The following is a 54,854-nucleotide window of genomic DNA, read 5'->3' as shown; positions in this document are numbered from 1 at the left end:
GATGCGCCGCCGCAGGCATCGGCGTGCGTGACCCGCGAGCCCGCTTGCGTCCACGCCGTCGCTTCACCGATAGCCCTTCCTCGCGATAGAGCCGATACAGCTTCTTGTGGTTCATGGTCATGCCCTTGCGCTCAAGCAGGATGCCGATCCGGCGATAGCCAAACCGGCGCCGCTTCCCGGCGATCTCCTTCATCTCCTCGCGGATCTCGGGGCAGTCCGGCGGGCGTGTGCGCCGGACCGTCTTGGGGTCGACACCGACAAGCTGGCAGGCCCGACGCTGCGAGATGTCATGATCCCGCATCGCCCTGAGCGCCGCCTCTCGCCGCCTGGTCAATGTCGTCAGTTCTTTCCCAGCAGATCCTTCAGAACCACGTTGTCGAGCATGGTGTCGGCCAACAGACGTTTGAGCTTGGCGTTTTCGTCTTCGAGCGCCTTCAGCCTGGCTGCCTCGGAGAGCTCCATGCCACCATACTTGGCCTTGAACTTGTAAAAGGTCGCCGGGCTGAGGCCATGCCTGCGGCACACATCAGCTGTCGGCATGCCTGCCTCCTGCTCCTTGATCATCCCAATAATCTGCGCCTCGGTGAAACGGCTTTTTCGCATTCGTCTGCTCCTTCAGAGTTGGCGCAGACTCTACACTACGTTGAGGGATCCCGCGGGGGGCAGGTCAGTTCCACTACAAGTCTCGCCGCGCCGATCAGGCTACTGTCGCCAAGCGGATCCGGGAGATCTGTGAAACGCGCGTGCGGTATGGCTACCGGCGCGTTCACGTCCTGCTCGAACGTGAGGGCTGGAACATCAACATCAAGAAAGTCTATCGGATTTACAGGGAGTTGGGATTGCAACTCAGGAACAAGACGCCGAAGCGCCGTGTGAAGGCCAAGCTGCGTGACGACCGCGCCGAGGCGGTCGGCCCGAACGACGTCTGGGCAATGGACTTTGTTCACGATCAGCTTGCGACAGGCAAGAAGCTGAGGGTTCCGACAGTCATCGACACCTTCTCACGCTACGTGCCAGTGCTCGATGTCCGGTTCAGCTACCGCGGCGAGGATGTGGTCGCAACGCTGGACCGGGTGTGCCGACAGACAGGCTATCCGAAGACTATCCGAGTCGATCAGGGCACCGAGTTCGTGTCTCGCGACATGGACCTCTGGGCCTATCAGCGTGGCGTGACCCTCGACTTCTCGCGCCCCGGCAAGCCGACCGACAATGCATTCATCGAAGCGTTCAACGGCCGGTTCCGGACCGAGTGCTTGAACCAGCATTGGTTCCTCACCCTTGCGGATGCGACCGAAAAGTTGGAGGCTTGGCGTAGATACTACAACGAGGAACGGCCACACGGCGCGATCGGGAACAAGGCTCCGATCACGCTGACGAAATCAGGGGGCGTCACCAGCCCGTCACCCTGAGCAAAGCCGGGAAACTCTGCCTAAGGGCGGATCACTCTGGGGTGCGGATCAACACCAACCGGGCTCCGGTCGCGGCTGGATGAAAGTTCAGTGGCAGGTCAGGCGCACCAGATCTGTATAGGCGCTCATGGCGATGCTGCTGAGAGGAGTCATGCCTATCATCTCCATATTTTGCTTGGCACATGTATGTCTATCAAAATAGTAAATTGATAGGCAATATTGAAATTGGCTTCGCCGAAATATGGATTGCCTCTCGATACCAAGCAGAAACCGGGACTCGCTTGAACTGGCGGTATTCACCAATACCGCCAGCGCTTGGCTGCCTCTGTGTCGTCATCGACCGAGGGGAAGGCGCGGGCCCGTCTTTCGAGCCCGCGCCAGCTTTAGCCTGCGATCAACGCCTTGGAGCGTGCGGCGACCGCGTCTGCGGTGATGCCGAACTCCGCGTAAAGTTGCTCCGCCGGAGCCGACGCGCCGAAGCCCGGCATGCCGATCACATCCGCCTCGCGCGCGACGTAGCGGGTCCAGCCGAAGGCCGACGCGGCCTCGACGGCGACCCGAGGGGCGGCGCCAAGAACTTCGGCGCGGTACTCCTCGGGCTGCGCGTCGAACAGCTCCCAGCAGGGCATCGAGACGACCGCGACGCTGTGGCCTTCGGCGTGCAGCGCCTCGGCGGCCTCCACGGCCAGCGCAACCTCGGTCCCGGTCGCGAGAAGCGTCACATCGCGGCCTTCCCCGAAGGAGCGGATCACATATGCACCGCGCGCGGTCAGGTTTTCATCCCCCGCGCCGCGCAGCTGCGGCACCCCTTGTCGCGACAGCGCCAGCAGCGACGGCGCGTCCGTCGACCGGATCGCGAGGTCCCAGAGCTCCAGCGTCTCCACCGCATCTGGGGCGCGGAACACGTTGAGGTTGGGGATCGCGCGCAGGGATGCCAGATGTTCGACCGGTTGGTGCGTGGGGCTGTCCTCGCCGAGGCCTATCGAGGCGTGGGTCATCACACAGGTGACGCCAAGCCCTATCAGGACCGACAGGCGGATCGCGTTGCGCGAGTAAACCGATAACACGAGGAAGGTGCCGCCATAGGGTTTGAAGCCGCCATGCAGCGCAAGACCGTTCATCGCCCCCGCCATGCCGGACTCACGCACGCCGTAGCCGATGTAATGGTCCGGAGCCGCGGCGGCGAAGGTACTGTCGACGGAGGCGACCCGCGTCAGGTTGGAGTCGGCAAGATCGGCACGCGCAGCCTCGATGGCGGCGGCGTAGCCTTCGGGCAGCTTGCCCGCGACGCGGGCGGTGAACTTGGCGGCCTTGCCAGAGGCGGCGAGCGCGTCTTCCCATTCCGCGCGGGCCTGCGTGCCACGGACCCCGATAGCGACCCAAGACGCGGCGAGGTCTTCGGGGATTTCAAAAGGCGCGGCGTTCCAGCCGAGTGCCTGCTTGGCCAATGCTCCTTTTTCGTCACCCAGCGTGGCGCCATGCGCCTTCGCCGTGCCCGCCCGGTTCGGCGAGCCGAAGCCGATTACCGTCTTCATCGCAGTCAAGCTGGAACTCGCGATCTCGGTTATTTTCGCTGCTGTAGCCTCATCGAGCGCCTTGGCGTCATGCCCGTCGCAACGGAACACATGCCAGCCGCAGGCCGCAAGCCGCGCCGGAACGTCTTCCGAGAAGGACACGGAGGTCAGTCAGCCCGTCGATGGTGATGCCATTGTCGTCGTAAAGAAAGTTCAGCTTGCCCAGCCCAAGATGGCCCGAAGCACGCTCGGGGAGTTTCCCGATCGCGCTGCCCGTCTCGATATCGTCAGACTGGCACATCAAAAATGGAAAGAGATCACTATGCTCTGTAGCCTCAAATCGTTCGCCCTCGACGGTCTGCTCGCCTCCGCTGCTCTCGTCGCGGCCCTTGCCCACAATAGCACAGATGCGGCTGGCGCCTCGACTGAAATGAACAGCGGCGCTTCGGGGGCAGCTGGGGTGCGGACACCGATGCCGGCGCGAGCGCGGATATGAGCGCTTCGGCAGATGCTGGTGCGACCGCAGGCGTGGACCAAGGCGCGTCGATCATGACCTGCGGTCAACTCATCGCCGGCTCGAAGGCGAACGGTGCCGCTTCCACCGATCAGTTTTCCGATTATCAGGCCGGAACCGATGGTGAGGTGGAGATCGCCGCGCTCTCCTACCAGCAGGGCGAAAGTGCTGAGAATGGCTCAGCTGGTCTAAAGAATGCGGTCGGGTCCGACGGCACCGACTACACCGCCGACGACGTCGAAACCGCCTTTATCGATACCGATGACAACCTGATAGTTGTGGTCAACGGCAACGCCTGATCAGCTCCAATAGCTAATTGGTCCTCGGAACTCCTCGTGCTACGCGGCGGGGGCTTTCTCGTGTGACGGTGGTCCGAGGGGAGGGCCAGCGCTGGGTGGGCATTGTCAAGTTGCCTGCAAGGGCTTGGACGGAGCGCTTTCGCTTGAGATCAGGCCGTGATCTCCGCCGCGAAATCGGACCAAAAGCTGAAGGCATCAGCCCAGGCGTGGCGGTAGGATGCAGCGGTGAGACATTGGCGTTTCGGACGGAAGAGGGCGGCGGTCTGATCCTGGACGGACAGGAAGCGCTGCGCTTGGCCGGAAGATTTGAACCGACCCATGATCTTCTCTCGCCGTCGGGTGTGTCGGTGCGATGCCTCGGCCCGATTGTTTAACCCCTTGTGGGCACGGTGATCGGCGCTCGGGCAAAGCGCGCGTCGGGCTACGCCGTAGCTTGGCAGCTTGTCGGTGACCAACATGCGGGGCGATCCCCAGCGACTCATCAGCTTGCGCAGGAACCGTTTGGCCGCTTTGGCATTCCGGCGGCTCTGCACGAGGATCTCCACTGTATCGCCCCTAGCGTCGACAGCGCGCCAGAACCAATGCTTCCGGCTGCGGATTGAGATCACGACCTCATCGAGATGTCATTTGTCCGCCGCGGCAGGCCGATCCCGTCGGATTGAGGGAGCAAACTGCAGTCCGAAACGGGCAACCCAAGCTCGGATTGTCTCGTAGCTGACCTGCACGCCCCGCTCAGCCAACAGATCCTCGACATCGCGCAAGCTGAGGGCAAACCTGTGATACGCCCAGACTGCATAAGCGATGATTGACCGCGGGAAGCGGTACCTTTGAGCGGCGCGGCTTCGATGTTGATCATCCAGACCCGCTAGGCGTCAGACCAAGCCTCGTCAACTTGACAAAGCCCTCCGCGCCCCATTGAAGAAGTTGCAATGCGCCTGAACTATCCTCGGCCAAGGCGGTCAGGCTGTCCACCCAGTCGCCGCAATTCGCGTAGGTCATTCCGCCGACCTCGCGCAGCGCGGGCTTGTGCGAGTGGCCGCAGATGATCCCGTCGACCCCGGCCTCGGAGGCCAGCGCGATCAGCCGATGCTCGTCCGAGCCACGTGCAATCAGGTGGTTAATCCCCTCGATCGCGAGCTGGATCAACGTGCGCTCTGTCTCGGAGACGTCACGGCGGCGGCGCAACCAGGCATCGATGCCGCGGAACAGCGCGTCCATCCGGCTTCCGAAACGGGTCATCGCGTGCCAGCGCAGAATGCGCGCATCGCATTGATCGCCATGCACGATAAGGTAGCGCTGCCCGTCCGCGCCGACATGGAGTGCCGTCTCGGCCAGCTCAAAGCTGAGGAAGTTCATACCCGGCGAGCGTAGTGCCGCATCGTGATTGCCGGGCAGGTAGACGATACGCGTTCCGGCCTCGGCATGGGCCTCGAGGGTCTCGATGATCTCGGCATGGATATCCCCCCACTGCACGGGGCCACCATGCCAGAGGTCGAGGATATCGCCGACGAGGTAGATCGCGTCGGCCCGGACGCTTTGCAGAAAGTCGAGTATCGGGCCGGGGCTGCACCCGCGCGAGCCAAGGTGAAAATCCGAGAGGAAGAGGCTGCGGTAGTGGTGCTTGTTGTGATGGCGCGATCGGCTCATGTCACATCTCCGGTGGATCGGCGGGGAGAGGGGGGGCATGTTAACGGCCTGCGGGCCGATCGAGGCTGCAGGCGATAGAAGGGTCGAATGAAACGGCTTTGCCATGGGTACTCTTCAATGAGCATTGTCAGGGTATGTTCGGCGGAGCGCAAGACCGGCGTATCGGATTGATTTCAAACCGCCAGCTCGCATTGATGCTCGATCCAAATCTGGAAGGCATCGGCTCTGGCGTGGCTGTAGGAACGGGCTGAAAGACGGTGGGTTTGGGACGGAACAGGGTGGCGATTTGATCGTGCGCTGACCGGAAACGTTGCGCATGACCGGGCGACTTGCACGTGCCCATGTTCCTGGAGGCGAATTTTGTTCTTGTGTGGGGCTGTCTCTAACGGGCGCCCTTGACCCGGTTGGCTACCAGACCCGAAGCCCGGACAACAGCACGTTCATCACGCGCTCGGCCCATAGCACCGGCCCGTAAAACGCCGCGACCAGCGCGATGGAAACGATCGTCCAAAGCAGAAGATTGTCGAACAGCCTGACCATCGAACCCGACCCGTGCGAACGAAACGCGCGCGAGAAGGGCGCCGCGGGGATTGGTGTATTGACCGCCCGCTGCCGCAGCAGCGTCGCGTAGAGCACACCGAAGATCAGCACGGCGGCGACGGCCAGAATGACCCCGGCGATGCCGACCGCGAACAGCGACCAGCGCGCATTGGCATAGAAACTGTCCTACCCGCCATCATCCCCGACACCCAGGCGCGGCGCGGCACGCCTTGCAGGCCGGCGATCATCATCGCGTTGGAAAAGATCAACATCCCCATGGACCACAGCCCTGTCCCCCAAAGCGCGACCCTGCGCGAAGCCAGCGGCTTGCCAGTCAGGTTGGGCAGCAGCCAGAAGCTGATACCGGAGAAGGTCAGCGCCGAGGCCGAGGCCAGCGTGGCGTGGAAATGGCCCGAACCCATGTCGTGTTGTGGATCACCGCGTTGAGCGCCCTGCTGCCGTTCACCAGCCCGCTCGACCCGCGGATGATGAACAGCAACATCGCCAGCAACTGCGCCGCGATGCTCGGATCACCCCAGCAGCCCGCGCCCGCCCAGCATATTCCAACGAGGCCCCGACCGTGAAGGCGGTCAGCAGCGAGGGCAGGATCACCGTGAAGGTCAGAAAGATCACGATGGCGCGCATCACATCAGGGATCCCCGCATCCATCAGTTGGTGACGGGTCCCCACCGGCAGCGAGAACAGCATCAGCAGGATGAAGGACACACGCGCCAGCGGATCCGAAATCAGCACCCCGCCGATCTGACGCGGGATCAGCGCATACCACGAGATATAGGCCGGCATCAGCCAGAAATAGACGATAGGGTGACCGCTCCACCAGAACAGTTTGCGGGTGATCATGGGCGGCATCCCGTCGATCCAGCCCAGAAAGGCGGGAATATGCCAGATCACCACCGCCGCGACCGCGCCGAGCGAGGCCAGGAACCACATGCTCATCGTGACCGCGCTCATCCGCGAAACTAGCGGCGTGATCCGGCCCGGAGGGGCCGCGTGCCCGCGCCAACGCATCGCGAGGATCTGATAGCCCACGCCCCAGTTCGCGATGAATATCAGCGCGATCCCGAGACAGAAGGCCCCATCCGCGGGCATCGGCGCGTAGAAGGTGTAAAGCACCGTCGCCTCGTTCGCGGCGATCGCGTCCAGCGTCAGAACCAGGCTCAGCAGCATCACCCCATACGAGAACTAGGAGGCGAAGCCCGAAGGCGTCTCGTCAAGCTCGCGCGCGGTCAGGTAATACATCAGCCCCGACCGGATCGAGGGCTCGCACCGACCGACGCGGAAGAGAGAGAAGCTCATGGGCGGGTTCAAGTCGCCAACGCATGCGCAACGTTTCCTGTCCGCCCATGGCTCTGTTGCACAAATCGGGTGATGGCCGAGGTTCCCCTTTCCCCGGACAGAATTATCCCACGAGTTCCGTGACGGGTATGCCGAGCGCCGTATAGCCGTTGAGCACGTCGATACGTACCTGGAGTTCCGCGATCTGGCGGTCGAAGTCCCGTGCCATGAGGCGCTGTCCCAGCAGCTTCACACAATGCATCTTTGTCTCGGCGCGGCTCCGCCGGTGGTTTCCGGCCCATCGTCGCCAGAGGGCTCGGCCGAGGTATTTCGCAGCGCGCAAGGCCTCGTTTCGAGCCACGGCACCGGCGGTGACGGTCTTCCACGGCTTCGCGTTCTTGCGGGGCGGGATGACAGCATGGGCGCCGCGATCCGCGATGGCATCGTGGCACTTGCGGGTGTCGTAGGCGCCGTCGGCGGTCACTGAGCCGATCTCTTCGCCAATCGGGATCTGGGTGAGCAGATCGGGCAAGACCGGTGCATCACCGATGTGGCTCCCGGTGATCTCGACAGCCCGGACCTCCAACGTTTCCTCGTCGATCCCAAGGTGGAGCTTGCGCCAGACCCGCCTTTTGGGGCCACCATGCTTGCGAGCGTGCCACTCGCCTTCGCCCTCGACCTTTATGCCGGTGCTGTCGATCGGCAGGTGCAGCGGCCCCTTGGACCCGCGATACGGGATGTTCACGGCGAGGGTCTTCTGGCGGCGCGACAGCGTGCTGAAGTCGGGCACCGACCAGTCGAGGCCGACCAAGCGCAACAGGCTCTCGACGAAACCGGTCGTCTGCCGGAGCGCCATGCCGAAAAGAACCTTCATCGTCAGGCAGGTCTGAATAGCAGTGTCACTGTAGGTCTGCTGACGGCCACGCCTGCCTGTCGGCACGGCATCCCAGTTCATCTCGGGGTCGAACCAGATCGTCAGCGAGCCGCGGCGCTTGAGCGCTTCGTTATAGGCTGGCCAGTTCCTAGTCTTGTAGGTCGGTGGTGTCGGTCTGCTCATGCATGCCAGCTACCACGCTGAAATCACGAGATGAATCCCACACGGGATTTGTGCAACAGAGCCATTGCCAGGGCAAATCCGTACAACTTATTGTCCCTTCATGGGAAATGGAAAAAACAATCTGTCATGGCACGCTCCACTGTTTTGCGCCTTGATCGCAGGGGGGGTGCACTCGCGATCAAGGCGCCCTGCTCGATCCGAAGGGGCCAAATGCGGCGGCCCAGCTAGAACACCTTTATGAGGTGACGACCGTGACTATGTTCGCGGTCCTTCCGGTTCTCGTTATCGTCCCGATCATTATTTAGCGCTACCGATACGACAATTGCTCGGCCAACTATGCCCCGAGTTGGGACGAGTCCCGGCTACTTGATTTCGTGATGTGGGGTGTTCCGTTTGCGATCGTGGCCTTCGCCGGAACGTTGTTGTGGCGAAGTACACTCGCATTCGATCCCTATCGTCCGATCGAACCTGCATCCGAAGCCACACGGGTTCAGGTTGTGGGACTCGATTGGAAGTGGCTGTTTATCTACCCGGGCCAAGGGATTGCGACCATTGGTGAAATGGCCTTTCCGGCCAGCCGTCCGCTTGCGTTGGAACTGACTTCGGACACCGTCATGCAGTCCTTCATGATAGGGGCTCTGGGCGGCCAGATTTACGCGATGCCGGGCATGCGAACACGGCTGCACCTGAGTGCCGATGGTCCAGGAAGTTTTGCAGGCGAGAACATGCAATATAACGGCGAAGGATTTCACACGCAGAAATTTCGCGCCAGCGCGATGGCCGATGCAGATTTCGAAAGCTGGTTGCAGGCCGCACGTCAGGTTGCCATCCCACTGGACCAGCGCGCCTACTCAACGCTCACCGAACGCGGTACGAAGGATGAGCTGCGTGCCGCATTTCCGACAGCGGTTATGGCAGGCGATGTGGTGGTGTTCAGCTTGGACGATTTCACACTGTTCGACAATGTGCTAGCGCGGTATCGCGGGGATCAGGCGGTTTCTCCCGAACTGCAACCTGGATCGGCGCTGTATCAACCCGGCACTTCGTCCGGAGGTCGGCCATGACCGATCAATGGAACTGGACCACTGGTCGCCTGAGGCTGGATAGCTTTCCATTTGTCCATGGCTGGCAAAACCCGACAGTAAGCGAGTTGATCGGCGCGGCGTCGGTCGTCCTCATCGGTGGCGCGGTGACCATGATCCTGCTGACATGGTTTCGGCTCTGGGTGCCCTTGTGGCGCAACTGGCTGACAAGCGTCGATCATAAGCGCATCGGGATCATGTACGTCGTGCTCGCATTTGTCATGCTGCTGCGCGGCGTTCTCAAGGGCGTCGTCATGCGCACGCAACAGGCGGCTGGACTGGGCGGCGGTTTCTTGACGCCGGAGCATTTCGGCGAGCTGTTCTCAACCCACGGCACGATCATGATCTTCTTTGTTGCGATGCCATTCGTGGCGGGACTCATCAATTTTGTCATGCCCTTGCAGATCGGTGCTCGGGACGTGTCCTTTCCGGTCATGAACCAGATCAGTCTGGGCATGACCGCCGCTGCTGCCGCTCTCGTCATGATTTCGCTGGTGGTCGGGCAGTTTTCCACGGGCGGCTGGACCTCGTACCCGCCCTACACTGGAATGGACTTTCAGCCCGGCCCTGGCCCGGATTACTGGATTTGGACTATCGTCATCGCCGGGGTCGGATCAACACTATCGGGTATCAACTTCGCCGTGACGATCTACAAGGAGCGTGCACCCGGAATGCATTTCTTTCGGATGCCGCTTTTTACCTGGAGCGCGCTGTGCGCCGCGATCATCCTGATCTTCGCCATGCCGCCCCTGACTGTTGCCGCGCTTATGCTGGCCGCAGACCGCTACCTGGATTTCCATTTCTTCACCAACGATCTTGGCGGGAACATGATGAATTACATCAACATGTTCTGGCTCTTCGGCCATCCCGAGGTCTATTTGCTCGTCCTGCTCGCCTACGGTGTCTTCTCGGAGGTCATCGCGACATTCTCGGGCAAACGGCTCTTTGGTTATCCCTCGCTCGTTTGGGCCACGATGGTGATCTCAGTGCTGTCCTTCACGGTTTGGTTGCACCACTTCTTCACCATGGGTCAGGGCGCCAACGTAAACATTGCATTCGGCATTGCGACAATGTTGATCGCGGTGCCGACGGGTGTGAAAGTCTATGACTGGATGGCGACGATGTTCCGCGGTCGCATCCGCATGACGACGCCGATGGTATATTCGGTAGGCTTCCTGATCCTCTTCGTGATTGGCGGACTGACCGGTGTAATCCTTGCCAACCCCAGTATCGACTATCAGGTCCACAACTCGCTGTTTCTCGTTGCGCATTTTCACAATGTGCTGATCCCCGGCGTGCTGTTCGGCATGCTGGCGGGCTATCACTACTGGTTTCCCAAGGCCTTCGGATTTCGGCTTGATGAGACCTGGGGCAAGATTGCGGCCTGCCTCTGGATCGTGGGCTTTTCGCTGACCTTCATACCGCTTTATGTCGTTGGCCTGATGGGGATGCCGCGCCGCACGGTGGCCTACACCGCCCCGGCATTTGAGCCCTACATGCTGGTCGCCGTCGTCGGTGCGGCGGTCATCCTCGCGGCCGTTGGCGCGCTCGCGGCTCAGCTCCTTGTCAGCATTCGCGACCGCAGGGCCAACGCCGTTTTCGCTGGCGATCCATGGAACGGAAGGACGCTGGATTGGTTTAACCCTTGCCCGCCGCCGGAGTACAACTTCGCAGTCGTGCCAGAGGTCACGCAGCGCGACGCCTTCGCCGTCGCCAAGGCTTACGGGGACGCCTATCAGGATCCGCCGGAGTTCGAAGACATCGAGTTGCCCGCGAACACGGGTTACGGCTTTGTGCTTTGCGTTGCAGCGGGCGCGCTTGGCTTCGGCCTGATTTTTTATCTCTGGTGGCTGGCGATCCTGTCGCTGCTGGTGATCGTTGGCGCTATGATCGCCCGAAGCTTCGTCGTTGAGACCGAGCGCACCATCCTAGCTGCTGAGGTAGCTGCCGACTATCAACGCTGGTTGGACGCCGTCCGCGCCGCACAGCCAATTGACCGAACGCAAGAACAAGGTTCTAACAATCGAGGGCATGCGTTGCGCGAACTGCCCGAGGGGGTCGTGTGATGACAGCAGAAGCGGTCAAGCATCCAGGCATCAACCTCGGAGCTCATCACGCGCACGCCCACGACAGAGCCGAAACGCTGGTCTTTGGCTTCTGGGTCTTCCTGATGAGCGATCTCATCATCTTCGGACTGATGTTCGCCAACTACGTCACCCAGCTGCCGGGCACTGCGGGCGGACCAGGCCCGAAGGATTTGTTCACGCTTGGCAACGCGTTCACGCAAACCATGATTCTGCTGGCCAGTTCGGCGACCTTCGGCATGGCCTCTCTTGCCTTGAAATACGAGCGCGGCAAGGGCGCACTGCTGGGCTGGCTCGCGGTGACGCTGGCTTTGGGGGCGGTTTTTGTCGGGCTGGAGAAGCTCGATTTCGCGGACATGTTTTCCGAAGGTGCCTATCCGTCGCGCAGCGGCTTTCTGAGCGGGTTCTTCGGGCTGGTGCCGCTACATGGTCTGCACGTCGCCTCGGGCATCCTCTGGGGGCTGGTGCTGATGGTGCAGATCGCTACGCTCGGTCTGACGACGCCTGTCAAGACGCGGCTTCTGCGTCTTGGCCTGTTCTGGCATTTCCTCGACATCATCTGGATCGGGATCTTCTCGGTCGTCTATCTGGGAGGAGTGGCATGAGCGACCGCGAGACCGAATTCCGCCGCGAACGTCGGTCCTATCTGACCGGTCTCGCGTTTGCGCTGATCCTGACGTTGATCCCTTTCGGTGTGGTCGCCTGGGGCGGCTTGTCCACAAGTGTCGCTCTTTGGCTGATCGCAGGCTTCGCGCTTGTCCAGATCGTTGTGCATTTCCGGTTCTTCCTGCACATCGATTTGAGCCGGCAAAAACGCGAAGACTTACAGCTGATCCTGTTCACGGTGCTGCTACTCGCGATCATGGCCAGCGGCACCATCTGGATCATGGCCAGCCTGCAAACACGAATGATGTGAATTTGGAGGTTGTCTGAGTGCACTGGCTGTCGCAACACGCACTGATCGTTGCCGGGGTCCTTTTGACCGCGCTCGCTGTCGTATTTGTGCTTCAACAGCGTAGAACGCCGCAATCGACGGCTGCCTGGGTTCTGTTCATCGTTCTGGTGCCCTATCTGGCTATTCCGCTGTTTCTTATGCTGGGTGTTCGAAAACAGGGATCGAGGTTCCCGCACTTAAAACTCGCAGAACCGGGTCAGGATACAATTGCCGATCAACCAACCGCAAAAGCGCTGACAGCCCTTGGCGCACTACCCGCCACAACGGGGAATTCGTTTACACTTCATGACGATGCACGGGCCGCGCATGAGGCTTTGGTCGAGACGATCAACTCCGCGACGGAGACGTTGGATATTCTGTTCTATATTGTCGCATCGGACGAAACCGGAGGGGACTTTGTAAATCGTCTTACTGAGAAAGCGCGCACCGGGATCAAGGTTCGATTGAATCTCGATCGATTGGGGTCAATGAAACGGCCAAGGAAGGCGCTTGACGACTTGCAAGCGGCTGGCGGTGAAGTGCGGTATTTCTCGCCATTCATCCACCCTCCTGACAACGGGCATATGAATCTTCGCAACCACCGGAAACTTGTGATCGCGGATCGCATGCGAGTCTGGGCTGGCGGCCGCAACATCGGTGATCACTACCTCGCAAAGATGGACGAGACTTGGACTGACTTAAGTTTTTCCCTGTCCGGCCCGGCCGTGCAGTCGTTTATCGATATATTCGCCTCGGATTGGGACGTGACTGGAAAAGCCGTCGCTGGAGATTTGCATCGAAAGGATGGAACGGTCGGCGATGCGGCGTTGCAGGTGGTGCCCTCCGGGCCCGATGAACCGCGCGATGTCCTTTATCTTGCATTGACCTCGATGATCCATCGGGCACGGGAGCGGGTATGGATATCGACACCCTATTTTGTGCCGACCGAACCGCTTCAGCTCGCGCTCGCCGCGGCGGTACGGGGTGGCGTCGATGTCCGCATCATGATCCCGGAAAAGTCGAACCAACGCACGACGGACTTTGCGCGCGGCCCCTACTTGAGAGATCTGCAGGAGGTCGGAGCGACCGTTCTTCGCCACCAGGGTGGAATGCTACACGCCAAGGCCGGGCTGATCGACAACACCGGATGGGTTGGCTCGGCCAATTTCGATGTGCGCTCGCTTCTCCTCAATTTCGAGATCGCCATGTTCTTGCATGACAAAAACAGCATCAATCAAGTCGAGCCATGGTTTGAGCAGCAATTCAGGCACTGCGAAGAGGGCCTGACCAAAGCGCGCTTGCCACGCCGGATCGTCGAGGGTGTCTTCAGGCTGGGAGCCCCGGTTCTGTGAAGCAGGATGGTCTTCGCATCGCGTCTTACAATATCCGAAAAGCAGTCGGCACAGACCGCAAACGCGACCCTGACAGGATTCTCAGGATCATCAACGAATTATCCGCGGACGTCGTTGCCCTTCAGGAAGCTGACCGACGCATTCCGCCGCGACGCTCGGCGCTCGACCGTCGGGCGCTTCGAGAGCGCGCCGGTTTGGTCCCGGTCGAGTTCGAGCATGGACGGGACAGCCTTGGCTGGCATGGCAACGCGATCCTTGTTCGCCCCAATATCGAGGTCCTGGACCGCGCGCATTTCGACTTACCCGGGCTCGAACCACGAGGGGCCGTCTCTGCAGTGTTGGAGACGGGCGGATCATTGATCCGGGTCGTTGGCGTTCATCTTGGCCTGTTGCGTCAAACGAGACGCGCACAACTCAGCCAATTGTCGGAATTTCTCAAAGCCGGTGATGACATCGCGACGGTCATTGTTGGGGACTTCAACGAACATTCGCTTTCGGTCGGGCTAGGTCGATTAAGACCTGATTTTACAATCTTCGACGCGGGGCGGACATTTCACAGTCGACGTCCGATCTTCGCGCTGGATCGCATCGCGTGCTCCCAACACCTGAAGCCCGGCATCGTCGGGGTTATGACGGCAGGCGAAGCGTCCGTGGGTTCCGACCACCTGCCAGTTTTCGCCGAAATTTTAATGGCGACGGATGAGGCGAGATCGCGTAGCCTGCCAAGTAAGCCCCAGGGCACGTAGTTTACTTCGGAGTGGCGAAACCTGGATTTTCTGTAGTTTGCCCACCCTTAGCGCGGAACGTATCATTGAAAAAAACAACTCGGGAATCGGAATGAATTCTGAAAAATCGGTCATTGTTTTGCAGGGCGGGGGTGCCCTTGGTGCCTATCAGGGTGGCGCGGTGGAAGCCTTGTCGGACGCCGGTCAGCCGATTGACTGGGTTGCTGGGATTTCTATCGGTGCCATTAACTCGGCTCTGATCGCGGGAAATGAACCAGAACGAAGAGTGTCGGCGCTGAGAAATTTCTGGGAGATGGTCTCTTCGTCCTCGTTGCCGGTGGGCATGCTGGACGGAGTCCTTTCCAGAGGCTTCCTGAATGATCTGAGTGCGACCGGTACGACTATGACCGGCGTTCCCGGGTTTTTCCGGCTGCGTCTTCCGCCTGCCGGTCTCATGCCGCAGGGCACGGAGGGCGCACGCAGTTTTTACGACACCGCACCTCTTCGTGACACGTTGCTGGACCTGGTCGATTTCGACTTGCTGAACGGGGGCCCGATCCGCCTGAGTGTCGGTGCGGTCAATGTCGAAACGGGCAACATGACTTGGTTCGACAGTGCCGAAACCGAAATCAGACCGGAGCATATCATGGCGTCAGGTGCCCTGCCCCCGGGCTTTCCAGCCATCGAGATCGACGGCGCGCGGTATTGGGATGGTGGTTTGGTTTCCAATACACCGCTGCAATACGTCCTCGATGAACAACTGCCTGCAGAGGATCTCTGCGTGTTTCAGGTTGATCTGTTCAGTGCCCGCGGGGCTGTTCCGACATCTGTCTGGACGTCCGAAGCGCGAGAAAAGGATATCCGATTTTCCAGTAGAACCCGTTTCAACACGGACATGATGCGAAGGATGCATGAGACGCGCGATGCGGCGAGGCGCCTCTATGACAAACTGCCACCCGGCCTGAAGAACGATCCGGATGCCAAGGCGTTGGTACGTGGTAACGCAGACCCATGTGTCACGATTGCCCATTTGATATATCGACAGGCCAAGTACGAACGTCAATCCAAAGATTACGAGTTTTCGCGTCGCTCAACTCTCGACCACTGGGACGCTGGAAAAGCCGATGTCGTGCGGACTCTGTCGCACCCTGAATGGAAGGCAAGGCATGACGCCGCAACGCGCGTCAAGGTCTTCGATCTTGCCGAATGACCCGGCGTCGGATGGTCATACCGGTCTATGTCAGACCCCTGCCCTCCCGCCGTGATTTCCTGCTGCATCTCGCGCACACAATATGGGTTGCCATCGTGCTCTTGGCCGTTGGTCTGGGTATAGGCATTCTGGGTTATCGCTTTATTGTGGGCCTCAACTGGATTGACGCGCTCTTGAACGCCTCGATGATCCTCGGCGGCGAAGGGCCCGTCAATCCGACACCAACAACCCGCGGCAAGCTGTTCGCAAGCGCCTATGCCCTCTTCAGCGGCCTGATCTTTGTGGCGGTTGCTGCAATCCTCGTTGCCCCGATCCTGCGGCGTGTGCTGCATCGCTTCCACCTCGATGACGTGATCGACGAAGCACTTGATCCTCACGGCGATACTGAAAGGGGCCCATGATGTTGAGTAACTTCGCAACAACCCACCCGGTTCTGTTGAAACTGGCGATATTTGTCGCAGCGGTTGCCGTGTTCTGGTTCCTTGTCTTTCTGGTTCGCGGCATATTTCTGAGAAAGGTCTCCGATCCGCACGCACGCCGCACGATCCGGCGTGGCGTCAACCTAGCCTTGCTGGTCACGATCGCCCTTCCCGCATCGGTCACGTTTTCTCAAAGCCTGAGCGGCTTCGTCGTCTCCGTCGGCGTGTTCGGTGCTGCCGCAGCTTTTGCGCTGCAACACGTCCTGGCCAGCGGCGTCGCCTTCATCCAGATCATCGCCAGGCGGGTGTATCGCACCGGTGATCGTGTCAAAATCGGTGGCGTGATCGGTGACGTGATCCAAATCAATGCGTTCCTGACGACCATGATGGAAGTCCGCGGCGATTGGGTAAACGGCGATCAATACACCGGCCGGGTTGTGCGCGTTCCAAATGCAGCAATCTATCAGGAGCCGGTGTTCAACTATAGTGCTGATTACGAATTCCTCTGGGACGAATTGAAAGTCCCGGTCAAATACGGCAGCGACTTGAAACTGGCCGTCAAGATCTTGATGGATGCGGTGGCTTCGCTGGTTGCAGATGCAACCGAGGCGATGAAGTCCGAGTGGCAAACCCTCAAGGAGGACTATGCCATCGAAGACGCCAGTCTGGAACCACAGGTCTTCCTCGTTGCCAATGACAACTGGCTTGAATACTCCATCCGCTATCTGGTTCCTTACAAACAACGACGGTCCACAAAGTCGAATTTGTGCGAGGCCATCATTGCCGCGTTTGATGAGCATCCAGACAAAGTTGGAATCGCGTCGGGGACGTACGATATCGTCGGCTTGCCTCCGCTGAAGGTCGATCTGGTTTCAAATGCAGAAGGAGCAAAATCATGAACCCCGCGGACGTCGTCAAGAACGCCTTCGCTATGCCACTGACCAGCCCGTCCTATCCCAAGGGCCCCTATCGGTTTGTCGATCGCGAATTCTTTATCGTGACCTATCGCACGGATTTGGACGCCCTGCGCGCGGTTGTGCCTGAACCTTTGCAAGTGACGGAACCAATCGTGAAATACGAGTTCATTCGCATGCCGAACAGCACCGGGTTCGGCGATTACACGGAAACCGGCCAGGTCATCCCTGTCGAATTCAAAGGCCGCAAGGGCGGATACGTCCATGCGATGTTCCTGAACGACGAAAGCCCAATTGCAGGGGGCCGCGAGATCTGGGGTTTTCCCAAGAAAATGGCGGAGCCGCGGATGCGGGTGGAAAAGGATACGCTGGTCGGCACACTGGCTGTCGGATCGGTTCAGGTCGCGAGCGCAACCATGGGCTATAAACATCGCGCGCTTGACCACGACAATGTGGCCAAAGCATTGGCTGCGCCCAGTTGGCTACTCAAGATCATCCCACGTGCCGATTGCAGCGGGCCGCAAATTTGTGAGTTGGTCGAATATTATCTTGAAGACGTGACCATCAAGGGTGCGTGGGAAGGACCGGCGGCGCTTGACCTGCACAGTCACGCACTTGCGCCCCTTACGGACCTTCCGATGCGCGAGGTCATCTCGGCAACCCACATTCTGACCGACTTAACGCTGGGTCTCGGGAAAGTCGTGCACGACTATTTGACCGAGCTAGAAACATGACAGATTCAGTTCGCTATGACGGAGCAAACGAGTCTTAGAAACGTAAAAGGAGCAATTGATGAACCTGCAAAACAAAGTCTGCATCGTGACCGGTGCTGCCCGTGGGATCGGTGCGACCATCGCGAAACGCTACGTTGAAAGCGGCGCGAAAGTTGCGATCGCGGATTTACACCAGAGCGATGCCGAAGCGACGGCGAAAGAGTTGACCGAGATGGGCCCCGGATTGGCCATGGGCGTTGAGATGGACGTCACAAGCGAGGAGGCCGTCAATGCGGGTGTTGCAAAGGTTGTCGATGCTTGGGGCGGTGTAGACGTGCTTGTGTCGAACGCCGGTATCCAGATCGTACACGAGCTGCAGGACTTTCCGTTTGATGACTGGAAGAAGCTGCTTTCGATCCATCTTGACGGGGCTTTTTTGACCTCCAAGGCCTGCCTGCCGCATATGTACAAGGCTGGCGCTGGCGCGATCATCTTCATGGGCTCGGTCCATTCGAAGGAAGCCTCACCCTTGAAATCGGCCTATGTCACGGCCAAACACGGGCTTCTGGGCCTTTCACGTGTGATCTCCAAGGAAGGTGCCAAGCACGGGGTGCGGGCCAATGTAATTTGCCCCGGCTTTGTGCGTACGCCTCTGGTAGACAAGCAGATTCCCGAACAGGCTGCCGAGCTAGGCATCTCAGAGGAAGAGGTGGTCAACACCATCATGTTAGGAGGTACCGTCGACAAGGAATTCACAACCGTCGAGGATGTCGCCGAGATTGCGCATCTTTTTGCGGCCTTCCCGACAAATGCGCTGACCGGCCAGTCGCTCGTCGTAAGCCATGGCTGGTTCATGGAGTGATGGCGGACGTCATCGCCTCACGGTCTCTGACATCGCTTGCCCATGTGATTTGTGTCGTTGGCGACCTGCATCGCAGTACGCCGCATTTGATTGTGATGAAGTAGATTCTTATCCCTGTGACGCTTAAACTGAAGTCAGCTGGCTTTCTGATGTATTTGCTAGCCTGCGCTCGAGTAAAAACCCATTGATAGCATTGATTTGACGTAGCAAATCAGATTCAAAGCGCCGAATCAGAGATTTAGAGGCTTCGATGGGGACATCTGTTTTGACTGTCGGAGAAACAATGGGCGGTGATTGAGCTGCTTGTTCCAGCGAACTAGGGTGGAGCCTGTCAACGGCGGAGAAAAACCTGACCAAAGGAGGGCGCAAGAGTATGCCACTTTTGGATTGGGCGTGACGGGGATACAGAGCATTTGTGGGCAGTCAGTCGCGCTGGCTACACTGGGCGCCTTTTGGCGATGAATAATGGTCTGGGTCATAAGAGTTTTTGGTAAGCTAGCCAAATGCAGAGTCGAGTCCGGCAGTGGGCACAAACCGTCAAGAGAGATACGGTCTGTCTCTATCTTGCCGCGCGTGATCCTCGAACACCATGGTACGCAAAGGCCCTCGCAGCATCAGTCGTGGCCTATGCGCTTTCGCCGATCGATCTCATTCCGGATTTCATACCCATTATTGGTTTCTTTGACGATATTTTGCTCGTCCCATTGGGCTTATGGATAGCAATGCGCATGGTTCCTGACGACGTGATTGAGGATTGCCGTGTACAAGCTACACAGCTCACCGAACGGCCAACCAGCAAGACTGCAGCCTTAGTAATACTAGCTATCTGGATGGGAGCCGCAGCCGCGATCGGCTGGGTCATTTACGAAGCTATCGCTTCGTGATTGAGTCTGGATCCTAGCGTGTTGATCTCAGCGCAAATTCTGGACGTTATTCGCGTTTTGCGTCCATGACCGGTCAGTAATGATTGACGTGCGCCCACGCTCGAAGAGTTGGCGCATATACTCCGGGTCGAATTGTTGATTTGGTTGCAAGGTAAAATTGTCCGGAATAGTGGTCCCGCGCCACTGAATTCCGGTCCGGCTTGCGGCTTCCGCAAAAAGTGCAATTTCGTCCCGGATGGCCGTTGTTACGGCCGTTTCGACCGCCGCGGAAGCAACGTTGCGTAGGTTCGGTTCAACAGGTTCGAAACCCGGATCGATGTACTCATTAGCGACAATGAAGACCGAGCTAGAGCGCGTCGAGTCTGGCGCCGTCAGCGGCCTGAATACGAACGGTCGTGTAATCCCGCCATCGACATGAAGCTGGTCACCGGAACGCCCGGATGCGTCAACGAACGGGATGATCACCGGCGGAAAAATGGCAGGAATGGCCGATGAGGCCTGAATGATGTCGCGGATAAGCTGTCCCCTATTCGGATGACCAGAGGCCGCAATCTTGGTAACGTCCCAGAGATAGGGCCTTTTGCCGTCCAAATCCGTTGAACCGATCAAAAGCGTCCGACCCCTTCGAGCCTCTGCCGCGATCTCGCCGACAATGGCATCGTTGACATGTTGATCGATCAGGGAACGGTATGGCGCGGCATTGTCGAGGGCATTCCCGCCCAGCAAACCCCCAACATAATTTCTCCGAAGCAAGTCTCGCGTCTGATAGCGCGTGTAGAGCATCTCAACGGTATTGTCATATTCAGGACCGAGAAACGTGAAAAGGGCAAGGATCGCACCGGTACTGACCCCGGTGACAACAGAAAACTCTGGTCGATCACCGCGTTCGGTCCAGCCGACCATCAATCCGGCACCGTAGGCCCCCTTCTGCCCGCCCCCAGAGAACGCGATTGCTGGTCCGGGCTTGGCTGATACAGGGAGGCCTGATCGGTTCTCCGATCCGGGAACGCCGTAGGCGAGCGCCTGTTCGCCCGGAGAAAGTGGCATCCGATCGCTGCGCGGCGCGCAAGCACTTAGAATTGCGACTGCAATGAATAGTGTGGTTATGGCGCGCCGCGTGATGTCGGTCATCTCAGCACCTCGATATTCACCAACGCCGCCGCTCTTGACGAATCTGTATACATTCCGAAAGCTTATTCGATGAATGCTGAAGCAAAAACACCGGTAATTGAGGTCACGTCCGTCAAGGTGGTGTAATTTCCCGGATGGCCTGAGGGCATGATCAGGCGGCTTTCGTGGTTATGCTGAGAATGGGGTCGATCTCCTCCTTGTCGATCTGGGCGAAGGCCTCGACCATCATGTAGCGGCTCGAGGTCTGCCACTCGTCATTCTGCTCGAACAGCACCGCGCCGATCAGGCGCATGATGGACGCCTCGTTCGGGAAGATCCCGACGACGTCGGCGCGGCGCTTCACTTCCTTGTTCAGACGCTCGATCGGGTTGGTGCTGTGCAGCTTGGTGCGGTGCTGGCGGGGGAAGGACATGTAGGCCAGCACGTCGTGCTCGCTGGCGTCCATGAGATCGGCCAGCTTTGGCCAGCGCGGGCGCAACTGCTCGGCCACCTTGCGCCAGGTTTCGCCGGCATGGGCGCGGTCGGGCTGGTCGAAAGCTTGGCGGATCGCTGCGGCAACGACGGTGTGTTGCCCGCGCGAGACGTGCGCCAGAGCGTTGCGCATCCAGTGAACGCGACACCTCTGCCAGGTCGCTTCGAAGACCCTGGCGATGGCCGCCTTGAGGCCGGTATGGGCGTCGCTGATCACCAGCCTGATGCCGCCAAGGCCCCGAGCGCGCAGGGAGCGAAGGAACTCGGTCCAGAAGGTCTCGGCCTCCGAGGGACCGATCCCCAGGCCGATGATTTCCCGGCGCCCCTCGGTGTTGGCGGCCACCGCGATTATCGCCGCGACCGGCACGATCCGGCCACCCTGACGCACTTTCAGGTAGGTCGCGTCGAGCCAGACATAGGGCCATTCGCCGGTCAGCGGCCGGTTCAGGAACTCGCCGACCCTCTCATCTATGTCCTTGCAGAGCTTCGAGACCGTGCTCTTGGAAATGCCGTTCAGCCCCATCGCCTGCACCAGCTCGTCCACCCGCCGGGTGGAGACGCCGCTGATCCACGCCTCCTGGATGACGGCCACCAGCGCTTGTTCCGAGGTTTTGCGGGCCTCCAGGAAGCCCGGGAAGTAACTGCCCTGCCGAAGCTTGGGCACCCGCAGGTTCAGTGTGCCCAAACGGGTATCGAGAGCGCGCTCTCGATACCCGTTTCGCCAGGTCGTGCGTTCGCCGCAGCGTTCATGCCGACCGGCGCCGATCAGGCCGTCAACATCGGCCTCCATGATCAGTTGCAGGACAGCCTCGGCGATGCTGCGCAGGAAGTCTCCTTGATCGTGCTTGGCCAGAAGCGCGGACAGGTCCATGTTGGTCTTGGTCATCGGGGTCTCCGTAGGGTTCGCGGTTGAAGTCGCCAAACTCCACCTCGACCATACACCTCGATGGCCACCCGGGATTACACCTTTGACGGCGCAGAAATTACACCACGTCCTCGGACACTAACTGTTCATGATCTCGGGCGGGCCGTATTTGGCGATGACTTCATTCAGCGCATCCACGCAGAAGTCCGCATGCATCGTGTTCGACAGCCGCCAACTCAGGACCTTGCGCGAGGCCCAATCCATGATCGCCACGAGATAGAGGAACCCGTTGCGCACAGGCACAAAGGTGATGTCGGCGCACCAGACCTGGTTGGGCCGGTCGATCTGTATCTTTCTCAGCAAATACGGGAAGACCGGATGCTGGGGGTGCGGCTGACTGGTTCTGGGACGTTTGTAGATCGCCTCCAGCCCCATCTTCGCCATCAATCGCCTGACGCGATGACGACCTATGACGACCCCCTCCCGGCGCAGATAGGCCGCGATCTGGCGGCTGCCGAAGAACGGATACTTGGTGAAGACCCGGTCGATCTCTTTCATCATCGCCAGCGTTTCGGCGTCGATCCCGACCGGCGCGTAGTAGAACGCGGATCGGCTGAGCCGCACCAGATTGCACTGCTGGCTGATACTGAGCTGCGGGTGGTCCCGTTTGATCATCGCGCGTTTCTTCTCGGGGCTCACCGCTTCAGCCCTTCGGACAAAAAATCGTTCTCGACCGCCAGCCTCCCGATCTTGGCGTGCAGTTCCGTGACTTCGGCCTCGGTCGGCCCTTCCGGCTTGCCGCCACGGGCAAACACATCGGCCATGCCTTCGACCGCCTGCCGTTTCCACGTGCTGACCTGGTTCGGATGCACCTGGTGCTTCGCCGCGATCTCCTGGATAGTCTTGTCGCCACGCAGCGCTTCCAGCGCGACCCTGGCCTTAAACTGGTCTGTAAACTTCCGGCGCTTCGCCATTCTCGTATCCCTTCAAAGGTTCGGGATACACCTTAGCCGACTGTCCAGTTTGCTGGGACCACTTCACGAAAGCGTCCTTGTTCAAGCTAGATTTCCTCGCCGTTGTCGCGCATGTTTTTCTGTGGTCGTCACGCGACCGCAGGCTCAGCGTCAGCAATTTTCCAGGCTCACCTCTGCAGCGCATCTCTCGGCTTCTGCCATCGAGCTCGAATCTGCAAGCGGCAGGGCCAGATCGAACGCTCCGCCCAGAACGATGACAACACCCATGGCCATGATGCCGGCGCCAGCAAATACGTTCTGAGCGATCAGGGCGCTAGCGGCAAATGATCTGATCCGTTCCTCGCGAAGTCTCCTTATTTCTTTAGACATGAAAAATGGGCCAGCATGAACACGGCTGCCTGACGCGTGAATCAATTCTCGGTAATGTCGTGCTTTTTCCAACAAACGCGCCAGTATAGCACCGCTATCAAGAGTAGAAGCAGCGGAAACACCACCATCGCAATCAAGGACAAATGATTCCAAATCCAGGGAACGATCGAGACATCATGACCAAACTTGTATGCAAGCGTAGACCACAAACCGACCCAGAGTGCTGCGCCGATCAGATTGGCGATCAGAAACTTTGCCCAGTGCATGCCTGACGACCCGGCCACAAGGCCGTTCAACTGTCGCAGGAGCACAATGAATCGCGCGGCGATGACCATGAAAGGCCCGTACTTTGCCGTGATCTCCTCCACACGCATGTATTTGTCATGTGTAATGCCGATGCGCGCGCCATAGCGCAGAATAACGGCTTTACCGTATCTGTGCCCGATGAGATAGCCGATATTGTCGCCAAGAACTGCCGCGGCATATGCCGCAATCACAACGTGCCATATGCTGAGCTTGCCGGCCCCGGCGGCGGCCGAGGATGCGACGAGGGCGCTTTCGCCCGGCAAGGGAAGTCCGAGCGTCTCCAGCGTGATCGAGAAGAAAAGTGCAATCACTCCATACTGCTCAACTAAAGCGAGAAGATGATCCTTGATCCAAAGCATCAGACTTTCAGGCCCTTCAACTTGTTCTCGATTGCGCGTGGCAGGCCGCCCTGCCCTTCCTCGGGCATAAGCGCTCCCATCGAGAAATATATCTTCATCAAGTCGTCTGCTTCCACGCCCGGCACCGAACTGACCGCGTCCTCGGCGACGAAGACAAGCCCGCCGGACATGGGTATTGGCGACGTCGGTAGATACACTAGCCGCCGCCTGTTGCCGTCAACGACATAGACTTCTTGGGAAGTCAGAAGCGCCAGAACTTCGGCGCCCTGCTCACCACCGAAACGGCACATGACCACCGACATGCCTTTGAACTCATCACCTTCGTCCGTATTCAGCATGCGAACGACCTGGCTCACCGGTTTGTAGATCGTTTTCACCAACGGCACCCGTGAGAACAAGGTGTCGATCCACGTCGTGAGCTGGCGCTTTGCCTGCGCCTTGACCAGAACGCCGAGCGCCCAGACCCCCAAGAGCGCAATGGCGAGTCCGAGCCAAAAAGCAATGGTCTGGTGCCCCGGGCCAACCAGGCTAGTTCCCCCGGAAGTCAAGAGATCGCCAACGAAACTGCCAGGCCCAAGGGCTCCCCGCAGTTTCGTTATGATCCATTCGATGACCAAAAACGTCAGGATAACCGGAAGCAAAACGAACAGGCCGGTCAGAAACGCGCTGGCTATGCCCTTTTCCCAAACATACCGTAATGGATTCATCTCACTAGTTCCCTCCTCGAGGTTGATGCCCGCGTTTCGCCAGTGACAAGAATGATGCTTACAAGATCAAGCTTAAATTCTGGGGAGCTGCGGCGCCGCCTGCCTCGCCATGTCAGCGCGAGCAATCTCTTACCGCCGATCGTGACCGGCACAGCACTTCGCGATGGTCGAAAAGGTGTAAGGTGGTGCTAAGCAGAAGCGAGAAAGTGCGGACTTGAAAAATGATATAGAAGTTTCAAGACCATGCCACGAACGAGCGAACTAATCTAGCGTGGATACGCACCGCTATCGCCATTGCTGGCTTTCGGATTCTGGTAGAAAAGCTGCCATCCACTCCAAACAATACCTGGGCCGGCCTTGCACTTGTTCTGCTGAGCGCCACGCTAGTACTTCTGGCATCGCTAAGGTTCTTGGTGATCCGCCAACAGATCGATGCGCAACGCCTGGATCGCCTGTCTTTCGGTCGGATCGAAGTCCTCTTTTCTGCGACGCTGGCACTCCTACTCTTGACTGTTTTCGTTTTCCTGCTCCGACTGGTCAGAAGCGGCTAATCCAGGAAGCGACTTCACGATAACATTCTGGTAGGCATAGGGGATTTCGATCCCCTCGGCGTCGAACCGTTTTTTGATCTGCTCCGTCAGATCGGATTTGACCCCTGCGGCTATTGCCGGATCCGCGCACCAAACCCTCAAATTCATGTCCACGCTTGACGCGCCCAGCGACATAACCGGGCAGGCCACGATCTCTTCCACCTGCTCATGGGCCTCGGCCAACTCCAAGGCGATTGCCCTCGCCTTGTCGATGTCCGCATCATAGCTGATCGAGAACGGCACGATGGCCATGACACGCGGGTGCACGGCCGTCAGGTTGACCATCACTGTGTTCGATATGACCGAGTTCGAGATAATCACGCGGCGATTGTCAAATGTCTGCAGAACGGTGTAGCCCAGTGACACGTCTTCGACGATTCCGGTCTCCAGCCCTGTGGGTGCATTGAGCTGAATACGATCGCCCAGCCGAAACGGCCGGTAGAAGATCAGGCTGAGACCGGCAACGAAATTGGCAAGCGTCGATTGTGCGGCAAGACCGATGACGATCGAAGCGACAGAGACACTTGCCAGAAGCGCGGTACTGAGACGGTCCAGCGCCGGGATCATGTGCGCGTAGAGCATCAGGATCACGATCCAGACGAAGACGCTCGCGACCTTTGACAGAAACGACGCGGCCATGCGGTCGATCCGTTGGTCTCGGTCGCGCTCCATGATCAATCGGATCGCCCGACGCATAACCCGGGACAAAATGAGCCCGCCAATAAAGAACAGGACAGCAAGCGCCATCGCGCCCGACCACGTGTCCGGATGAAGCTTTGACAACCAAGGTTGCAATGTCTGCCAATTCATGAGGTGCCTCCAGTGCATACTATTGACGATGAGCACTCTTTTGAAAACAGTGATGAAATGAGAAATCCAATCGACAAAAACTCGCTCTTGACTGCCTTACGCACGGTTCAGGATCGAAGAACGAGGCGGCAATCCCGCAGTGTTGGGACTTCACCGGTTGCGATCGAGCCACCCAAGGATGCGCATGAAACACAGGTAACCTGGTATCGCTATGGTCCGAAAGGCTATGCAGTGGAAACCGCTCGGCCCGGCACACATGACGGCGAATTGCTTTGGATCGACATCTGCGGGTTGAAGGACCATTTGGCGATCGCAGAACTGGCCGGAGGCGTCGGCCTGAGCGAGCTTGCCATTGCCGATCTGTTCCATCTCGATCAAAGAGCCCACACCGATTTCGATGGAGATCTTGTTCTGACAGTCCTGCGCATGCCGGTGTCCGGGCCTCCATTCGTTGCCGACCAGATCACACTGCTCCTTGGACCTGATTTCGTCCTGACCCTGCGTGAGGGCCCACGCGATTGTTTCGAGGGTGTCCGCAAGCGCCTTGCAGGCGGGGCCGGGCGCATACGAGGATCGAGCGCCTATCTCTTCTATGCGCTGATTGATGCCATCATAGATACCTATTTCCCGATCCTGGAACGGTATGGCGACTTGGTCGAAGGGCTTGAGGAACGCATTTTGCAGGAGCCCGGAGACGGTGTTGTACGCGATATCCATCTCCTGAAGCGTGAACTTCTTGATCTGCGACACGCGCTTTGGCCGGTGCGCGAGGCGCTTGCCGCACTGCAACGCGATGACACGCCACAGGTCGACGAGTCGCTTCTACCTTATCTCCGAGATTGTTCCGATCACGCCTTTCAACTGCTCGACATGGTCGAAGTTTACCGGGAAACGGCCCAAGGCCTGGTGGACCTGCAGCTGTCGTCAATCTCAAACCGGATGAACGAGGTGATGAAGGTCCTGACGATGATCGCGACGGTCTTTATTCCGATGACCTTCATCGCCGGACTTTACGGCATGAATTTCGATCGCGCCTCGCCCTATAACCTTCCCGAGCTGGGATGGCGGTTCGGTTATGCCTATGCCCTTGGACTGATGGTCGCTTCTGCGGGAGCAATGACATTTCTCTTCTGGCGACTAGGCTGGATATTTCGGAGGGTCCGGCGGTCGAGCGAGGATGACCGATAAGTGACGTTACAAATTCCTTTAATCGCCGTCATTGCAAACTGATCGCGGTGTCCCGGCTCCATAATCACTCCCGAGATGGAGGTGCACACGTAGTGTGGATTATCAATGGTGGGGGCCGGTACAACGGCAGCCATCGCAGAAGCGCTCTGCACAATCGGTCTCGTGGCCTTTGCACCTACACGGCTTTCGCAGTGCCCACCGGCGGCTATGCCGCCCTTATCGAGCAGTTCAGCCCGGCGGTCGTTCTCGTGGAAGTCAGCACGAAAGTCACGCCCGCCGATGCGGAAGGGTAAGCGCCCGATTGATGCCGCCTGCCAGATGGAGGCGGACCGAGATAAGACACGTGCATAACGACGTCTTTAGCGACGTGTCTTATTGGGAGGCGCTATGTTGGGTGAAGTTCTGGGTGTCGAACGGCGCCGTCGTTGGAGCGACGAGGAGAAGCTCGAGATCTTGCTGGAAGTGGGTGCTGGCGGGGCTTCGGTTACGCAAGTTGCCCAGCGGCATGAGCTCACGCGCTCGCAAATCTACGGCTGCCGCCGGGACCTGAAGAAGAAGGGCCTTTGGTCGCCGGATCGGGGAGCAGTCTTCCTGCCTCTTGATTTCGGCACCCAGTCCGAACCGGCCCACTCCCCGCCCGCTCGCCCGGTTTTTGTCGAGCTGCGTTTGGGGAACGGTCGTAACGGCCCGGTTGGCACCGCCTGCCAGATTTCGGCGTGAGGCCCTAAGACACGTGCATAACGACGTCGCAAACGACGTCTCTTATGCGCGGAGGGGCTATGCGGGGCGAGGTTTTGGGTGTTGAGCGCCGCCGGCGTTGGGACGACGAGATGAAGCTGGCGATCGTGAGCGCGGTGGGGATCGCCGGCGCGACGGTGACCCAGGTTGCGCAACGGCACGAGGTGACGCGTCAGCAGATTTACGCGTGGCGTCACGAGCTGAAGCGGAAGGGGTTGTGGTCACCCGAGACGGGCGTGCTGTTCCTGCCCGCCGGCATGGTGCCCGCGATGGACCTGACGGTGGTTGAGGATCGAACCACAGCTACCACTCCCGTAGTCTGGGTTGAGTTGCGGCTTGCGAAGGGCCGCGTGCTCCGGTTCGAGAGCAACATCGACGATGCAGCGCTGTCCCGCTTGGTTCGCGCGGTGGATGCCGCATGATCGGGCCGGGGACCGGGGTGCGGGTGTATCTGGCCTGCGGGACGACGGATATGCGTAAGGGGATCGGTGGGTTGGCGGCGCTGGCGCAAGACGTGCTGCGCCAGAAGCCGACCGGCGGTGCAGTCTTTGCCTTCCGGGGCCGCAAGGGGGATCGGCTGAAGCTGCTTTACTGGGACGGCCAGGGGTTCTGTCTTTACTACAAGGTCCTCGAGCGTGGGCGCTTTCCCTGGCCGAACACCAGCTCGGGGGCGGTGCGACTGACCTCGGCGCAGCTGGCGATGTTGTGGGAAGGGATTGATTGGCGGCGGCCAGATTGGGGCGCTCCACCGGCCCGTGTCGGGTGATTTATCTACCCGAAACACCTTGTTTTTATGGCGCTTCCTGATGGGGTGTGTTAGATGGTGGCATGTCAAGCGATGCGCCCATCCTCCCCGAAGATCCCGCTGTTCTGAAAGCGATGATCGCCGCCTTGCAGGCGGAAAACGCCAGGATGTCGGCGACGATCCGGGCGCATGACCAGCTGATCCAGACGCTGCGGCTGCGCATCGCGAAGCTCAAGAAGCAGGCCTTCGGAAAGTCCTCGGAGAAGATTGAGCGCGAGATCGAACAGCTGGAACTGGCGCTTGAGGATCTGTTGATTGCCAGCGCCGAAAGCGCCACCACCCCGACGGACGAAGACGAGGCGGATCCTGCCCCTGAGGCGAAGACCGGCGATGTGGACAAACACAAATCCCGCCGTCGTCCCCGCGTCTCGGAGGCTACCCCGCGGGAGCGGCGCGAGCTCGACCTCGGCAGCTGCTGCCCGGATTGCGGTGGCGACCTGCGGCTCGTTGGCGAAGACATGAGCGAGATGCTCGACCTGGTTGCGGCACAGCTGAAGGTCCTGCAGATCGCGCGGCTGAAGAAGTCCTGCCGCCGCTGTGAGAAGATGGTGCAGACACCGGCACCCAGCCGTCCGATCCCCGGTAGCATGGCGAGCGCGGCGCTCTTGGCCTGGATCCTCGTCTCCAAGTTCGATGACCATCTTCCCTTGTATCGCCTGAACGAGATCTTCGGCCGCATGGGGGCCGACATCCCGGACAGCACGCTGGTCGACTGGTGTGGGCGCGCCATGAAGGTGCTGGCGCCGCTGGTCGAACGGATCGAAGCCGATGTGATGGCCAGCGACCTGCTGCATGCGGACGACACCCCGATCCGGGTGCTGGACCGGTCCCTCAAGGACCGCGGCCTCGGCAAGGGGGTGAAGCAGGGCCGGATCTGGGCCTATGTCCGCGATCCACGACCTTGGGCCGGAACCGCGCCACCCGGGGCGGTCTACCGCTTCGCCCCGGACTGGAAGCAGGAACACGTGCATGGGCATCTCGCCCAGACCTGCGGCATCCTGCAGGCCGATGGCTACAAGGGCTACAACAAGCTTTACGAACCCGATCCCGATGGCACGCCCCGCCTGCAGGAGGCGTCCTGCTGGGCGCATCTGCGGCGTGACTTCCATGACGAATGGGACAAGACGAAATCCGCCATCGCGCGCGAGGCACTCGACCGCATCGGCGCGCTCTACGACATCGAGCGCGAGATCAACGGGCAGCCCGCCGAGATCCGCCTTGCCGCGCGGCAGACGCACAGCGCCCCGAAGGTCGAGGCCTTCTTCGCCTGGTCCGAAAGCCAGCTCACGCGGATCCCCGGCAAGGGGGACCTTGCGCGCGCGTTCCGTTATGGGCTGGCCCGCCGGGCCTCGTTCAGCCTCTTCCTCAGCGATGGCCGCGTTGCCATCGATAACAATCCAGCCGAGCGCGCCCTGCGTCCGATCGGCATCGGTCGGAAGAACTGGCTCTTTGCAGGCGCCGACACCGGCGGCGAAACGCTGGCCCGCGCCATGACGATCATCGAGACCGCAAAGCTGAACGGCCTCGATCCGCAGGCCTACCTCGCCGACGTGCTCGACCGCATCAACGATCACAAGATCAACCGGCTCGACGAGCTACTCCCATGGAACTGGACACCGGTCGCCGCCGCTCAGGCCGAGGCCGCCTGATGGCGACCGTCACCCATGTCTGCACGATCGACTATGTCGCGAAGATACTCGGCGAAGACCGCGAGTTGCTTGAAGCCATCGTCTCCAATGACGACAATCTGACCTACGGTGACATCATCAGCGTCTATACCAGTTCGGAAGAGGCCATTACGGCCCTCACAGACCGCGGCATCGAAGAACTCCGAGACATGCTCACTGCCGCGCGCATCACTCCCGAAACTTGGCATGAGTTGCTCGACGACTTCGTCCATGACGCCGATCTCGTCGCCCGCATCAAGGCCCAATCGCCGCGGTAGCAACCGGCCGGTTACGAACGGTCGCTGCCTCCGTTTCGACAGCAGCATGGATGGGGAGGCGCTGACCGGGCTGATCCGCGCGGTGGAAGCGGCATGATCGGCCCAGGCACCGGGGTCCGGGTCTACCTGGCGTGCGGCGCGACCGACATGCGGAAAGGAATTGCCGGGCTCTCAGCCCTGGCCCAGGAAGTGCTGCGCCAGAAACCCACCAGCGGCGCGGTCTTCGCGTTCCGCGGTCGAAAGGGGGATCGGCTGAAGCTGCTCTACTGGGATGGCCAAGGCTTCTGCCTCTATTACAAGGTCCTCGAGCGCGGACGGTTTCCTTGGCCGAACACCAAGGCCGGGGTCGCGCGGCTGACCTCTGCCCAGCTGGCGATGCTCTGGGAAGGGATCGATTGGAGGCGCCCGGACTGGGGCGCACCACCCGCGCGGGTCGGATAGATTATCTATCTGAATCCACTTGTTTTATTGGCCATTTCGACCTGTGCATGGTATCAGTCGGCATGTCCGATGATGCCCACATTCTCTCTGATGATCCTGCGGTCCTGAAGGCGATGATCGCCGCACTTCAGGCGGAGAATGCACGCATGTCGGCCACGCTTCAGGCCCACGAGCAGTTGGTTCAGGCTCTGCGCTTGCGGATCGCCAAGCTCCAGAAACAGGCCTTCGGAAAGTCCTCGGAAAAGATTGAGCGTGAGATCGCGCAGCTCGAACTGGCGCTCGAAGACCTGCTGGTCGCAGTTGCCGAGAAGCGTGATGGGGCAGTCGAGGAGGAGGTGCCTGCGGCGATCGATGCCGCTGTCGCTGAGATCAAGCCTCGTCGACGCCCGAGCGTCTCGGACACGACACCTCGCGAACGGCGCGAACTCGATCCCGGCTCCTGTTGTCCCGACTGTGGTGGCGACCTTCGCGTGGTGGGTGAGGATGTCAGCGAGTTGCTCGACATGGTCGCGGCACAGATGAAGGTGATCCAGATCGCGCGGGTGAAGAAGTCCTGTCGCCGGTGCGAGAAGATGGTGCAGCCTGCCGCCCCAAGTCGCCCTATCCCCGGCAGCATGGCTGGTCCTGGGCTTCTGGCCCAGATCCTCGTGTCCAAGTTCGATGATCACCTTCCGCTCTATCGCCAGAACGAGATCTACGCCCGGATGGGGGTCGACATCCCGGACAGCACGCTGCTGGACTGGTGCGGACGCGCCATGAAGGTGCTCGCCCCTATCATTGAACGGATCGAGACCGAGGTGATGGCCGCGCCGGTGCTGCACGCGGACGACACTCCGATCCGCGTCCTGGACCGGTCACGCCGGGACCGCGGCCTCGGCAAAGGGGTCAAGCAGGGGCGGGTCTGGGCCTATGTCTCGGATCAACGTCCTTGGGACGGCGCCGCGCCGCCCGGTGTTGTCTACCGCTTCTCCCCGGATCGCAAGGGGGAACATCCTCAGCGGCATCTGCAAGACAGCGGCGGTATCCTTCAGGCGGACGCCTATGCTGGCTTCAATCTGCTTTACGAACCACGCGCGGACGGCAGCAGCCAGTTCTGCGAGGCCGCCTGCTGGGCGCATCTTCGGCGCGACTTCCATGATGTCTGGGACAGCACAAAATCCGAGATTGCGCGGGAAGCCCTCGACCGGATCGGCAAGCTTTATGATGTCGAGCGCGAGGTCGCCGGTCAATCCGCCGAACTACGACAGGCCGCGCGCCAGACGCACTCCCGCCCCATGTTCGATGCCTTCAAGGTCTGGGCCGAGGCCCAGCTGCTGCGCATTCCGGGCAAGAGCGATCTCGCCAAGGCCTTCCGATACGGTCTCAGCCGCTGGTCCTCCTTCGAGCTCTTCCTCGCAGACGGCCGCGTTGGCATCGACAACAACCCCGCCGAGCGCGCCATGCGCCCGATCGGCATCGGACGGAAAAACTGGCTCTTCGTCGGCTCCGATAGCGGTGGCGAGACGCTGGCCCGGGCGATGACGCTCATCGAAACCGCCAAGATGAACGGGCTCGATCCACAGGCTTGGCTCGCCGACATCCTCGACCGTATCCATGATCACAAGATCAACCGGCTTGACGAACTGCTGCCGTGGCAGTGGAGCGCAGCCCGCCCATGATGAGCGCCTTCGCCTCCATCGGCATGTATGTGCTGGCTGCTCTCGCCGAGATCGCGGGCTGCTTCGCGTTCTGGGCCTGGCTGCGTCTTGACCGCTCCGCCCTCTGGCTTATCCCGGGCGCGATCTCCCTCGCCCTGTTCGCATACTTGCTGACGCGTGTTGAGGTCGAGTTTGCCGGTCGTGCATATGCGGCCTACGGCGGCATATACATCACAGCATCTATCGCATGGCTTTGGGCCGTAGAGAGGCAGATTCCGACCCGATGGGATATCATCGGCGCAATCTTTTGCCTGACCGGCATGGCGATCATCTTGGTCGCCCCTATGCTTCAGAAGTAACCTGCGGTCTCAATCGGGCGGTTACGGTGGGGAAAACGCGTGTTCGGATCAATCGAGTGCTGAGTAGCGTAATATTCGTGTGGCGCAGGTCGCAAATGATTTTCGCGTAAACGCTTTTCGTTTCGACTGGAGGGCCTTCTAAGGTTTGAAGGAGAAAGTTCCCGTCGAACAGCAGCAAACCGGTGATCCCAAGTCTCTGGTTTCGACTGAGGCTTTCAGAAAGGATCGAACTTATCTCGTCTGCGGGTTTGCGCAGGCAAGAAACACTCCGATATGAAATGGTTAGGAGGTCTTTCATAGACGATCTCTTGCACTTGACTGGCGAGTGTTGGCCCTGAGCAGAACGAGAGAGGTTGCCAGACCCGCGGCGATATGAACGACTAGCTAAGGCCTGAGCAAACTGCACGGCATGCGCCGTTCAGACGTGAGTGGCCGAGCTGCCGACGAAGATAAAACCCATCGGGATCAGAGTTCGTTCCAGGTTTTTTCCGTCCTGCCACAGGTCGGGTCTTTCATCCAGCTACGAAAGGAACCCGGCTGGGCTCTGTAATGTGGGCGCTTTCCAGACCGCCGGAAGTCGGAGCTTACGGTCTTTGTCACGAGCGAGAGGATTAGCTGTGATTTTCGTCTTATCGGCACGTCTCGGGATCGGAGAGGGACGACGCTAGGTATGATCGTTGCTTTGCCTCTAGCCTCCCGGAGAGCCAATCGCGCTGGATCACCCGCGTTTGGATGGCAGTGTGCACCTCTCGCCATCCGCTGGTGATCGTCGAGCTCCGCCTAAATTGAAGCCGTGCCCCCCACGCTCAGGCAATTTCGAGCGAGATCCGATATTTACGCCACCTTTTCTGCGGCCAACCAACTTTCTCTCGAGCAATGAATGCTGCTCCACCAATAGTCATAACGCTTTGTTAAAGTATGCTTTTCGCGAAACGATCGAATTTGCTGTTTTCTCGATAAAGCGCCCGGACGGCGATTGTCGCCACGATCCCGGTGGCGGCGCCTCCCAGAACGTCGGTGACGTAGTGGGTGCCGACGTAAATGCGCGACAGACAGATGAGGAAAGCCATCGCGAAGAATGCCAGCGCCCGCCACGGAAGCCTCTGAAGCGCAAATGCCATGGCGACTGACATCGAGGCAGTGGCGTGGTCGGACGGAAAAGACCAGTCGGCGCTCTTGGCGATAAGAAGGTTGGAGACTCCGGCGTCATATGGGCGCACGCGGTGGATGAAGAGCAGGATGCCCTGATTGATCGCAAGCCCCAGAAGGAACGCAAGTCCGGCGCAGATTGCGACATGACGCAGATGCTGCCGGTTTTCCCGGCTCCACCATTGCAGGACGACGACGAGCACGATGAAGGGCACACCCGCTTGAGTGATTGCGATCATCGCTTGATCGACAAAGGGGATGTGGCCCGCGAAGGAATTGATCCAGTGAGTAATCGCAGCGTCCATTGCGAGCCTTTCATCAAACAGGTAAAGCCCGGCAGGCAACTCGATGAGCACCTGGTGCATCATCTACGCAGGCTTAATGTCATCGTTCATGGATTGCACGGGCTGAACGAAATAGCTGGCGAACTTGTGTTCCCCCGCGTCTCGGTCTCATCGTCCTTAGCCAAGCCCAAATCCTAACCCCAGGAAAGATACTGGGAAGTCCCTCTGGATTGCGTCGGGAAGCACCAATGAATGCGCCGCATATCATACAGCGCGGCCGAATTGTAGCTCTCCAAGCGATGCCTGTCCCTGCCGCTCACAAATATCCCCCGGTTTGCGGAGCGCCTCGCGATAGGCATGACACCGACTTCATAACAACGTATTACTCTGGCATGGGTTTTTCACTCGACCAGATCTTGCCGTCTCTCCAGAGCTTTGGGCTCTGGTCATACTGGATCATAGGATTCGCCGCGCTCTTCGAAGCGGTTTTCGTAACCGGCATCTTCATTCCCGGAACCCTCGTTGTGGATGCGGGCGGCCTGCTCGTTCAGCAGGGCGCACTCGATTTTCTCGATCTGGTCTGGTTCGTCGCGATCGGTTCGGTCGTGGGCGGCGAAATCAGCTTCTGGCTCGGCCGCTGGTTGCGCCGTGGGATCGAGAAACGCAGGAAACTGGAGGACTCAAAGAGTTATCGTCGAGCGGTCCGGCTCTTTGAACGCTATGGCGGATTCGCACTGGTGCTGGGCCGTTTCCTTGGACCTGTATCCGGGCTCGTCCCGCTTGCTGCCTCGGCCGCTGGCATGCCGCGACGCCGCTTCCTTTTATGGAATGCCATCAGCGGCTTCCCCTACGCGCTCGCGCATGTCGGCTTCGGTTTTGTGATCGGGCATGTCGCATCGAGCCTGGGCCCATACGCCTCGCGGCTCGGTCTCTTCGCCGTGGTGGTCCTCGTCGCATTGCTGCTGCTCTGGTGGGTGATTTTGCGGATCTTGCGCCTGATGCCCTTCATGATCTCGCTCTTCACCTCAATCGGCCACGCCATCCGCGAGAATCCCGACGTGCAGAAGTGGTCGAAGCGGCACCCGAAGACTGCTGCTTTCCTCGCGCATCGGTTCGACCGAACGCAGTTTTCCGGCCTGACGGCTACGCTTCTGGGTTGCGCGACCTTTTATATTCTTTGGATTTGGCTCGGGTCGGTCTTCGACTTCCTAATGGCCGAGCCTATCGTTCTTGTGGACACACGGTTGGCAAACCTTATCCACGCCTTCTGGTCACCGGAGCTGCTGCGTCTCGCGGCGCATGTGACCGCGCTCGGCGATTGGCGCGTCATCGGGCTCGTTGGCGCGGCGGCTGGAGTTCTCCTCCTGGAGCGGCGGCGCCCGGACCTGCTGGTGGGTCTATGCATTGCTCTGGGCGGTGATCTCGCATCGGTGAATCTACTCAAGCGTATTTTCCACCGCCCGCGCTCCGACCTCGGCTATTTCACTGAGGTCTCGGGAAGTTTCCCCTCCGGGCATGCCGGGCTGTCGGTCGCCTTCTACGGATTTTTGTTCTTCATCCTTTGGCGTGTAAAGTTGCTCCGGGCGCCAGCGGCCCTGGTAGCCGCTGTTACCTTGGCGTTCTTCGTTGGGCTTAGCCGGATATATCTCATTGAACACTATCTATCCGACGTTCTGAACGGCTGGCTCGTCGGCGCGATCTGGCTGCTGGCGGGCGTCGCGATATCAGAATGGTGGCGCGACAGCAGGCCGTTGCAGCCCTCCCCGGATAGAAGTGGGCCTAAGCAAATTGCGGCCTTCGGGTTCGCTGCGTTCTGCGTGACCACAGCTGCGTGGCCAATCGTGAACTACGACAAGGCGCACAACGTTTCGATCCCGGTCCAGGCAGACATAAAATTCGACACGGTGGACGCGCTCGTCGGCTCAGGCCGTCTGCCCGGCAGCACGGAATCCGTCGCCGGAACGGCCCTTGAACCGATCAACATAATGCTTCTGGCGCGCGATGAGGCGGAGGTAGAGAAGGCGCTCGACAAGGCCGGCTGGGTGCGGGCAGCAGATCCCGGATTTGCGACGCTGACGCGTGCAGCGATTGCTGCCTGGAGCAACGGTGCCGACGCTACCGCTCCGGTGACTCCATATTTCTGGGATAATCAGCCGAATGATTTGGCCTTCCAGAAGCAGACCCAGGACGCCACTTTGCGAAAGCGCCATCACATTCGGTTTTGGCGAACGAACTTCGTGAACGCCAAAGGCCAACGCCTATTTGTCGGCGCCGCAAGTTTTGACGACGGACTCAACTGGGGCGTCGACTGGGGTTTGCTGCACCACATCGACCCGAATGTCGACGCGGAGCGCGATGGGCTGGTCAAGGATCTTCGTAGCGCCAATCAGGTCGCTGCCAGCAGCACCCTCCGGCTGTCACAACCACGGCTCGGGCAATCAGTGGCTGGCGACCCATGGTTCTCGGACGGCATCGCGGCGATACTAAAGCTGCGCTGAGGGCAGTAAACCGAGCCTTCGAAGCTCCAAGCAACGTGCGTTGACACAGTAACAACTCGACCGCCGGTGGCAATGCAAAGTCACAGCGCGGCGCGTCGATACCCTTTCCGTCCATCGCGGGTGGCGGCACCTCGAGTTCAACAGATTTTCGTTGCAACACTCCTCAACGTCCGGTCAGGACCGACAAGGCGATCAGCAACGGCAATGCCCCATGCAACTCCACCGCAAGGCGGCTTCCAGCCCGGTATGACGAATGCTGTTCGAGGCGGGGATGGCCGCGATGCACAGCGCTTAGAACATTGACCCGATGTCCGACGCCCCCGTGGGATAAGCCGCTGGCATGGATTTCACCTGCTTTACGGTCAGCCCCAGTTTGATCGCCAGAGAGAAGATATTGATGAACTCGGCAGCGTCAGGACCGAACATGTGCGCGCCGAGGATCTGCCCGCCGTCGCCGGCGATGATTTTTGCGCCCGCGTGACTTTCACCCAGCCGTTTCTGCGAGAACCAACTCGAGGTGTCTGTGAAGCTCACGTCGACTTCGCCGCGCTCGCGCGCTTCTTCCTCGAGCAATCCGACGCGCGCCAGTTCGGGAATCGTGAAGACCACACTCGGCACGCCGATGTAGTCGGGCGCCGTGCGCTTGTCCTTGAGCATATTCGAAGCTGCAATCTTGCCCTCGAAGACGGCCACTGGGGTTAGCGGCTTGCCGGGCGAGGCGGCGGCGTCACCTGCCGCAAAGACGCGCGAGTTCGACGGCGATTGCAGCCAGGGCGTGACCTTCACGCCGCCATTTTCGATCTCAATTCCGGCGGCGGTGAAGTCGAGTTGGTCGATGGCGGGCACGCGGCCAGCGCCATGCACGACGAGATCGGCTTCGGCGATATGGTTCTCACCCGCCTTCTGGTAGGCCACGCGGTGCTTCCCATTCGCGCCCTCGATGCGATCAAGCGCAGCCTCAGTCACGATTTCGATCCCGGCGAGGCGACTGCGGTCGAGCAGCATGTCGACAAGATCGGGGTCGAACATCTTCAGCTGCTGCGAGCCGCGATCAAGGATCGTCACCTGAGCACCGGCGCGCGCCGCGATATGCGCGAACTCGAAAGAAACGTAACCGCCCCCGACGAAGACGATCCGGCGCGGCAATTCGGCGAGATTCAGGAAATCGGTGCTGTCGATCAACTGCTCGGCACCGGGGAAGTCCAGTGGCCGCGGTTTCGCTCCCGTGGCGATCAGCGCGTGCCGGAAGGCAAACTCGCCATTACCGTCGATCGCTATCCGGTTTTCGGCGATGAAGCGGGCGCGCCCGCGCAGGCACAGCACCCCTGCATCGCTGAGCCCACCCTCAATACTCTCGGGCACCGGGTCGGTGAAGCTCTCCTTGTGCTTCGTCAACGCTGGCCAGTCGATCCGGACCTCTCCTACAACACCCTTCCCATCGAGCCGCTGCGCGGCCTCGACAGCTTCGGCTCCTGCACGCAGCATCTTCTTCGGGTCGCAGCCCCTCAGCGCGCAGGTGCCGCCGTAGGGGAGCTCGTCGACGATGGCGACGGACCAGCCGGCTTTGCTGCATTTCTTCGCCGCGTTAATGCCCGCCATGCCCGCGCCGATGACGATCAGGTCGAGGGTATCGATCATCTCTACTCCTCACTCTCTCATGTTGGCTTCATTGGTTCAGATCGGCGCCCGTGGGCCTGCGATGATGATCCCAGCGCCGAGAAGACAGAAGCTGACGCCGATCAGGTCCCACCGATCCGGTCGCACCCCTTCAACGGTCCACAGCCAGACCAGGGAGACGGCGATATAGATGCCGCCATAGGCCGCGTAGGCCCGTCCGGCGGCGGCACTGTCAGCCAGCGTCAGGAGGTAGGCGAACAGTGCCAGCGAGGCGATGCCTGGCGCTAGCCACCAGATCGACTTGTCCAGCCGGAGCCAAGCCCAGAAAGCGAAACAACCGGCGATCTCGGCAAGTGCGGCCGCGATATAGGCGGCAAGTGTCGGCATGGGATCTTCCTTCTCCTGTGGTCATCGAGGCTCCTACCCCGCACAGCAACTGAGCGCGGCCACGTCCTTCTCGAAGGTCTGCGCAGCGAGCTTCAGTCCCTCGACAGTGGTGAGATAAGGCATAATCGTGTCGCCCAGTTCCTCGTAGGTGAGCCCCGCCCTGAGCGCCATCGCAGCGGTCTGTATGCTGTCGGCACCCTCCGGGGCGAGGATCTGCGCGCCGATCAGCCGCTTGCTCCCCGCCTCTGCCACCAGCTTTATCACCCCGCGTGTGTCGCGAGCAGCGAGCGCGCGCGGCACGGCGTCGAGCGGCAGGACCGATGTGACTACCTCGCGCCCTGCCGCGCGCGCCTGTGCCTCGCTCAGACCCACACCCGCCACCTGCGGGTCGGAGAATACCACCCAAGGCATCGTGTCGTCGTCATAGCTGCGTGCCTCGCCTGCCACTGCATTTCGGGCCGCGAGCTTGGCGCCGTAGGCTGCCATATAGACGAACTGGTCGCGCCCGGTGACATCACCCGCGGCCCACACCAAAGGGTTCGCCGTGCGCATGTGCTCGTCGACGACGATCCCGCCCTGCCCATTGGTCTCGATCCGGGCGGCGGCGAGGTTCAGACCATCGCTGTTCGGCACCCGCCCAGTGGCGAGCAGCAGCCGCTCGGCTTCGAAACTTTCACCGCTCGTGGCGATCAGGCGCATGGTATCGCCGTAACTTGCCACGCTATCGTAGCCTGAAACACGCGCCAATCGGATGCCCTCTTCTGCAAGGTAGCCTTCCAGCGCCTTAGAGATCTCTGGCTCGGCCTTCGGCAGCACGCCGCTTCGGCTTATCAGCGTCACGGCGACACCGGCACGAGCGAAAAGCTGCGCCAACTCCACGCCGATGTAACCCGCGCCGAGGACCAGCATTGATGCGGGCAACTCTATGAGCTCCAACGCCGAGCTGCTGTCGAGGGCACCGACCTCCTCGATACCGGGGATCGCTTGCACATGTGGTCGGGAACCGGTCGCGATGACGATCTTAGTCGCTGGAAAGGCTGCGTCGTTTACAGTCAGCTGACCGTCGTCGTCGAACCGGGCGCGACCTTCGACATAATCGATGTTCTCGTGCCGTGGCAGGACGTCAGTGTATTTCGCCGCACGCAGGTCCTCCACGAGCGCTTGCTTTTGTGACACTGTCGTTGCCCAGTCGATAACTCGGGCTTCCCCCTCGATACCGTCGAAGCGATTTATCGCGCGTGCGTGCTGCAGGCCTTCTACCGCGCGGATCAAGGCTTTGGAGGGCACGCAGCCCACGTTAACGCAAGTGCCGCCGATCATGCCGTCGCCGATCAGGGCAACGCGCGCGCCGGCCTCTGCAGCCGTGATGGCAGCCGAAAATCCGGCCGAGCCGGCACCGATCACGGCAAGGTCGTAGGTTCTGTCCTTGGAAAAGCAGAAATCTTTCATATCAGTCCCTCTTCAGTTCGGGTCCCGTCGCCGCCAAAGCGCATAGAGGGTGACTCCGACGAATACCACGAGCGTCGGTAGCAGCACGATGTCGAGCCAGCCCAGAAGGGCGGAGAACCCGACCGCGCCCAGCAGTACTACCAGAATCGGGGTGAAGCAGCATAGGGCTGCAACCATGGCGCCGATCAGCCCATATTTCAGAAGTCGGTCATTCTTTCGGGAGCACGTATGGCTATCGGTCATGACCCGCCCCCGTCAGCTAGGGCTGCACCGTAGCCGACGCCGGTGACGGCTGCGATGAGTGCTTTGGGATCGGTGACGGCATCGTCGTAATGCAGGACATAGATGCCATCCTCGGCCTCGCCTTCGACGAACTCTGCGATCTTGACCGACTCCACGCGCTTGAGCGCGGTCGCCACGATGTAGCTACAGGAGGGGCAGGTCAGCCCAGTGACGTGTAGCCTGGTCTGCGCCTCGCCTGCCAGCGCCACGACAGGAGCGAGAAGTAGAATTGCAGTAATAAGGATGCGTTTCATCGGTAACTCCATTTCAGAACGTCAAAACGAAGGGGGCGACATAGGGAAATGCTAGCGCCAGCAGCACCACGACCAGCGCTCCCCAGAGAAGCGCTCGCATCAGGGCGCGATCCACTGGGCGAGCACAGGTACCAGCGCCGCACTCCTCGATTGGGACCGGGCGGTAGGCCTTCCAAAACCCGTAGCCAAGCGCGATGGTCGCGAGAGAAAGTGTGAGCCACTTGTAGGCGTAGAGGGCGGTGAGTTGACCGATGAATACGCCGGTAGCGCCGAGGCTTACCAAGACAAGCGGCAGGATGCAGCAGGAGGTCATCGCCAGCGCGCCTAGCAACCCGGCGCCGGTTGCAGCCCATCCGGCCCTATCCGGTCTTTCTGCAGCATGTCGTTCGGTATTGGTGGTTTGCGACGTCATCGCTTCGCTCCTGTTGTCCTTCGGCGAGTAGCAACGTAGGGTCTGTAGCAACTACAGGATCAAGGAGAAATCCAGTGTCCGACGATCACGCCAACGCGAGCGAAATGAAGCGTTCCGACCTCGCTCGCCTGACAGGCTGCAACCTCGAGACGATACGCTACTACGAAAAGGTCGGTTTGTTGCCCGACCCGCCACGCAGCTCCGCTGGGCATCGACGCTACAGTGATGCCCACGTCGAACGGCTGAACTTCGTGATGCGAGCACGCGAACTGGGCTTCACAATGGAGGAAATCCGCGAGCTGCTCTCCCTTGTCGATCGCGGCAGTCATACCTGCGCAGAAATCGAACGGATGGGGTCCCATCATCTGGACGTGGTCCGCGCAAAGATCCGCGATCTTCAGGCGATTGAGATCGTTCTCGACCGGACCATCGCACGCTGCACAGGCGAAGAAACCCCGGATTGCCCGCTGCTTGAGGTTCTCATAAAGGGGCCGATTAAGCGGAAAAAGGAGGACGGTCTGTCTGACTATTGACCGTCGGCACGAAGTGTCGAACAAGTCCGTTCGCCGCCAATCTTTCTCGAGCGACCTTCCGCTTGCGCAGCGCTACTCAAGCCGTTTCGCCGAGATGAGAGATACCGCGCGACGCCGCCAATGGCCGCTTTCGGAATGCGGCACTGCGGCGCAGTGAGCTTGAACGAAGTTGCGGTTCTGGCCGGTCACGTCCGTCAAGGTGGTGTAATTTCCCGGATGGCCTGAGGGCATGATCAGGCGGCTTTCGTGGTTATGCTGAGAATGGGGTCGATCTCCTCCTTGTCGATCTGGGCGAAGGCCTCGACCATCATGTAGCGGCTCGAGGTCTGCCACTCGTCATTCTGCTCGAACAGCACCGCGCCGATCAGGCGCATGATGGACGCCTCGTTCGGGAAGATCCCGACGACGTCGGCGCGGCGCTTCACTTCCTTGTTCAGACGCTCGATCGGGTTGGTGCTGTGCAGCTTGGTGCGGTGCTGGCGGGGGAAGGACATGTAGGCCAGCACGTCGTGCTCGCTGGCGTCCATGAGATCGGCCAGCTTTGGCCAGCGCGGGCGCAACTGCTCGGCCACCTTGCGCCAGGTTTCGCCGGCATGGGCGCGGTCGGGCTGGTCGAAAGCTTGGCGGATCGCTGCGGCAACGACGGTGTGTTGCCCGCGCGAGACGTGCGCCAGAGCGTTGCGCATCCAGTGAACGCGACACCTCTGCCAGGTCGCTTCGAAGACCCTGGCGATGGCCGCCTTGAGGCCGGTATGGGCGTCGCTGATCACCAGCCTGATGCCGCCAAGGCCCCGAGCGCGCAGGGAGCGAAGGAACTCGGTCCAGAAGGTCTCGGCCTCCGAGGGACCGATCCCCAGGCCGATGATTTCCCGGCGCCCCTCGGTGTTGGCGGCCACCGCGATTATCGCCGCGACCGGCACGATCCGGCCACCCTGACGCACTTTCAGGTAGGTCGCGTCGAGCCAGACATAGGGCCATTCGCCGGTCAGCGGCCGGTTCAGGAACTCGCCGACCCTCTCATCTATGTCCTTGCAGAGCTTCGAGACCGTGCTCTTGGAAATGCCGTTCAGCCCCATCGCCTGCACCAGCTCGTCCACCCGCCGGGTGGAGACGCCGCTGATCCACGCCTCCTGGATGACGGCCACCAGCGCTTGTTCCGAGGTTTTGCGGGCCTCCAGGAAGCCCGGGAAGTAACTGCCCTGCCGAAGCTTGGGCACCCGCAGGTTCAGTGTGCCCAAACGGGTATCGAGAGCGCGCTCTCGATACCCGTTTCGCCAGGTCGTGCGTTCGCCGCAGCGTTCATGCCGACCGGCGCCGATCAGGCCGTCAACATCGGCCTCCATGATCAGTTGCAGGACAGCCTCGGCGATGCTGCGCAGGAAGTCTCCTTGATCGTGCTTGGCCAGAAGCGCGGACAGGTCCATGTTGGTCTTGGTCATCGGGGTCTCCGTAGGGTTCGCGGTTGAAGTCGCCAAACTCCACCTCGACCATACACCTCGATGGCCACCCGGGATTACACCTTTGACGGCGCAGAAATTACACCACGTCCTCGGACACTAACTTCTGGCCGATTGTTTCCAGGCCTGACAACTCGAAGCTCCCACCGATACTCAATCCATGCTACAAGCAACGGATGAAGAACTTTCGCGACAAAATGCTAGAGGTGCGCCCGGAGATCGCAGAGCGCGAGGCCGAGTTTCCGGACAAGATCGATCTCGCGATGGAACTCCGTGCTCTGCGCGACGCAGCCGACCTAAGCCCGGAACAGGTCGCGACTCTTTCGGAGTTGTCGCTCGAAGACGTTCAGACCTGCGAGTCGCTCACCGGAGAGATGCCGGAGCCCGACCTTGTCGCAGCTTATCGCTCTGCGATTAACAAGCATTCGTCTCTGCAAACTTAGCCCGGGGCCAAGAAATCACAGGAGGCCCAACGGGCGATCAACGGTGCGTTTATCTGGAAACGAATACAAGCCTGAAGAATTCGGACATGAACGCCGAGAGAGGTGCGCGCTCAACACCCCCTTCGACCAGTACCGTGCAGCTGGTCGAAGTTCTGTCGCTCGGCGGAGCTCAGCGCAACTCATACGAATATCGGTTCAGCGCCGAGCATCCCCCTGAAACTCCCCTGCATCAGTGCGCTAGCTCTCAACACCCTGAGCCGCAGGCGACGCTTTCTCTTCTCAGCGGCCAGCGACTTGAGCAGAGTTCACAAGCGGCCAATCTTCGAAGGTGACCTCGAGAAGGAGGCGTTCGCGTGAATAGACTGTGCCGAAATCGATCGCCCGTTCGACCGGGTCGCCTGTGAAGGCGTCGAGCCGATGAAACCCCGGCCGAACCGGCTCAGCCATCTCTCGGCATTTCCTTTCGAGACGTTTCGCCTCTTCCCATTCTTCGTCGATGCGAAGATGCGCGATGGCCCGGTCCAGCTTTTTCTGCTCCTCGCGGAATTCGCGCGTCTGCCGCTCGTATTCTTCCAAGGTTTTCGCGCCGCACTGAGGATTTGCACCGAAATATGCATCGACAGCGCCCATTGTCTCGTCCCAGGTTTCGCCGCTCATGATGCACTTCGGTGCGATGGGGATCTCCCACGGGCCTTCCCGATACGGCGTGACGAATGAGGTATCGAGCCATTCCGAGGCGAAGCCGAGCACACAGCAGTAACCTGCCTTGTCCAACTCGTGTTCGCATTTAGTGTCGAGGAGACTATTGAGCTGGAACTCGATCTCGTAGCGGAAGCCTTCGAGTTGGACTGTGTCGTAACAGCGATCATCACGCTGATCGACGGGATCGATGTCAAATTGATCTTCATCGATGATGTATTCGGGGAACAGGAGGCAGTTGGTGATGAGATACTGAAGCATTGGGTGCCTTTAGTTTGGTATCAGGAAGCCGAAGAAGCAGAGCGTTGTCTCGCGCCTCCGGTGAGGAGCCTTGCGAACCCGATGGACTCGCAAGGCCTTCGTCATCAAGCACGCGTCATGACCGCAGCCCGCACGAGATCGGCGATCTCCTCCCGGCGATTGGCGATAACGACCGCCAGCAAGTGCTCTCCCACGATAGGCAGGCCCTTTTCGTCCTGGATGCGTTCGGCGTGCACAGAGACATTTTCGCCAGTGATGGTGATCTCCGCGACGACCTGCACGCGCGTAGCGGCAAGCTCAAACACGAGCTCCGCTTCGAGGAAGAGCAGATCCTCGGTATGAGCGTAGAGTTCGAAATTCCGCACCGAGAGATTTGCAGTCTTCAGTTCAGAGACCCGGGTTTTGCTTTGCATGATATTTTGTCCTGTTTTGATAAAGTGAGAGGTGCGCACAGCCGGGGTCCTAGCGGGCCGCGCGAGGCGGGGCGAGGTTTCCGGAGTGGTTTGACTCGAATTTTGCGGGGGAACATCGCGCGACGCTTTCTCGCTGAGGGACCGCAGCTTGGGCTCCAAGCGCAGTGCTTCGCGCGGCGATTGGCAACGCTCCTCTTTATCGACATCCCCCGGACGATCTTCGCGAGACGCCTCCTTGGAGCCGCCGTCACCGCAGTCGAACAAGTTACTCGCAGCCTGCCCTTTCGCGGCGAGCAGCGCTTCGTAGAGCGCGACAACGTCACTTTGCGCGACCGAGTAATGCGCAACAGAATCTTCGCGCACCTCGCTGAAATCCAGCTGCGCGAAGCGCTCGCGCAGCCATTCCGCACTGACACCCTCGGCCGCTTTCACAAAGAGATGCGAGTTCGGCGAGCGATGCGCAGGATCGTCGAAAATCCGGCCCGCGACGCCGCCCACGCGACGGATGGCGAACTCCGCCTCAGCGGCATCGCAGAAGACGAAGTCCGGATGGCTGGTGCGAACCGGCGCCTCGACACGCGGGTGGTCGCGACGCTCCCAGATCTGAAAGACGGTGCGGACAGACGCGGGTTTGCCGTCGTAGCAGAAAGCCCCGCTCGGCAGAAGGATTTCATCCACGAGATGGAACATCGCGTCGAGCCTGCGCCGCACCGAAGATTTCCGCACCGAGCGGGGCAAGATCATCGCGATCACCTGTGCATGCTCTGCCGCCCGGTTGAAGAAGGCGACCGCTGTGCTCGTGTTCCGACCGAAGGGCGGGTTACCGACGACCACATGACGCTGGAACCCGCCCGACGGCGTCCAGTCGAGATAGTCTGCGTAAGTGAAGCCGTCCGCGGCGGGAACGAGGTCGAACCCGATACTGGTCTTCGGCATCAGCTCGAGAAAAGCGCCGGAGCCCGCGGACGGTTCGATCCACAGGTCACCGGCTTGGACGGGATAGAGTTCCGTAAGCCGGCCGTAACACGTTTTGGCAAATTCGGGCCGCGTGAAGAACTGATCGAGAGCGGAAGAGACGCAGGTCGGTTGAGCGGGGACGTGAATAGTCATGAGGACTTCTCCTGATTGATGTGAAGGGGAAGTCGAGCGGTCCCGGAAAAACAGAAATCAAAAGATGAAAAAAATTCGAAAAAATTTTCATCGACGCCTTTCATCGATCAAATCGGCCCCCGGAACGACGAACGTGGTGCGAAGACTGGCGATGAGAAACGGGTGTGCAGAATGGCGGCGCATTGGCTTGAACGCGCCCTGCGTAGGGACGCCGGGTCGAGGCTTCGGCAAGGCCAGAACCGGCTGTGCTGATCGGTCCGCCGCAGCATCGCCGCGAGGAGAGCACAACCTCTGCAACTCACGAACAGGCAGCAAAGTCAGAGAGTAATAGAGAGGCAGCCTGCGATTGGCTTTTCTGTCGCGCGCTCGATGTGACGCGCGACAGAAAAGCCAATCACGGCCTCTAACGACGCTCGTGCGTCATTCCGAGAATAGGACTGACACATGCTTGATACCTCCAAGACGCGCCCTGCCAAATCGCCGCGCCCGAAACCCTGGTCTGAAACGATCAAAACGGGCGACATCATCTCCTATCGCTTTCCCCTGAAAGAACGGCAGACAGAGGAGCGCCCCAAGCCTCGTCCCTGCCTCGTGCTTGCCGTCTCCCATCACAACGGTCAGCGCTGGCTCTGCATCGCCTACGGGACGTCAAGCCGCAAAAAAGCGCTCAACCCGCTTGGGATCGAGCTGTCGCTCACCGCCGCGATGGCCTGCGGCCTCGACCGCGCGACCGGTTTCCTCGGTTCGCGCACGCGCGTGATCCGAACCAACGACCCCGCGCTCTGCGTTTGCCCGGACCTGCGCACCCCGGTTCTTGGCGCTCTGAACGGCCGGGCGTTCGAGAGGATGCTCTTGGTGCAAAAACGCCTGCTCGCCCAGCATGTGGCCGCTGTAAAAAGCCCCGCTTGAAGATCAAGCAACCCCGAGCCACCGACCCGTCGATGGCGCTCTCGAAGCGAAGCGCCATCGCGGCCCCAGCGGCTCGTTCAGCACATCAAAACGGACCTTGGCCCATCTCCGAGATCTCGCGCTTCGCCCACCTCACCTCAATCGAAATGGCTCCCTAGCGGGGCCGTTCTTGAAGCCCGCGGAAAATCCGCTGGGCACGACAGAAGGATCTGTCCCATGCACCACCAGAACATTCCCGTTGCACGTATCTTGATGTCCGAGTTCCTCACCGAAAATCGCCAAGCGCTTCGCGACGCCGCCACGCGCCTCGGCGGTCCACGGGCCGCAGGTCGCGTGGCCGCTCTCACGCGCGATCTGGCGCAGCCTACCCCGATCTCACGGAAACTGCGGCGCGAGCTTCAGTGGTTCTCGGACCTGCTCACGCTGGAGAAAGTGGACGATTTCGACAGCCTCGAGGCGGGATACTTCGCCGACCTCGACCCCGACGACCCCGTTGTCGAAGAAATCTGCCTTCTCACCGATCAGTATACGGATCGCCTCGCGAATCTGCAGGCGGAAGAGCGCGCCGACACATCCCAACGCCAGCAAGCGGCCTGACAGCACCTCGCGCCGCCCCCACCAATTGGCGGCGCGACCTTGAACGGCCCGCATTCAAGTGGGTCGGAGACAGGAGTCTCTCATGACCATCACTCAAAATCAGCCCAGCATCGAAACCACGGCCCGCGCGACGATCAAGGCGGCGCGCGCCCTCCAGACCGCTCTTGACGAGAGCCCCCTCGACCTGCAGCAGGACGCGCTGCGCATTCGTGGCATGCTTGATGCCTTTCGCGCCGGCGAGCTTTATCGCGATCGCGATGAGGCGACTCTGGACCTGCTGCAAACCCTGTTGCTCGAAGCTCTGACGGCCCGCGCCCCAGGCTACCGCGAGATCGCGCTGCACTGCGATACGGACGACTTTGCCTTCCTCGACCCGGAGCTCGAGGCGATCCGGCGACTCTGGGAGCAGCTGCGCCGCGTCCGCAATCTTCGTCAAACGGTGCTCGATCAGCTGGCCGCAGAGCGTCAGGTGAATGCGCTTCGGCGTAGGTCGCTTGCCACCAATACCTAAAGGAAAGAGCGCCAGGCCGGGAGTTTCCGGCCTGGCGCTTCTTTGTCGTCCAGGAAATATCAAATTTCTGCAGATTTTTTCCTTCCGCATCCTCCGACCAGGCCCACCTCACATCCGGATGCGGCGAAAAGAGTTCGCTACGCGCGCCGCACCCTTCGTCCCATCCAAGGTGGCATTGCTTCGGTCGCCGAAAAAGAGGTCAAACCAAGTCCAGAGCATGGCCAAAACGGGATCGTGCGGCTAGCCATCGCCGACACACGTTTACCGCGGCTGCCCCCTCCCACGCCCAACCGCCGCAAGAAAAAGGAAACCTGATCATGAGCTCATATTACGGCAATAAGTGCCTGCTCATAACCAAAGCCGACCTCGATCTGGGTGAGGCCGTCGGTGTCGCGGACCTTGAAGCCCATCTTTACGACTACGTCGAAATGCAGTTCGGAGAGTCTGAGCCCCCGTCGCTCGAAGTCATCGCTGTGTGTTCGCAGCGCGAGAACCAGACCTGGTGCGCGGATCGCAGCGACGCCGCGCCCAAGTGGCTCAGCGAAGAGCTGAACTGGGACCAGATTCTGGTAAGGATCACCGCGGAACGCCTCGCGCTCGACGAAGACACCGCCAGCAAAATCTGCAGTGATCCTGCAACCGCCGAGCCGATCCTGAAGAACATGATGTTCGACGACCTACGCGACGAGAACTATGGCGCTCTCAGCAGGCGCGCCGACGCCCTGTCGTCGCTAAATTCCGGGACCGCGCCAGGGTTACTTGGCTGGAATAGCTTCGTCAAAGAAGAACTCGATCAGGCAATCGACCTCCGCGAAGCCCGCGATCCTGCCGATCCCGGCCTGCTCGTCGAGATCGCCTACCATTGGCGCTAGGTCGAAGCTTACACGCGCCAAGAGACGCGCCCAGCCAAAGCCCGCTCAGAGCGCTGCGCTAGCAGCGAGTCAAACGCTACCGCCTAGATCTTCCCGTCACAAAAATTCGGACTTGAACCGAGCCCCGCCTAGCGGCTGGTCACCCCGCTGCTCGGTTTGCACGCACATCTACCTTAACCACCCCTATTCTGGAGAAATACCATGGGCCTCACTGTTCATGCATTCAGCAATCTTCGCCGCATTGATGCCTCCCGCGACATGAAAAAGCGCGCGTCTGCACCCCGCATTCCCAACCGCGCTTTCGCTCCGGTCATCGACCCCGATTTCGCGCATTACGCGCCAGAGCTCGAACCGGGAAAACCCTACGATTACGATGAGCACCATCGCTTCGAGGCGGGATCATATGACTACATCAAGACATTCAAATCCGAGCTCTGTGCGCTCGCAATCGCGCGGAATGCACCGGACTACGGTGCCGAGAGCGACCAGGACAGTGACAAACTCGATGCTTATTTTCACCATTCCTTTCACTCGCCCCACGCGCCCTTCTCCCAACTCATCCACTTCTCGGAGAGCGAAGGAACTCTGAGCACGAGCGTTGTGAAAAAGCTCGAGCGTGATTTCAAAGAGCATGCCCAGCTCGCTCACGAACACCCCTGCATGGTTTTCATCTACCACTTTCTGAAATGGCAAGTGGCTCTGGAAGTGGGCGCCGACTTGGGCTGCATCTCTTTCCAGTAAGACCCAAGCGCAATCCGCTCTGCGTTTCGTCGAGATGGTCAATGCCTCTGGGCGGAGCATTGCTCCGATGCTCAAGGAGAGACCATGCAACCCGCCACCATCACTCTCGACATGTCTGATATCCGTCGCTTCAAGCGCCATCTTGCACTGGCGATACCGGAACTCGGTCCGAGCCTGAGGATGGAACTCGCGGCTCGCGGCCTCGGCTACGGAACCTACGCCGGACTGCTCACTGATCTGAAAAACGGAGCCGTCGAGTTCATGGATATTTCAGCGGATGCGGGCGCGGAATTCGCCGATCTGATCGGACTGGACCTATTCGAGGATGAGATCCGCGACATCCTTTATGGCTTCCAATGAAGCCTGGGCTATTGGCGATAAGACTGGCGAGCGTAAACAAGATCGCCGTTCCCATCCAGTCCGACTCCCAGCCCGAGCGCGCGCCGCCTTTCGAAGAAAGCAATCTCCTGAGCCGTCGGTTTGGACATCGCCTCGGTAAATGCCTCCAACCAAGCCTCCCCAGCCTTGGCGCTTTCTTCAGAGACGGAGCGCGCCTCATCTCCGGTATCGTGCGGATTTTTCGTCATCTTGCGCCCTCCGGATTCTTCGCGGCACCACCGCAGATGCGTGCTGATCAGGATAGGCGGCCCGACCGGTCCCGTCCAATTCTTGTTCGCGCATTTCGAAAACGGTGGACCGTAGGCTGCGGGCTGAAAATCTAGGCTCTGTCTCTGCCGGAGCCTACGTCGCGCCATGCTCAGCCGGTTGCACGGCGAAACAGGGTTAGAAGTAGATCGCGATTCCCTGACATTGCCGAAAAGAGGTCAAACCAAGTCGCAAGTGTGGTCAGGCGAGAACTTAATCGGTAGCCAATCACTCAATGTGGCCCCCCGGGCGTTCACCCCTCCTCCGAGTTCGAACCAAGTAAAATCGCCGCGACATCGAATTTAATTTAGGCGAGCTTTTCGCGTTCGCGTCATTTTTCTCACCTATCGAAAAGGACCTCCAGACATGGCCTGTTACTACAGCAACAAATGTTTTCTCATGGGACAAGACGACCTGCCTCTCTATACCTACTGCACCTTGGAAGACATCGCTGACTTCATGTTCGAATATCTCGAAGAGATTTTCGGAGAGGCAATTCACCCTGAACTCGATTTGGTCGGGGTATGCTCGCAAGGTGAAGACCGCACTTGGTATTATAATCCAAACCGGGTTCAGTCGAAGTGGTTGCGCCCGAATATGAGCTGGAACCAAGCTCTTGGGTTCGTAACTGCCGAGCGTCTTGCGATCGATCAGTCCACCGCGCAAAATATCATCACCGAAGCTGTGAACGCAGAAACGACCATACGCGAAAAATTGATGACATACGTCCAATCCAGGCAGTATTCGGCGCTCCAACATGGTGTGGAGGCTGTTCTGGCTCTGGAAGATGGTTGTGCGCCCGGCTTTCTTCCCCTTTCAGCGTTTACGAAGGGCACAAAAGATCAAGCGATTGATATGCGTGAAAATCGGGAAAAACCGGATCGTCGCCTTCTTGTTGAAGTAGCCTTTCTTTGGCATCCTCGTTTAGACCCCAAGATACACCGCGACGAGTTGCAAATCAGGTGACGGCCTATCCGATGATGAAATGGGTGATCGTCTTCGGCATGAGCACGTTCAATTCGCGTCCATCACATTCATTTTTACTGACATCGCACTGGTCCGGAACATGAACGGCCGAACAGGCGGTTGGGGGTCCGGATTTATCCGACGTGTCACTGCCGGATAAATGACGGAAAAAAATGTGGCGCGAGCCAGATTTTCATTTCCGTCCGCGCGTGAAGCGACCCATATCAGAGGGGAGAGGCGGTTATCGTCGCCTCTCGCCACCACACCCCTTGAGGGCTAACGTTGGCCGCCGAATAGGCGGCTGAGAAGAAACTGGGCACTGACCCGAGGATGACCGCCGAACAGGCGGTGGGGTCAGTCTTCATCCGGCAGGTCACTGCCGGAGCGACGGCGGAAAAAATGCGGCGCCAGCCAGATTTTCATTTCCGTCCGCGCATGAAGCGACCCATCTCATTCTGGAGAGGCGGTTATCGTCGCCTCTCCCAGCCCACGAGGGCTAATGTTGGCCGCCGAATAGGCGGCTGAGAAGAAACTGGGCACTGACCCGCGAATGACCGCCGAACAGGCGGTGGGGGGGCAGGCTTCGTTCGGCAGGTCACTGTCGGAGCAACGGCGGAAAAAAATGCGGCGCCAGCCAGATTTTCATTTCCGTCCGCGCGGGAAGCGACCCATATCAAATGGGAGAGGCGGCTATCGTCGCCTCTCGCCACCACACCCCTTGAGGGATAAAGTTCGTTAGCTGCCGAATAGGTGGCTGAGAAAAAACTGGGACTGACCCGAGGATGACCGCCGAACAGGTGGTGGGGGTCAGGCTTCATCCGGCCGCTCACGGTCGGAGCAACGGCGGAAAAAAATGTGGCGCGAGCCAGATTTTCATTTCCGTCTGCGCATGAAGCGACCCATGTCACATGGGAGAGGCGGTTATCGTCGCCTCTCCCGACCACACGCAATGAGGGATAGTTAGTAGGCGAATAGGCGGTGACCCGACGAGAGTTGACGCGAGGTCATAACAAAAAATGACCTTCCCGGCTCGGATCGGGTTTCCGCAGGAGAGTCGCCAAACCTATTTAAGAGTCAGGGCCGCGGAAAATCCCGCTCAGCCCGCCTCCGGTCAACGGAGGCCATCGCCAGCCTGAATGAGTTCTCCTGCATGTGCAGGGATGAACCGAACTCAGCGACTATCCTCGTCGTAAGGCATGGCGCGTCCCCCGCATGTGCGGGGAAAAGGCACACCCGGACCGCAAGGTTCGGGTGTCCGTGCTTTGGCACAGCCAGCCCCCCATCGTGACAAAGGTCGGAAACTCCGACGTCCGGCGGGCTAGAAAACGTAGGCAAGAGCAACACAACCTGGCTCCGGTCGTGGCTGGATGAAAGACCCATGGCAGGTCAGTGGGTATCCGCACCCGCTCCAAGGTCCTCCACCTGCTTATCGACGGGGCTGTTGATTGTGCGGCGGCGTAAGCACGTTTGAAAAGTCAGCGTGCAGATCACGCGACAGGCAAGCGGGGGAAGACCTCGCCGACCTTGTGGTTCTTTCCCGCCTCTCCCCAAACTTGGGCTCGATTAGTTCAAATCCACCGCCGCCCAAAGCGAACTGAGCGGCAGCGCGAAGTTGCCCTCCCCCAGGGTCAGCTTTTCATGCCCGAGGTAGAATACGATCCCTACGGTGCTGCGGCCTTTTCCCGGGCCATCGGTGGCGAACCACCTCAGGTGCTTGAAATCGCCGGCCGCAACCGTGGTCGCTGCCTTGACTTCGATCCCAACCAACCGGTGCCCTCCATCGATCAGAATGTCGACTTCCCTGCGGTCTGCGCTGCGCCAATGATAGAGACGATAATCTTCGTCCTGCATCGGCAGAGCGCGCTGCAACTCGCCGACGACGAAGCTTTCCAAAAGGCCGCCCAGAGCTTCGGGGCTGTTGCCGATGTCAAAAGATCTGTCGTTCAGTCGGCGAAGCGCACAGGCAATCCCGGTATCCACGAAGTGGAACTTCGGTTGCTTGATATCCCGCTTGCTCTCTCCCGGCATCCACGCGCTCAGCTTGGTCACCAATGAGAGCCGCATGAGAATGTCGAGATATTGATCAACTGTCTCGCGCTTGAGCTTTGCCAGTTTTGCCAATTCGGACGTGTTGATCTCTTGCGCAGTCCGAGCCGCCATTTGATCGATCAAGAACCGAAGTGCATCAGGCTTCCGAACCGGCATGACGTCAGCCACGTCTCGATCCACCACCGCATCGATATAATCGCGATACTGCCGCTGGCGTGACCTAAGAGGCAGCGTGCGGATTTCGGGGTATCCGCCCCTGAGGATGAGGTCGACATAATCTTTGCGCCCCAAGTGCGCGGGATCCGAGATCTGCGGCAGCGCCGGGACGGACTGCATCGCCCAATCGATCAACCGGCTCGCTGGCGCGCGATTGACCTCGGCGGTCGTCAGCGGCCAGAGCTTGAGCGTCTGCATCCGGCCCGCCAGCGAGTCAGCGACCTCCGCCGTGGTGAATACGTTCGATGATCCCGTCAGGACGAACTGCCCTTTCCGGCGGTTGCGATCGACGATTTTCTTGATGGCCAACGCGAGCTTCGGCGACCTTTGCGCCTCATCGATGATAACCGGTGCGTCAGCTAGTTCTTCCGCAAGGCTTGTCAGCTGGCCTTCGGGGTCGGCCTCCATCGCCGCCAAGATCGCCCCATCGTCCAGCGTGATGAACCGTCCCCTCTTAAACAGGTCACGAACAAGGGTCGTCTTACCGACCTGCCGTGGTCCGACAAGGTTGACAACGCGTGCAGTTGCCAAAGCTTCCTGCAGTTCAGGCGTCAGGTGTCGCGGAAGGTATTCATCAATTTCATCCATCTCACGGGATGCCTATCACCGCTTCCACCAAATGTCCATTAGATCTATCACAATATGCCTGTTAGAAGCCGCACCAAACGACCATCACACGCATCTCGCTACGCGGGACCCAGCCCGGCATCGTCGAGGTGTTCCCGCTCCGGCAAGTCTACAAGTGTCTCCAGATCGAAGGCCGCGAGGAACTGATCGGTGGTAACGAAAGTAAACGGCGCGCCGCGTTGGGGGGCGCGGGGGCCGGTGGCGATCAGGCCGCGCGCGTGCAAGCGGCCCGTAAGGTCGCGGCTGATTTCCTTCCCGAAAATGTCCTTCAGCCCGTCGCGGGTGATCGGCTGGTGATACGCGATGGCGGCGAGCACGGCTAT

General features: G+C 60.0%; 60 protein-coding genes and 5 pseudogenes (2 of these 65 cut by a window edge). 35 read left to right on the top strand and 30 right to left on the bottom strand.

The window, feature by feature from the left end:
* Positions 1-603 (bottom strand): IS3 family transposase gene (locus tag BMG03_RS19370; protein ID WP_244270937.1). Its coding sequence is split into 2 segments (ribosomal slippage): positions 1-354 and positions 354-603, totalling 1,161 coding nucleotides; it reaches 557 nt to the left of the window's first position; the frame shifts between segments, so codons are not numbered across the junction.
* A gap of 68 nt (positions 604-671) precedes the next feature.
* Here BMG03_RS19370 and BMG03_RS19365 point away from each other — a divergent pair.
* A pseudogene (locus BMG03_RS19365) lies at positions 672-1,409 on the top strand (IS3 family transposase); the annotation flags it as partial.
* A gap of 383 nt (positions 1,410-1,792) precedes the next feature.
* Here BMG03_RS19365 and BMG03_RS21235 read toward each other — a convergent pair.
* Together BMG03_RS21235 and BMG03_RS21230 are read right to left on the bottom strand one after the other, a co-directional pair.
* Positions 1,793-3,034, bottom strand: a complete 1,242-nt coding sequence (locus tag BMG03_RS21235; RefSeq protein WP_279627843.1) for a transketolase-like TK C-terminal-containing protein — start codon at positions 3,032-3,034, stop codon at positions 1,793-1,795.
* A complete protein-coding gene (locus tag BMG03_RS21230) occupies positions 3,012-3,224 on the bottom strand; it encodes a hypothetical protein (RefSeq protein WP_279627846.1) in 213 nt (70 codons plus the stop codon). The genes BMG03_RS21235 and BMG03_RS21230 overlap by 23 nt, the downstream gene beginning before the upstream one ends.
* A gap of 191 nt (positions 3,225-3,415) precedes the next feature.
* Between BMG03_RS21230 and BMG03_RS19355 the strand changes: the two genes are divergently transcribed.
* Positions 3,416-3,736 (top strand): hypothetical protein, encoded by a 321-nt coding sequence (locus BMG03_RS19355; protein WP_075777668.1) that lies wholly within the window; start codon positions 3,416-3,418, stop codon positions 3,734-3,736.
* Positions 3,737-3,885: 149 nt separating this feature from the next.
* On the opposite strand, the pseudogene BMG03_RS19350 reads toward BMG03_RS19355, so the two are convergent.
* The 5 genes and pseudogenes from BMG03_RS19350 to BMG03_RS19330 form a co-directional block, all read right to left on the bottom strand.
* Positions 3,886-4,596, bottom strand: a pseudogene (locus tag BMG03_RS19350) (IS6 family transposase).
* Complete coding sequence (locus BMG03_RS19345; RefSeq protein ID WP_099049391.1) at positions 4,589-5,383, bottom strand: UDP-2,3-diacylglucosamine diphosphatase; 795 nt, start codon at positions 5,381-5,383, stop codon at positions 4,589-4,591. Before BMG03_RS19345 ends, BMG03_RS19350 begins: the two are co-directional and overlap by 8 nt.
* A gap of 408 nt (positions 5,384-5,791) precedes the next feature.
* Positions 5,792-6,034 (bottom strand): hypothetical protein, encoded by a 243-nt coding sequence (locus tag BMG03_RS19340; protein ID WP_075777336.1) that lies wholly within the window; start codon positions 6,032-6,034, stop codon positions 5,792-5,794.
* Entirely contained in the window at positions 6,028-6,345 is a 318-nt protein-coding gene (locus BMG03_RS21225; RefSeq protein ID WP_075777337.1) for a cbb3-type cytochrome c oxidase subunit I, read from the bottom strand. The genes BMG03_RS19340 and BMG03_RS21225 overlap by 7 nt, the downstream gene beginning before the upstream one ends.
* A 40-nt stretch (positions 6,346-6,385) precedes the next feature.
* Entirely contained in the window at positions 6,386-7,114 is a 729-nt protein-coding gene (locus BMG03_RS19330; RefSeq protein ID WP_077701410.1) for a cbb3-type cytochrome c oxidase subunit I, read from the bottom strand.
* Between the two features lie 82 nt (positions 7,115-7,196).
* Here BMG03_RS19330 and BMG03_RS20565 point away from each other — a divergent pair.
* Positions 7,197-7,298: pseudogene (locus BMG03_RS20565) on the top strand (IS6 family transposase); the annotation flags it as partial.
* Between the two features lie 45 nt (positions 7,299-7,343).
* On the opposite strand, the gene BMG03_RS19325 reads toward BMG03_RS20565, so the two are convergent.
* Positions 7,344-8,276 carry an IS5 family transposase gene (locus BMG03_RS19325; RefSeq protein ID WP_075777339.1) on the bottom strand — a complete coding sequence of 311 codons (933 nt, stop codon included), beginning with the start codon at positions 8,274-8,276 and terminating at the stop codon, positions 7,344-7,346.
* Between the two features lie 377 nt (positions 8,277-8,653).
* Here BMG03_RS19325 and BMG03_RS19320 point away from each other — a divergent pair, with 377 nt between their 5' ends.
* The 12 genes from BMG03_RS19320 to BMG03_RS19265 all read left to right on the top strand — a co-directional run bounded on the left by BMG03_RS19320 (position 8,654) and on the right by BMG03_RS19265 (position 19,455).
* A complete protein-coding gene (locus BMG03_RS19320) occupies positions 8,654-9,340 on the top strand; it encodes a cytochrome ubiquinol oxidase subunit II family protein (protein WP_075777340.1) in 687 nt (228 codons plus the stop codon).
* Positions 9,337-11,424 carry a cbb3-type cytochrome c oxidase subunit I gene (locus BMG03_RS19315; protein WP_075777341.1) on the top strand — a complete coding sequence of 696 codons (2,088 nt, stop codon included), beginning with the start codon at positions 9,337-9,339 and terminating at the stop codon, positions 11,422-11,424. Before BMG03_RS19320 ends, BMG03_RS19315 begins: the two co-directional genes overlap by 4 nt.
* A complete protein-coding gene (locus BMG03_RS19310) occupies positions 11,424-12,047 on the top strand; it encodes a cytochrome c oxidase subunit 3 (protein ID WP_075777342.1) in 624 nt (207 codons plus the stop codon). Before BMG03_RS19315 ends, BMG03_RS19310 begins: the two co-directional genes overlap by 1 nt.
* Positions 12,044-12,358: a cytochrome o ubiquinol oxidase subunit IV gene (gene cyoD, locus BMG03_RS19305; RefSeq protein WP_075777343.1), complete on the top strand. Its 315-nt coding sequence runs from the start codon at positions 12,044-12,046 to the stop codon at positions 12,356-12,358. The genes BMG03_RS19310 and cyoD overlap by 4 nt, the downstream gene beginning before the upstream one ends.
* Positions 12,359-12,375: 17 nt before the next feature.
* A complete protein-coding gene (locus tag BMG03_RS19300) occupies positions 12,376-13,728 on the top strand; it encodes a phospholipase D-like domain-containing protein (protein ID WP_075777344.1) in 1,353 nt (450 codons plus the stop codon).
* Complete coding sequence (locus BMG03_RS19295) at positions 13,725-14,474, top strand: endonuclease/exonuclease/phosphatase family protein (RefSeq protein ID WP_075777345.1); 750 nt, start codon at positions 13,725-13,727, stop codon at positions 14,472-14,474. The genes BMG03_RS19300 and BMG03_RS19295 overlap by 4 nt, the downstream gene beginning before the upstream one ends.
* Positions 14,475-14,565: 91 nt before the next feature.
* Entirely contained in the window at positions 14,566-15,663 is a 1,098-nt protein-coding gene (locus BMG03_RS19290) for a DUF3734 domain-containing protein (protein WP_075777346.1), read from the top strand.
* Positions 15,664-15,674: 11 nt separating this feature from the next.
* Entirely contained in the window at positions 15,675-16,064 is a 390-nt protein-coding gene (locus BMG03_RS19285; protein ID WP_075777347.1) for a hypothetical protein, read from the top strand.
* Positions 16,061-16,981, top strand: a complete 921-nt coding sequence (locus tag BMG03_RS19280; RefSeq protein WP_077701409.1) for a mechanosensitive ion channel family protein — start codon at positions 16,061-16,063, stop codon at positions 16,979-16,981. The genes BMG03_RS19285 and BMG03_RS19280 overlap by 4 nt, the downstream gene beginning before the upstream one ends.
* The gene (locus tag BMG03_RS19275; RefSeq protein WP_075777349.1) at positions 16,978-17,730 is read left to right on the top strand and encodes an acetoacetate decarboxylase; all 753 of its coding nucleotides are present in this window, start codon (positions 16,978-16,980) and stop codon (positions 17,728-17,730) included. Before BMG03_RS19280 ends, BMG03_RS19275 begins: the two co-directional genes overlap by 4 nt.
* Positions 17,731-17,788: 58 nt before the next feature.
* A complete protein-coding gene (locus tag BMG03_RS19270) occupies positions 17,789-18,571 on the top strand; it encodes a 3-hydroxybutyrate dehydrogenase (protein ID WP_075777350.1) in 783 nt (260 codons plus the stop codon).
* 503 nt (positions 18,572-19,074) lie between these two features.
* The gene (locus tag BMG03_RS19265) at positions 19,075-19,455 is read left to right on the top strand and encodes a YkvA family protein (protein ID WP_075777351.1); all 381 of its coding nucleotides are present in this window, start codon (positions 19,075-19,077) and stop codon (positions 19,453-19,455) included.
* 27 nt (positions 19,456-19,482) lie between these two features.
* Here the strand turns inward: BMG03_RS19265 and BMG03_RS19260 are convergent, their stop codons facing one another.
* From BMG03_RS19260 to BMG03_RS19230, 6 genes and pseudogenes are all read right to left on the bottom strand, one after another.
* Positions 19,483-20,586, bottom strand: a complete 1,104-nt coding sequence (locus BMG03_RS19260) for a patatin-like phospholipase family protein (protein WP_077701408.1) — start codon at positions 20,584-20,586, stop codon at positions 19,483-19,485.
* A gap of 151 nt (positions 20,587-20,737) precedes the next feature.
* On the bottom strand, positions 20,738-21,943 hold the full coding sequence (locus BMG03_RS19255; RefSeq protein WP_075777686.1) for an IS256 family transposase: 1,206 nt from the start codon (positions 21,941-21,943) through the stop codon (positions 20,738-20,740).
* Positions 21,944-22,063: 120 nt separating this feature from the next.
* A pseudogene (locus tag BMG03_RS21095) lies at positions 22,064-22,896 on the bottom strand (IS3 family transposase); the annotation flags it as partial.
* 150 nt (positions 22,897-23,046) lie between these two features.
* The gene (locus tag BMG03_RS19240; RefSeq protein WP_157771623.1) at positions 23,047-23,337 is read right to left on the bottom strand and encodes a hypothetical protein; all 291 of its coding nucleotides are present in this window, start codon (positions 23,335-23,337) and stop codon (positions 23,047-23,049) included.
* A complete protein-coding gene (locus BMG03_RS19235) occupies positions 23,307-23,930 on the bottom strand; it encodes a DedA family protein (RefSeq protein ID WP_075777363.1) in 624 nt (207 codons plus the stop codon). The genes BMG03_RS19240 and BMG03_RS19235 overlap by 31 nt, the downstream gene beginning before the upstream one ends.
* Positions 23,930-24,637, bottom strand: coding sequence for a DUF502 domain-containing protein (locus BMG03_RS19230; protein WP_075777364.1), 708 nt, complete (start codon positions 24,635-24,637; stop codon positions 23,930-23,932). The genes BMG03_RS19235 and BMG03_RS19230 overlap by 1 nt, the downstream gene beginning before the upstream one ends.
* 251 nt (positions 24,638-24,888) lie before the next feature.
* On the opposite strand from BMG03_RS19230, the pseudogene BMG03_RS21370 reads away from it, so the two are divergent.
* Positions 24,889-25,188, top strand: a pseudogene (locus BMG03_RS21370) (DUF202 domain-containing protein); the annotation flags it as partial.
* Here the strand turns inward: BMG03_RS21370 and BMG03_RS19220 are convergent.
* Positions 25,138-26,037 carry a mechanosensitive ion channel family protein gene (locus tag BMG03_RS19220; RefSeq protein ID WP_075777382.1) on the bottom strand — a complete coding sequence of 300 codons (900 nt, stop codon included), beginning with the start codon at positions 26,035-26,037 and terminating at the stop codon, positions 25,138-25,140. The pseudogene BMG03_RS21370 and the gene BMG03_RS19220 overlap by 51 nt on opposite strands.
* 12 nt (positions 26,038-26,049) lie before the next feature.
* Between BMG03_RS19220 and corA the strand changes: the two genes are divergently transcribed.
* The 9 genes from corA (at position 26,050) to BMG03_RS19175 (ending at position 33,150) form a co-directional block, all read left to right on the top strand.
* Positions 26,050-27,225, top strand: a complete 1,176-nt coding sequence (gene corA / locus BMG03_RS19215; RefSeq protein WP_157771622.1) for a magnesium/cobalt transporter CorA — start codon at positions 26,050-26,052, stop codon at positions 27,223-27,225.
* 387 nt (positions 27,226-27,612) lie between these two features.
* The gene (locus BMG03_RS19210; protein ID WP_075777366.1) at positions 27,613-27,945 is read left to right on the top strand and encodes a transposase; all 333 of its coding nucleotides are present in this window, start codon (positions 27,613-27,615) and stop codon (positions 27,943-27,945) included.
* 59 nt (positions 27,946-28,004) lie between these two features.
* On the top strand, positions 28,005-28,385 hold the full coding sequence (gene tnpA, locus BMG03_RS19205) for an IS66-like element accessory protein TnpA (RefSeq protein WP_099049390.1): 381 nt from the start codon (positions 28,005-28,007) through the stop codon (positions 28,383-28,385).
* Entirely contained in the window at positions 28,382-28,729 is a 348-nt protein-coding gene (gene tnpB, locus BMG03_RS19200) for an IS66 family insertion sequence element accessory protein TnpB (RefSeq protein ID WP_075777367.1), read from the top strand. The genes tnpA and tnpB (BMG03_RS19200) overlap by 4 nt, the downstream gene beginning before the upstream one ends.
* Positions 28,730-28,791: 62 nt before the next feature.
* Positions 28,792-30,417, top strand: a complete 1,626-nt coding sequence (gene tnpC / locus BMG03_RS19195) for an IS66 family transposase (RefSeq protein WP_075777368.1) — start codon at positions 28,792-28,794, stop codon at positions 30,415-30,417.
* Positions 30,417-30,713, top strand: coding sequence for a hypothetical protein (locus tag BMG03_RS19190; protein WP_075777384.1), 297 nt, complete (start codon positions 30,417-30,419; stop codon positions 30,711-30,713). The genes tnpC (BMG03_RS19195) and BMG03_RS19190 overlap by 1 nt, the downstream gene beginning before the upstream one ends.
* Before the next feature lie 93 nt (positions 30,714-30,806).
* The gene (gene tnpB / locus BMG03_RS19185) at positions 30,807-31,154 is read left to right on the top strand and encodes an IS66 family insertion sequence element accessory protein TnpB (protein WP_075777369.1); all 348 of its coding nucleotides are present in this window, start codon (positions 30,807-30,809) and stop codon (positions 31,152-31,154) included.
* Between the two features lie 62 nt (positions 31,155-31,216).
* A complete protein-coding gene (gene tnpC, locus BMG03_RS19180) occupies positions 31,217-32,812 on the top strand; it encodes an IS66 family transposase (RefSeq protein ID WP_075777370.1) in 1,596 nt (531 codons plus the stop codon).
* On the top strand, positions 32,812-33,150 hold the full coding sequence (locus BMG03_RS19175) for a YnfA family protein (protein WP_075777385.1): 339 nt from the start codon (positions 32,812-32,814) through the stop codon (positions 33,148-33,150). Before tnpC (BMG03_RS19180) ends, BMG03_RS19175 begins: the two co-directional genes overlap by 1 nt.
* On the opposite strand, the gene BMG03_RS21365 is transcribed toward BMG03_RS19175, so the two are convergent.
* Positions 33,134-33,448 (bottom strand): BLUF domain-containing protein, encoded by a 315-nt coding sequence (locus tag BMG03_RS21365; RefSeq protein WP_075777371.1) that lies wholly within the window; start codon positions 33,446-33,448, stop codon positions 33,134-33,136. The genes BMG03_RS19175 and BMG03_RS21365 overlap by 17 nt on opposite strands.
* A 613-nt stretch (positions 33,449-34,061) precedes the next feature.
* A complete protein-coding gene (locus BMG03_RS19165; protein WP_341865737.1) occupies positions 34,062-34,667 on the bottom strand; it encodes a phosphatase PAP2 family protein in 606 nt (201 codons plus the stop codon).
* A 308-nt stretch (positions 34,668-34,975) separates the two neighbouring features.
* On the opposite strand from BMG03_RS19165, the gene BMG03_RS19160 reads away from it, so the two are divergent.
* On the top strand, positions 34,976-37,081 hold the full coding sequence (locus tag BMG03_RS19160) for an LssY C-terminal domain-containing protein (protein ID WP_167733411.1): 2,106 nt from the start codon (positions 34,976-34,978) through the stop codon (positions 37,079-37,081).
* A 291-nt stretch (positions 37,082-37,372) separates the two neighbouring features.
* On the opposite strand, the gene BMG03_RS19155 is transcribed toward BMG03_RS19160, so the two are convergent.
* The 6 genes from BMG03_RS19155 to BMG03_RS19130 are packed head-to-tail and all read right to left on the bottom strand — an operon-like array spanning position 37,373 to position 41,482.
* Positions 37,373-38,719 (bottom strand): dihydrolipoyl dehydrogenase family protein, encoded by a 1,347-nt coding sequence (locus BMG03_RS19155; protein WP_075777373.1) that lies wholly within the window; start codon positions 38,717-38,719, stop codon positions 37,373-37,375.
* A 36-nt stretch (positions 38,720-38,755) separates the two neighbouring features.
* Positions 38,756-39,085, bottom strand: coding sequence for a YnfA family protein (locus tag BMG03_RS19150; RefSeq protein ID WP_075777374.1), 330 nt, complete (start codon positions 39,083-39,085; stop codon positions 38,756-38,758).
* A 33-nt stretch (positions 39,086-39,118) separates the two neighbouring features.
* Positions 39,119-40,534, bottom strand: coding sequence for a mercury(II) reductase (gene merA / locus BMG03_RS19145; RefSeq protein WP_075777375.1), 1,416 nt, complete (start codon positions 40,532-40,534; stop codon positions 39,119-39,121).
* A 12-nt stretch (positions 40,535-40,546) separates the two neighbouring features.
* Complete coding sequence (gene merF, locus BMG03_RS19140) at positions 40,547-40,777, bottom strand: mercury resistance system transport protein MerF (protein ID WP_075777376.1); 231 nt, start codon at positions 40,775-40,777, stop codon at positions 40,547-40,549.
* Positions 40,774-41,070, bottom strand: a complete 297-nt coding sequence (locus tag BMG03_RS19135; RefSeq protein ID WP_075777377.1) for a hypothetical protein — start codon at positions 41,068-41,070, stop codon at positions 40,774-40,776. The genes merF and BMG03_RS19135 overlap by 4 nt, the downstream gene beginning before the upstream one ends.
* A gap of 13 nt (positions 41,071-41,083) precedes the next feature.
* Positions 41,084-41,482 carry a mercuric transporter MerT family protein gene (locus tag BMG03_RS19130; protein ID WP_075777378.1) on the bottom strand — a complete coding sequence of 133 codons (399 nt, stop codon included), beginning with the start codon at positions 41,480-41,482 and terminating at the stop codon, positions 41,084-41,086.
* Positions 41,483-41,556: 74 nt separating this feature from the next.
* Between BMG03_RS19130 and BMG03_RS19125 the strand changes: the two genes are divergently transcribed.
* Complete coding sequence (locus tag BMG03_RS19125; RefSeq protein WP_075777379.1) at positions 41,557-42,015, top strand: MerR family transcriptional regulator; 459 nt, start codon at positions 41,557-41,559, stop codon at positions 42,013-42,015.
* A gap of 233 nt (positions 42,016-42,248) precedes the next feature.
* On the opposite strand, the gene BMG03_RS19120 is transcribed toward BMG03_RS19125, so the two are convergent.
* A complete protein-coding gene (locus tag BMG03_RS19120) occupies positions 42,249-43,454 on the bottom strand; it encodes an IS256 family transposase (protein ID WP_075777686.1) in 1,206 nt (401 codons plus the stop codon).
* Between the two features lie 194 nt (positions 43,455-43,648).
* Between BMG03_RS19120 and BMG03_RS19115 the strand changes: the two genes are divergently transcribed.
* Entirely contained in the window at positions 43,649-43,915 is a 267-nt protein-coding gene (locus BMG03_RS19115; protein WP_075777334.1) for a helix-turn-helix domain-containing protein, read from the top strand.
* Between the two features lie 279 nt (positions 43,916-44,194).
* Here the strand turns inward: BMG03_RS19115 and BMG03_RS19110 are convergent, their stop codons facing one another.
* A complete protein-coding gene (locus tag BMG03_RS19110) occupies positions 44,195-44,875 on the bottom strand; it encodes a hypothetical protein (RefSeq protein WP_075777333.1) in 681 nt (226 codons plus the stop codon).
* Between the two features lie 104 nt (positions 44,876-44,979).
* Positions 44,980-46,398 (bottom strand): DNA methyltransferase family protein, encoded by a 1,419-nt coding sequence (locus tag BMG03_RS19105; protein ID WP_075777332.1) that lies wholly within the window; start codon positions 46,396-46,398, stop codon positions 44,980-44,982.
* Positions 46,399-46,842: 444 nt separating this feature from the next.
* Between BMG03_RS19105 and BMG03_RS19100 the strand changes: the two genes are divergently transcribed.
* The 6 genes from BMG03_RS19100 to BMG03_RS19075 all read left to right on the top strand — a co-directional run bounded on the left by BMG03_RS19100 (position 46,843) and on the right by BMG03_RS19075 (position 50,388).
* Positions 46,843-47,307 (top strand): type II toxin-antitoxin system PemK/MazF family toxin, encoded by a 465-nt coding sequence (locus tag BMG03_RS19100; protein ID WP_075777331.1) that lies wholly within the window; start codon positions 46,843-46,845, stop codon positions 47,305-47,307.
* A 216-nt stretch (positions 47,308-47,523) separates the two neighbouring features.
* Entirely contained in the window at positions 47,524-47,904 is a 381-nt protein-coding gene (locus BMG03_RS19095; RefSeq protein WP_075777330.1) for a hypothetical protein, read from the top strand.
* 82 nt (positions 47,905-47,986) lie between these two features.
* Positions 47,987-48,415 carry a hypothetical protein gene (locus tag BMG03_RS19090; protein ID WP_075777329.1) on the top strand — a complete coding sequence of 143 codons (429 nt, stop codon included), beginning with the start codon at positions 47,987-47,989 and terminating at the stop codon, positions 48,413-48,415.
* Between the two features lie 317 nt (positions 48,416-48,732).
* Entirely contained in the window at positions 48,733-49,287 is a 555-nt protein-coding gene (locus BMG03_RS19085; protein ID WP_075777328.1) for a hypothetical protein, read from the top strand.
* Between the two features lie 201 nt (positions 49,288-49,488).
* Positions 49,489-50,028 (top strand): hypothetical protein, encoded by a 540-nt coding sequence (locus tag BMG03_RS19080; RefSeq protein ID WP_075777327.1) that lies wholly within the window; start codon positions 49,489-49,491, stop codon positions 50,026-50,028.
* 84 nt (positions 50,029-50,112) lie between these two features.
* The gene (locus tag BMG03_RS19075) at positions 50,113-50,388 is read left to right on the top strand and encodes a hypothetical protein (protein ID WP_075777326.1); all 276 of its coding nucleotides are present in this window, start codon (positions 50,113-50,115) and stop codon (positions 50,386-50,388) included.
* Positions 50,389-50,396: 8 nt separating this feature from the next.
* Here BMG03_RS19075 and BMG03_RS19070 read toward each other — a convergent pair whose 3' ends face one another.
* Positions 50,397-50,615, bottom strand: a complete 219-nt coding sequence (locus BMG03_RS19070; protein WP_075777325.1) for a hypothetical protein — start codon at positions 50,613-50,615, stop codon at positions 50,397-50,399.
* Positions 50,616-51,039: 424 nt separating this feature from the next.
* Between BMG03_RS19070 and BMG03_RS19065 the strand changes: the two genes are divergently transcribed.
* Complete coding sequence (locus BMG03_RS19065; protein WP_075777324.1) at positions 51,040-51,639, top strand: hypothetical protein; 600 nt, start codon at positions 51,040-51,042, stop codon at positions 51,637-51,639.
* A 1,563-nt stretch (positions 51,640-53,202) separates the two neighbouring features.
* On the opposite strand, the gene BMG03_RS19060 is transcribed toward BMG03_RS19065, so the two are convergent.
* Together BMG03_RS19060 and scpB are read right to left on the bottom strand one after the other, a co-directional pair.
* On the bottom strand, positions 53,203-54,492 hold the full coding sequence (locus tag BMG03_RS19060) for an ATP-binding protein (RefSeq protein ID WP_075777323.1): 1,290 nt from the start codon (positions 54,490-54,492) through the stop codon (positions 53,203-53,205).
* Between the two features lie 98 nt (positions 54,493-54,590).
* Positions 54,591-54,854, bottom strand: partial view of an SMC-Scp complex subunit ScpB gene (scpB, locus tag BMG03_RS19055; RefSeq protein WP_075777322.1) — the 3' portion only. The gene runs 324 nt beyond the window's last position; only the last 264 of its 588 coding nucleotides appear in the window; the start codon falls outside the window, past its right edge; its stop codon occupies positions 54,591-54,593.

The organism is Thioclava nitratireducens, assembly GCF_001940525.2.
GTDB classification, from domain to species: domain Bacteria; phylum Pseudomonadota; class Alphaproteobacteria; order Rhodobacterales; family Rhodobacteraceae; genus Thioclava; species Thioclava nitratireducens.
Note: the sequence above shows the minus strand (reverse complement) of the source record. Positions and strands in the feature narration are given on the sequence as shown.

Coding starts and splice junctions, on each gene's coding strand:
- BMG03_RS19255 (WP_075777686.1), bottom strand. CDS start 21,943: ATGACCAAGACCAACATGGACCTGTCCGCGCTTCTGGCCAAGCACGAT.
- BMG03_RS21365 (WP_075777371.1), bottom strand. CDS start 33,448: ATGAAAGACCTCCTAACCATTTCATATCGGAGTGTTTCTTGCCTGCGC.
- BMG03_RS19080 (WP_075777327.1), top strand. CDS start 49,489: ATGGGCCTCACTGTTCATGCATTCAGCAATCTTCGCCGCATTGATGCC.
- merA (WP_075777375.1), bottom strand. CDS start 40,534: ATGAAAGATTTCTGCTTTTCCAAGGACAGAACCTACGACCTTGCCGTG.
- BMG03_RS19230 (WP_075777364.1), bottom strand. CDS start 24,637: ATGAATCCATTACGGTATGTTTGGGAAAAGGGCATAGCCAGCGCGTTT.
- BMG03_RS19270 (WP_075777350.1), top strand. CDS start 17,789: ATGAACCTGCAAAACAAAGTCTGCATCGTGACCGGTGCTGCCCGTGGG.
- BMG03_RS19100 (WP_075777331.1), top strand. CDS start 46,843: ATGCTTGATACCTCCAAGACGCGCCCTGCCAAATCGCCGCGCCCGAAA.
- BMG03_RS19165 (WP_341865737.1), bottom strand. CDS start 34,667: ATGATGCACCAGGTGCTCATCGAGTTGCCTGCCGGGCTTTACCTGTTT.
- BMG03_RS19120 (WP_075777686.1), bottom strand. CDS start 43,454: ATGACCAAGACCAACATGGACCTGTCCGCGCTTCTGGCCAAGCACGAT.
- BMG03_RS19355 (WP_075777668.1), top strand. CDS start 3,416: ATGAGCGCTTCGGCAGATGCTGGTGCGACCGCAGGCGTGGACCAAGGC.
- BMG03_RS19280 (WP_077701409.1), top strand. CDS start 16,061: ATGATGTTGAGTAACTTCGCAACAACCCACCCGGTTCTGTTGAAACTG.
- BMG03_RS19320 (WP_075777340.1), top strand. CDS start 8,654: ATGTGGGGTGTTCCGTTTGCGATCGTGGCCTTCGCCGGAACGTTGTTG.
- tnpC (WP_075777370.1), top strand. CDS start 31,217: ATGTCCGATGATGCCCACATTCTCTCTGATGATCCTGCGGTCCTGAAG.
- tnpC (WP_075777368.1), top strand. CDS start 28,792: ATGTCAAGCGATGCGCCCATCCTCCCCGAAGATCCCGCTGTTCTGAAA.
- BMG03_RS19160 (WP_167733411.1), top strand. CDS start 34,976: ATGGGTTTTTCACTCGACCAGATCTTGCCGTCTCTCCAGAGCTTTGGG.
- BMG03_RS19275 (WP_075777349.1), top strand. CDS start 16,978: ATGAACCCCGCGGACGTCGTCAAGAACGCCTTCGCTATGCCACTGACC.
- BMG03_RS19265 (WP_075777351.1), top strand. CDS start 19,075: ATGCAGAGTCGAGTCCGGCAGTGGGCACAAACCGTCAAGAGAGATACG.
- BMG03_RS19210 (WP_075777366.1), top strand. CDS start 27,613: ATGTTGGGTGAAGTTCTGGGTGTCGAACGGCGCCGTCGTTGGAGCGAC.
- tnpA (WP_099049390.1), top strand. CDS start 28,005: ATGCGGGGCGAGGTTTTGGGTGTTGAGCGCCGCCGGCGTTGGGACGAC.
- BMG03_RS19190 (WP_075777384.1), top strand. CDS start 30,417: ATGGCGACCGTCACCCATGTCTGCACGATCGACTATGTCGCGAAGATA.
- BMG03_RS19290 (WP_075777346.1), top strand. CDS start 14,566: ATGAATTCTGAAAAATCGGTCATTGTTTTGCAGGGCGGGGGTGCCCTT.
- BMG03_RS19065 (WP_075777324.1), top strand. CDS start 51,040: ATGGCCTGTTACTACAGCAACAAATGTTTTCTCATGGGACAAGACGAC.
- BMG03_RS19105 (WP_075777332.1), bottom strand. CDS start 46,398: ATGACTATTCACGTCCCCGCTCAACCGACCTGCGTCTCTTCCGCTCTC.
- BMG03_RS19085 (WP_075777328.1), top strand. CDS start 48,733: ATGAGCTCATATTACGGCAATAAGTGCCTGCTCATAACCAAAGCCGAC.
- BMG03_RS19135 (WP_075777377.1), bottom strand. CDS start 41,070: ATGAAACGCATCCTTATTACTGCAATTCTACTTCTCGCTCCTGTCGTG.
- BMG03_RS19260 (WP_077701408.1), bottom strand. CDS start 20,586: ATGACCGACATCACGCGGCGCGCCATAACCACACTATTCATTGCAGTC.
- tnpB (WP_075777369.1), top strand. CDS start 30,807: ATGATCGGCCCAGGCACCGGGGTCCGGGTCTACCTGGCGTGCGGCGCG.
- BMG03_RS19155 (WP_075777373.1), bottom strand. CDS start 38,719: ATGATCGATACCCTCGACCTGATCGTCATCGGCGCGGGCATGGCGGGC.
- BMG03_RS19310 (WP_075777342.1), top strand. CDS start 11,424: ATGACAGCAGAAGCGGTCAAGCATCCAGGCATCAACCTCGGAGCTCAT.
- BMG03_RS19325 (WP_075777339.1), bottom strand. CDS start 8,276: ATGAGCAGACCGACACCACCGACCTACAAGACTAGGAACTGGCCAGCC.
- BMG03_RS19075 (WP_075777326.1), top strand. CDS start 50,113: ATGCAACCCGCCACCATCACTCTCGACATGTCTGATATCCGTCGCTTC.
- BMG03_RS19130 (WP_075777378.1), bottom strand. CDS start 41,482: ATGACGTCGCAAACCACCAATACCGAACGACATGCTGCAGAAAGACCG.
- BMG03_RS19090 (WP_075777329.1), top strand. CDS start 47,987: ATGACCATCACTCAAAATCAGCCCAGCATCGAAACCACGGCCCGCGCG.
- BMG03_RS19345 (WP_099049391.1), bottom strand. CDS start 5,383: ATGAGCCGATCGCGCCATCACAACAAGCACCACTACCGCAGCCTCTTC.
- BMG03_RS19150 (WP_075777374.1), bottom strand. CDS start 39,085: ATGCCGACACTTGCCGCCTATATCGCGGCCGCACTTGCCGAGATCGCC.
- BMG03_RS19220 (WP_075777382.1), bottom strand. CDS start 26,037: ATGAATTGGCAGACATTGCAACCTTGGTTGTCAAAGCTTCATCCGGAC.
- BMG03_RS19235 (WP_075777363.1), bottom strand. CDS start 23,930: ATGCTTTGGATCAAGGATCATCTTCTCGCTTTAGTTGAGCAGTATGGA.
- merF (WP_075777376.1), bottom strand. CDS start 40,777: ATGACCGATAGCCATACGTGCTCCCGAAAGAATGACCGACTTCTGAAA.
- cyoD (WP_075777343.1), top strand. CDS start 12,044: ATGAGCGACCGCGAGACCGAATTCCGCCGCGAACGTCGGTCCTATCTG.
- BMG03_RS19110 (WP_075777333.1), bottom strand. CDS start 44,875: ATGCTTCAGTATCTCATCACCAACTGCCTCCTGTTCCCCGAATACATC.
- tnpB (WP_075777367.1), top strand. CDS start 28,382: ATGATCGGGCCGGGGACCGGGGTGCGGGTGTATCTGGCCTGCGGGACG.
- BMG03_RS19175 (WP_075777385.1), top strand. CDS start 32,812: ATGAGCGCCTTCGCCTCCATCGGCATGTATGTGCTGGCTGCTCTCGCC.
- BMG03_RS19070 (WP_075777325.1), bottom strand. CDS start 50,615: ATGACGAAAAATCCGCACGATACCGGAGATGAGGCGCGCTCCGTCTCT.
- BMG03_RS19285 (WP_075777347.1), top strand. CDS start 15,675: ATGGTCATACCGGTCTATGTCAGACCCCTGCCCTCCCGCCGTGATTTC.
- BMG03_RS19095 (WP_075777330.1), top strand. CDS start 47,524: ATGCACCACCAGAACATTCCCGTTGCACGTATCTTGATGTCCGAGTTC.
- BMG03_RS19060 (WP_075777323.1), bottom strand. CDS start 54,492: ATGGATGAAATTGATGAATACCTTCCGCGACACCTGACGCCTGAACTG.
- BMG03_RS21230 (WP_279627846.1), bottom strand. CDS start 3,224: ATGTGCCAGTCTGACGATATCGAGACGGGCAGCGCGATCGGGAAACTC.
- BMG03_RS19315 (WP_075777341.1), top strand. CDS start 9,337: ATGACCGATCAATGGAACTGGACCACTGGTCGCCTGAGGCTGGATAGC.
- BMG03_RS19115 (WP_075777334.1), top strand. CDS start 43,649: ATGAAGAACTTTCGCGACAAAATGCTAGAGGTGCGCCCGGAGATCGCA.
- BMG03_RS21225 (WP_075777337.1), bottom strand. CDS start 6,345: ATGGGTTCGGGCCATTTCCACGCCACGCTGGCCTCGGCCTCGGCGCTG.